66 protein-coding genes (2 of these 66 cut by a window edge) are annotated in these 56,003 nt (G+C 44.6%); 13 read left to right on the forward strand and 53 right to left on the reverse strand.

All coding sequences use genetic code 11. The annotated features are described in order from the left end of the window. Nucleotides 1-606: the 5' end (the start) of a hypothetical protein gene (locus tag K7G75_RS14060; protein ID WP_222984871.1), read on the reverse strand. The gene continues 1,695 nt to the left of window position 1, outside the view; 606 of the gene's 2,301 nt are visible here — the first part of the coding sequence; its start codon is at nt 604-606; its stop codon lies beyond the left edge, outside the window. A gap of 288 nt (nt 607-894) precedes the next feature. On the opposite strand from K7G75_RS14060, the gene K7G75_RS14065 reads away from it, so the two are divergent. After that, complete coding sequence (locus K7G75_RS14065; RefSeq protein ID WP_222985041.1) at nt 895-2,391, forward strand: BCCT family transporter; 1,497 nt, start codon at nt 895-897, stop codon at nt 2,389-2,391. Nucleotides 2,392-2,632: 241 nt separating this feature from the next. Here K7G75_RS14065 and ctlX read toward each other — a convergent pair whose 3' ends face one another. The 38 genes from ctlX to rpsL all read right to left on the reverse strand — a co-directional run bounded on the left by ctlX (nt 2,633) and on the right by rpsL (nt 27,631). Continuing rightward, nucleotides 2,633-3,538 (reverse strand): citrulline utilization hydrolase CtlX, encoded by a 906-nt coding sequence (gene ctlX / locus K7G75_RS14070; protein ID WP_417950798.1) that lies wholly within the window; start codon nt 3,536-3,538, stop codon nt 2,633-2,635. Nucleotides 3,539-3,623: 85 nt separating this feature from the next. After that, nucleotides 3,624-4,538 carry a dimethylarginine dimethylaminohydrolase family protein gene (locus tag K7G75_RS14075; protein ID WP_222984872.1) on the reverse strand — a complete coding sequence of 305 codons (915 nt, stop codon included), beginning with the start codon at nt 4,536-4,538 and terminating at the stop codon, nt 3,624-3,626. A 253-nt stretch (nt 4,539-4,791) separates the two neighbouring features. Next, nucleotides 4,792-6,078 (reverse strand): citrate synthase, encoded by a 1,287-nt coding sequence (locus tag K7G75_RS14080; protein WP_222984873.1) that lies wholly within the window; start codon nt 6,076-6,078, stop codon nt 4,792-4,794. 130 nt (nt 6,079-6,208) lie between these two features. Next, nucleotides 6,209-7,753: a glycogen synthase gene (locus tag K7G75_RS14085; protein WP_222984874.1), complete on the reverse strand. Its 1,545-nt coding sequence runs from the start codon at nt 7,751-7,753 to the stop codon at nt 6,209-6,211. 120 nt (nt 7,754-7,873) lie between these two features. After that, nucleotides 7,874-9,166, reverse strand: a complete 1,293-nt coding sequence (gene eno, locus K7G75_RS14090; RefSeq protein WP_222984875.1) for a phosphopyruvate hydratase — start codon at nt 9,164-9,166, stop codon at nt 7,874-7,876. Nucleotides 9,167-9,284: 118 nt separating this feature from the next. Then, entirely contained in the window at nt 9,285-10,397 is a 1,113-nt protein-coding gene (gene carA / locus K7G75_RS14095; RefSeq protein ID WP_222984876.1) for a glutamine-hydrolyzing carbamoyl-phosphate synthase small subunit, read from the reverse strand. A gap of 93 nt (nt 10,398-10,490) precedes the next feature. Next, nucleotides 10,491-10,991, reverse strand: coding sequence for a 50S ribosomal protein L17 (gene rplQ, locus K7G75_RS14100; RefSeq protein ID WP_222984877.1), 501 nt, complete (start codon nt 10,989-10,991; stop codon nt 10,491-10,493). A 66-nt stretch (nt 10,992-11,057) separates the two neighbouring features. Then, nucleotides 11,058-12,050: a DNA-directed RNA polymerase subunit alpha gene (locus tag K7G75_RS14105; protein WP_222984878.1), complete on the reverse strand. Its 993-nt coding sequence runs from the start codon at nt 12,048-12,050 to the stop codon at nt 11,058-11,060. Nucleotides 12,051-12,071: 21 nt separating this feature from the next. Then, nucleotides 12,072-12,677, reverse strand: a complete 606-nt coding sequence (rpsD, locus tag K7G75_RS14110; protein ID WP_222984879.1) for a 30S ribosomal protein S4 — start codon at nt 12,675-12,677, stop codon at nt 12,072-12,074. 108 nt (nt 12,678-12,785) lie between these two features. Continuing rightward, a complete protein-coding gene (gene rpsK / locus K7G75_RS14115) occupies nt 12,786-13,178 on the reverse strand; it encodes a 30S ribosomal protein S11 (protein ID WP_222984880.1) in 393 nt (130 codons plus the stop codon). A gap of 104 nt (nt 13,179-13,282) precedes the next feature. After that, on the reverse strand, nt 13,283-13,657 hold the full coding sequence (rpsM, locus tag K7G75_RS14120) for a 30S ribosomal protein S13 (protein WP_222984881.1): 375 nt from the start codon (nt 13,655-13,657) through the stop codon (nt 13,283-13,285). A 2-nt stretch (nt 13,658-13,659) separates the two neighbouring features. Continuing rightward, entirely contained in the window at nt 13,660-13,776 is a 117-nt protein-coding gene (gene ykgO, locus K7G75_RS14125) for a type B 50S ribosomal protein L36 (protein WP_013621733.1), read from the reverse strand. A 3-nt stretch (nt 13,777-13,779) separates the two neighbouring features. After that, complete coding sequence (infA, locus tag K7G75_RS14130; RefSeq protein ID WP_014031991.1) at nt 13,780-13,995, reverse strand: translation initiation factor IF-1; 216 nt, start codon at nt 13,993-13,995, stop codon at nt 13,780-13,782. A 3-nt stretch (nt 13,996-13,998) separates the two neighbouring features. Then, complete coding sequence (gene secY / locus K7G75_RS14135; RefSeq protein ID WP_222984882.1) at nt 13,999-15,342, reverse strand: preprotein translocase subunit SecY; 1,344 nt, start codon at nt 15,340-15,342, stop codon at nt 13,999-14,001. 11 nt (nt 15,343-15,353) lie between these two features. Next, the gene (gene rplO, locus K7G75_RS14140; RefSeq protein WP_222984883.1) at nt 15,354-15,806 is read right to left on the reverse strand and encodes a 50S ribosomal protein L15; all 453 of its coding nucleotides are present in this window, start codon (nt 15,804-15,806) and stop codon (nt 15,354-15,356) included. A 13-nt stretch (nt 15,807-15,819) separates the two neighbouring features. Continuing rightward, a complete protein-coding gene (rpmD, locus tag K7G75_RS14145; protein WP_222984884.1) occupies nt 15,820-15,999 on the reverse strand; it encodes a 50S ribosomal protein L30 in 180 nt (59 codons plus the stop codon). Between the two features lie 12 nt (nt 16,000-16,011). Continuing rightward, nucleotides 16,012-16,536: a 30S ribosomal protein S5 gene (gene rpsE, locus K7G75_RS14150; protein ID WP_222984885.1), complete on the reverse strand. Its 525-nt coding sequence runs from the start codon at nt 16,534-16,536 to the stop codon at nt 16,012-16,014. Nucleotides 16,537-16,543: 7 nt separating this feature from the next. Continuing rightward, nucleotides 16,544-16,897, reverse strand: coding sequence for a 50S ribosomal protein L18 (rplR, locus tag K7G75_RS14155; protein WP_222984886.1), 354 nt, complete (start codon nt 16,895-16,897; stop codon nt 16,544-16,546). A gap of 12 nt (nt 16,898-16,909) precedes the next feature. Continuing rightward, the gene (gene rplF, locus K7G75_RS14160) at nt 16,910-17,452 is read right to left on the reverse strand and encodes a 50S ribosomal protein L6 (RefSeq protein WP_222984887.1); all 543 of its coding nucleotides are present in this window, start codon (nt 17,450-17,452) and stop codon (nt 16,910-16,912) included. 18 nt (nt 17,453-17,470) lie between these two features. Beyond that, a complete protein-coding gene (gene rpsH, locus K7G75_RS14165) occupies nt 17,471-17,869 on the reverse strand; it encodes a 30S ribosomal protein S8 (RefSeq protein ID WP_222984888.1) in 399 nt (132 codons plus the stop codon). A gap of 17 nt (nt 17,870-17,886) precedes the next feature. Then, complete coding sequence (gene rpsN, locus K7G75_RS14170) at nt 17,887-18,156, reverse strand: 30S ribosomal protein S14 (RefSeq protein WP_116182586.1); 270 nt, start codon at nt 18,154-18,156, stop codon at nt 17,887-17,889. Nucleotides 18,157-18,158: 2 nt separating this feature from the next. Further along, the gene (rplE, locus tag K7G75_RS14175) at nt 18,159-18,710 is read right to left on the reverse strand and encodes a 50S ribosomal protein L5 (RefSeq protein ID WP_222984889.1); all 552 of its coding nucleotides are present in this window, start codon (nt 18,708-18,710) and stop codon (nt 18,159-18,161) included. A gap of 2 nt (nt 18,711-18,712) precedes the next feature. Then, on the reverse strand, nt 18,713-19,027 hold the full coding sequence (rplX, locus tag K7G75_RS14180) for a 50S ribosomal protein L24 (protein WP_222984890.1): 315 nt from the start codon (nt 19,025-19,027) through the stop codon (nt 18,713-18,715). Nucleotides 19,028-19,038: 11 nt separating this feature from the next. Beyond that, a complete protein-coding gene (gene rplN, locus K7G75_RS14185; RefSeq protein ID WP_036379836.1) occupies nt 19,039-19,407 on the reverse strand; it encodes a 50S ribosomal protein L14 in 369 nt (122 codons plus the stop codon). A gap of 2 nt (nt 19,408-19,409) precedes the next feature. Beyond that, a complete protein-coding gene (rpsQ, locus tag K7G75_RS14190) occupies nt 19,410-19,667 on the reverse strand; it encodes a 30S ribosomal protein S17 (RefSeq protein ID WP_014032003.1) in 258 nt (85 codons plus the stop codon). A 13-nt stretch (nt 19,668-19,680) separates the two neighbouring features. Then, the gene (rpmC, locus tag K7G75_RS14195) at nt 19,681-19,872 is read right to left on the reverse strand and encodes a 50S ribosomal protein L29 (protein ID WP_222984891.1); all 192 of its coding nucleotides are present in this window, start codon (nt 19,870-19,872) and stop codon (nt 19,681-19,683) included. A 19-nt stretch (nt 19,873-19,891) separates the two neighbouring features. Then, a complete protein-coding gene (gene rplP, locus K7G75_RS14200) occupies nt 19,892-20,311 on the reverse strand; it encodes a 50S ribosomal protein L16 (RefSeq protein WP_222984892.1) in 420 nt (139 codons plus the stop codon). 19 nt (nt 20,312-20,330) lie between these two features. Then, nucleotides 20,331-21,047: a 30S ribosomal protein S3 gene (gene rpsC / locus K7G75_RS14205; RefSeq protein WP_222984893.1), complete on the reverse strand. Its 717-nt coding sequence runs from the start codon at nt 21,045-21,047 to the stop codon at nt 20,331-20,333. 10 nt (nt 21,048-21,057) lie between these two features. Further along, on the reverse strand, nt 21,058-21,465 hold the full coding sequence (gene rplV / locus K7G75_RS14210) for a 50S ribosomal protein L22 (protein WP_222984894.1): 408 nt from the start codon (nt 21,463-21,465) through the stop codon (nt 21,058-21,060). A 7-nt stretch (nt 21,466-21,472) separates the two neighbouring features. Next, nucleotides 21,473-21,751, reverse strand: a complete 279-nt coding sequence (gene rpsS, locus K7G75_RS14215; protein ID WP_222984895.1) for a 30S ribosomal protein S19 — start codon at nt 21,749-21,751, stop codon at nt 21,473-21,475. An 11-nt stretch (nt 21,752-21,762) separates the two neighbouring features. Further along, nucleotides 21,763-22,587: a 50S ribosomal protein L2 gene (rplB, locus tag K7G75_RS14220; protein WP_222984896.1), complete on the reverse strand. Its 825-nt coding sequence runs from the start codon at nt 22,585-22,587 to the stop codon at nt 21,763-21,765. A 9-nt stretch (nt 22,588-22,596) separates the two neighbouring features. Then, a complete protein-coding gene (gene rplW / locus K7G75_RS14225; RefSeq protein ID WP_222984897.1) occupies nt 22,597-22,887 on the reverse strand; it encodes a 50S ribosomal protein L23 in 291 nt (96 codons plus the stop codon). Nucleotides 22,888-22,894: 7 nt separating this feature from the next. After that, complete coding sequence (gene rplD / locus K7G75_RS14230) at nt 22,895-23,524, reverse strand: 50S ribosomal protein L4 (protein WP_222984898.1); 630 nt, start codon at nt 23,522-23,524, stop codon at nt 22,895-22,897. Continuing rightward, complete coding sequence (gene rplC / locus K7G75_RS14235; protein WP_222984899.1) at nt 23,524-24,147, reverse strand: 50S ribosomal protein L3; 624 nt, start codon at nt 24,145-24,147, stop codon at nt 23,524-23,526. Before rplC ends, rplD begins: the two co-directional genes overlap by 1 nt. Nucleotides 24,148-24,308: 161 nt before the next feature. Next, nucleotides 24,309-24,614: a 30S ribosomal protein S10 gene (gene rpsJ / locus K7G75_RS14240; protein WP_007094989.1), complete on the reverse strand. Its 306-nt coding sequence runs from the start codon at nt 24,612-24,614 to the stop codon at nt 24,309-24,311. 11 nt (nt 24,615-24,625) lie between these two features. Next, entirely contained in the window at nt 24,626-26,752 is a 2,127-nt protein-coding gene (fusA, locus tag K7G75_RS14245) for an elongation factor G (protein WP_222984900.1), read from the reverse strand. Between the two features lie 8 nt (nt 26,753-26,760). After that, a complete protein-coding gene (gene rpsG, locus K7G75_RS14250) occupies nt 26,761-27,237 on the reverse strand; it encodes a 30S ribosomal protein S7 (protein ID WP_222984901.1) in 477 nt (158 codons plus the stop codon). Nucleotides 27,238-27,256: 19 nt separating this feature from the next. Next, entirely contained in the window at nt 27,257-27,631 is a 375-nt protein-coding gene (rpsL, locus tag K7G75_RS14255; protein ID WP_013305196.1) for a 30S ribosomal protein S12, read from the reverse strand. 567 nt (nt 27,632-28,198) lie between these two features. Here rpsL and K7G75_RS14260 point away from each other — a divergent pair. Genes K7G75_RS14260 through K7G75_RS14270 form a run of 3 tightly spaced genes read left to right on the forward strand, consistent with a single transcriptional unit; the run spans nt 28,199 to nt 34,544 of the window. After that, the gene (locus K7G75_RS14260; protein WP_222984902.1) at nt 28,199-31,468 is read left to right on the forward strand and encodes a SusC/RagA family TonB-linked outer membrane protein; all 3,270 of its coding nucleotides are present in this window, start codon (nt 28,199-28,201) and stop codon (nt 31,466-31,468) included. Nucleotides 31,469-31,490: 22 nt separating this feature from the next. After that, nucleotides 31,491-33,212 carry a SusD/RagB family nutrient-binding outer membrane lipoprotein gene (locus K7G75_RS14265; protein WP_222984903.1) on the forward strand — a complete coding sequence of 574 codons (1,722 nt, stop codon included), beginning with the start codon at nt 31,491-31,493 and terminating at the stop codon, nt 33,210-33,212. 33 nt (nt 33,213-33,245) lie between these two features. Further along, nucleotides 33,246-34,544, forward strand: coding sequence for a hypothetical protein (locus K7G75_RS14270; RefSeq protein WP_222984904.1), 1,299 nt, complete (start codon nt 33,246-33,248; stop codon nt 34,542-34,544). Nucleotides 34,545-34,776: 232 nt separating this feature from the next. Here K7G75_RS14270 and K7G75_RS14275 read toward each other — a convergent pair whose 3' ends face one another. Next, nucleotides 34,777-34,974, reverse strand: coding sequence for a hypothetical protein (locus K7G75_RS14275; protein WP_222984905.1), 198 nt, complete (start codon nt 34,972-34,974; stop codon nt 34,777-34,779). Between K7G75_RS14275 and K7G75_RS14280 the strand changes: the two genes are divergently transcribed. Next, the gene (locus tag K7G75_RS14280; protein ID WP_222984906.1) at nt 34,973-38,125 is read left to right on the forward strand and encodes a VCBS repeat-containing protein; all 3,153 of its coding nucleotides are present in this window, start codon (nt 34,973-34,975) and stop codon (nt 38,123-38,125) included. The genes K7G75_RS14275 and K7G75_RS14280 overlap by 2 nt on opposite strands. Nucleotides 38,126-38,134: 9 nt before the next feature. Further along, on the forward strand, nt 38,135-38,866 hold the full coding sequence (rlmB, locus tag K7G75_RS14285) for a 23S rRNA (guanosine(2251)-2'-O)-methyltransferase RlmB (protein ID WP_222984907.1): 732 nt from the start codon (nt 38,135-38,137) through the stop codon (nt 38,864-38,866). Between the two features lie 2 nt (nt 38,867-38,868). Here the strand turns inward: rlmB and K7G75_RS14290 are convergent, their stop codons facing one another. Continuing rightward, on the reverse strand, nt 38,869-39,597 hold the full coding sequence (locus tag K7G75_RS14290; RefSeq protein ID WP_222984908.1) for a rhomboid family intramembrane serine protease: 729 nt from the start codon (nt 39,595-39,597) through the stop codon (nt 38,869-38,871). A gap of 122 nt (nt 39,598-39,719) precedes the next feature. Between K7G75_RS14290 and K7G75_RS14295 the strand changes: the two genes are divergently transcribed. Then, on the forward strand, nt 39,720-40,997 hold the full coding sequence (locus K7G75_RS14295; protein WP_222984909.1) for a replication-associated recombination protein A: 1,278 nt from the start codon (nt 39,720-39,722) through the stop codon (nt 40,995-40,997). Here the strand turns inward: K7G75_RS14295 and K7G75_RS14300 are convergent. The 6 genes from K7G75_RS14300 to radC are packed head-to-tail and all read right to left on the reverse strand — an operon-like array spanning nt 40,994 to nt 46,642. Next, nucleotides 40,994-41,881 (reverse strand): hypothetical protein, encoded by an 888-nt coding sequence (locus K7G75_RS14300; protein WP_222984910.1) that lies wholly within the window; start codon nt 41,879-41,881, stop codon nt 40,994-40,996. The genes K7G75_RS14295 and K7G75_RS14300 overlap by 4 nt on opposite strands. 12 nt (nt 41,882-41,893) lie before the next feature. Then, the gene (locus K7G75_RS14305; RefSeq protein WP_222984911.1) at nt 41,894-43,348 is read right to left on the reverse strand and encodes a DUF5723 family protein; all 1,455 of its coding nucleotides are present in this window, start codon (nt 43,346-43,348) and stop codon (nt 41,894-41,896) included. After that, nucleotides 43,345-43,896 (reverse strand): hypothetical protein, encoded by a 552-nt coding sequence (locus K7G75_RS14310; protein WP_222984912.1) that lies wholly within the window; start codon nt 43,894-43,896, stop codon nt 43,345-43,347. Before K7G75_RS14310 ends, K7G75_RS14305 begins: the two co-directional genes overlap by 4 nt. A gap of 57 nt (nt 43,897-43,953) precedes the next feature. Beyond that, nucleotides 43,954-44,643, reverse strand: a complete 690-nt coding sequence (locus K7G75_RS14315; protein WP_222984913.1) for a YjjG family noncanonical pyrimidine nucleotidase — start codon at nt 44,641-44,643, stop codon at nt 43,954-43,956. Next, nucleotides 44,636-45,931 (reverse strand): polysaccharide deacetylase family protein, encoded by a 1,296-nt coding sequence (locus K7G75_RS14320; RefSeq protein ID WP_222984914.1) that lies wholly within the window; start codon nt 45,929-45,931, stop codon nt 44,636-44,638. Before K7G75_RS14320 ends, K7G75_RS14315 begins: the two co-directional genes overlap by 8 nt. A 12-nt stretch (nt 45,932-45,943) precedes the next feature. Continuing rightward, nucleotides 45,944-46,642: a RadC family protein gene (gene radC / locus K7G75_RS14325; RefSeq protein WP_222984915.1), complete on the reverse strand. Its 699-nt coding sequence runs from the start codon at nt 46,640-46,642 to the stop codon at nt 45,944-45,946. A gap of 55 nt (nt 46,643-46,697) precedes the next feature. On the opposite strand from radC, the gene K7G75_RS14330 reads away from it, so the two are divergent. Continuing rightward, nucleotides 46,698-47,150: a DUF1569 domain-containing protein gene (locus tag K7G75_RS14330; RefSeq protein ID WP_222984916.1), complete on the forward strand. Its 453-nt coding sequence runs from the start codon at nt 46,698-46,700 to the stop codon at nt 47,148-47,150. A 21-nt stretch (nt 47,151-47,171) separates the two neighbouring features. Here K7G75_RS14330 and K7G75_RS14335 read toward each other — a convergent pair whose 3' ends face one another. Further along, on the reverse strand, nt 47,172-48,527 hold the full coding sequence (locus K7G75_RS14335; protein ID WP_222984917.1) for a UDP-N-acetylmuramate--L-alanine ligase: 1,356 nt from the start codon (nt 48,525-48,527) through the stop codon (nt 47,172-47,174). A 196-nt stretch (nt 48,528-48,723) separates the two neighbouring features. Here K7G75_RS14335 and K7G75_RS14340 point away from each other — a divergent pair, with 196 nt between their 5' ends. From K7G75_RS14340 to K7G75_RS14360, 5 genes are all read left to right on the forward strand, one after another. Continuing rightward, entirely contained in the window at nt 48,724-49,113 is a 390-nt protein-coding gene (locus K7G75_RS14340) for a cupin domain-containing protein (RefSeq protein ID WP_262420351.1), read from the forward strand. A 65-nt stretch (nt 49,114-49,178) separates the two neighbouring features. After that, complete coding sequence (locus tag K7G75_RS14345) at nt 49,179-49,490, forward strand: cupin domain-containing protein (protein ID WP_222984919.1); 312 nt, start codon at nt 49,179-49,181, stop codon at nt 49,488-49,490. Between the two features lie 3 nt (nt 49,491-49,493). Further along, nucleotides 49,494-50,279: an SDR family oxidoreductase gene (locus K7G75_RS14350; protein ID WP_222984920.1), complete on the forward strand. Its 786-nt coding sequence runs from the start codon at nt 49,494-49,496 to the stop codon at nt 50,277-50,279. Between the two features lie 8 nt (nt 50,280-50,287). Then, nucleotides 50,288-51,034 carry a CPBP family intramembrane glutamic endopeptidase gene (locus K7G75_RS14355; RefSeq protein ID WP_222984921.1) on the forward strand — a complete coding sequence of 249 codons (747 nt, stop codon included), beginning with the start codon at nt 50,288-50,290 and terminating at the stop codon, nt 51,032-51,034. 87 nt (nt 51,035-51,121) lie between these two features. Beyond that, complete coding sequence (locus K7G75_RS14360; protein ID WP_222984922.1) at nt 51,122-51,496, forward strand: DoxX family membrane protein; 375 nt, start codon at nt 51,122-51,124, stop codon at nt 51,494-51,496. Between the two features lie 35 nt (nt 51,497-51,531). On the opposite strand, the gene K7G75_RS14365 is transcribed toward K7G75_RS14360, so the two are convergent. The 5 genes from K7G75_RS14365 to K7G75_RS14385 form a co-directional block, all read right to left on the reverse strand. Beyond that, nucleotides 51,532-52,257 carry a LytR/AlgR family response regulator transcription factor gene (locus tag K7G75_RS14365; protein WP_222984923.1) on the reverse strand — a complete coding sequence of 242 codons (726 nt, stop codon included), beginning with the start codon at nt 52,255-52,257 and terminating at the stop codon, nt 51,532-51,534. Further along, complete coding sequence (locus K7G75_RS14370; RefSeq protein ID WP_222984924.1) at nt 52,254-53,315, reverse strand: sensor histidine kinase; 1,062 nt, start codon at nt 53,313-53,315, stop codon at nt 52,254-52,256. The genes K7G75_RS14365 and K7G75_RS14370 overlap by 4 nt, the downstream gene beginning before the upstream one ends. Before the next feature lie 44 nt (nt 53,316-53,359). Further along, nucleotides 53,360-53,698, reverse strand: a complete 339-nt coding sequence (locus K7G75_RS14375; protein ID WP_222984925.1) for a hypothetical protein — start codon at nt 53,696-53,698, stop codon at nt 53,360-53,362. A gap of 5 nt (nt 53,699-53,703) precedes the next feature. Further along, nucleotides 53,704-53,916, reverse strand: coding sequence for a hypothetical protein (locus K7G75_RS14380; protein WP_222984926.1), 213 nt, complete (start codon nt 53,914-53,916; stop codon nt 53,704-53,706). Between the two features lie 261 nt (nt 53,917-54,177). Continuing rightward, nucleotides 54,178-56,003: the 3' portion of a S9 family peptidase gene (locus K7G75_RS14385; protein ID WP_222984927.1), read on the reverse strand. Its footprint extends 199 nt past the window's final position; only the last 1,826 of its 2,025 coding nucleotides appear in the window; the start codon falls outside the window, past its right edge; its stop codon occupies nt 54,178-54,180.

Raw genomic sequence — 56,003 nt, forward strand, 5'->3', positions numbered from 1 at the left:
ATGATTAGTAGGCCCATTTGTGTTCAAATAGCTAATAATAAACGATTTGATTATGTTGTATTTTATATCGGTAGCTGAGCCAATAGACATTAAATCATAAAAAGCTCTAACCTTTGGGTCATTGAAAAAATCACTTTTGATTTGAATTTTATCAAATTCTGATCGCAATAGAATTTCTTCTTTTACTGCTTCATAAAGCTGAGAAATTTCCGAAATTGTCTCTGCCGCAATTATATCGAGTATGATGTTAAAATCCCTTTTGGCCATTTTTTTTAATTCTAACACGGCCCGATTTGTTATTGGGTAGGAATAGAAATAAACAACCCTTTTAGGCAAACCATAATCTGATACATTGTTTTGAGCCTTGCTTAAATCTTTCCTGAGTTTTGCATCAAAATCCTTTTGTCGCGTTGTAGTTGCTTGATATTGCACTTGCATTTCCGAAACTGAAGCATTTCTCATATCAAGTCCTTTGTCATGGGGGCCATTACAGTTTACTACCTTATCAAATCCTTCGACCTCGATTAAATATTTTTTTGCTATGTAATCAAATTCAGAATCCGTTAAAGAAGAAATTAATTGAATTAACAATTTAGTCTGAGACATTTTTGTGTTTAATGGTTACCAACTTATTTGATTACCAATGCATCATGATTTAATCCAACAACTTTTATCAGAAAATATATTTCCGTCTTTGTTTGTTCAAGTATGCAAATGGGGTCATGTGAATATAGTTCTTTTTCGTGTAAATGTCCTATAGGGTTAAAGGCTAGATTCTGCTGTTAAATATACCCTTGATCTTTTTAATTAAACCCTTTACCAAAGAACTATTACCCTTATCCTTATGCCTTTCCCTAAAGATGATTATTTTCGGCAGTATTAAATCAACGCTCCATCCTAGGCTTATTTAAAAATAACAAACTCCTTTCCGTATCCACAGGGTTATTGCTCATCTTCTCCCTGGTGGTTTTCCTGTTTACGGAGTGGAGCTACCGGTCCATAGAGTCCCTGTCCCTCTGGGTGCGGAACCATTTTGGGTATTTTTATCTGTATTTGGGGTTGGGCTGCGTGCTCCTGCTCATGGGCATAGCCCTTTCGCCCTGGGGCAAACTGAAATTGGGCAAGCCCCATGATGCACCCGAACATTCACTATGGGCCTGGGCAAGTATGCTCTACAGCACGGGCATGGGGGCCGGTATTCTGCTCCGTGCCGTGCAGGAGCCCGTTTTTATGCAACAGAACCCGCCCTTTCCTTCCAATAGCGCACCGGAGATTTTGGCCCTGGAATTCACTTTTTATCAATGGGGGTTCACCGCTTGGGCCTTTTACGGGATTTTTGCCCTGGTCATCGGTCATGCACTTTTCGTCAAGAAACAGCACGTGTTGGTCAGCAGTGCCATCCCACCAAAGTTCAAAGGTCGAAAACGCGCAAACGCCATCGACATTTTGGCCATTGTAACCACGGTTTTCGGGCTGATAGCTGCGATAGGTTTGGGTACGGCACAGATTACAGGCGGTATCAACCATATTTTCAATGCGGAACTTGGGGTTTGGGTCACTTTGTTGTTGGCCGTGGTAATTTCAAGTATTGCCTTTGTCTCGGTTTGGATGGGGGTGGATAGGGGCATCAAGCGAATCTCCAAGTTCAATATTCTCATCACCCTGCTTCTTTCGGCCTTTGTATTTGTCAACAGCAACATGGGCAACATCCTGGTTTCCTTCGGAAAAGCCTCACTGCAATACCTTATCGACTTTGTTCCAATGAGCCTTGCCCTGGGCACCTACGATCCCGGCATTTCCTTTCTTACCGATTGGACTTTTTATTATTGGGCCTTTTGGTTGGCGTGGGCGCCGTTCACCGGTATTTTTATCGCCCGTATCTCCCAGGGTCGCACCGTGCGGCAAATGCTTTTGGGAGTGCTGATTCTGCCATCATTGGGCACTTTCTTCTGGTTTTCTGTCTTTGGCACCTCTGCCTTCGAGATCATCGAATCCTGGGGTAGTTACCAAGGGGAGTTTGACAGTGTGTTTTCTTCCATTTTCGTGTTTTTTTCAGCCTATCCGTTTTCTGGCCTGCTAAACGGAATTACCTTGCTGCTTTTGGTCAGTTTTTTGGTCACTTCGGTGGATTCAGCGGTTTTTGTGCTGAGCATGTTCACGGACAGGGGCAACCCAGACCCCAATAAAAGGCATCGCCTGATCTGGTCGGCGGTTGTGCTTTTTACAACGCTGGCACTTATTCTTCTGGGGTTTGCCAAACCGGATGTTGATATATTGGTGGCCGTGCAGAAATTGTTGATCATCACTTCCTTGCCCTTTGCCTTTTTTATGGTATTTATGGTTTCCGTTTTTTTGGCAGGGTTTAAAAAAGGGGGAAGGGTGAAAGGTTAAGGTTGAAAGGCAATGGGTCAAGGAGTCATTTTGTTATAAGGCGCGAAGCAATGGTTAAGAAATCCTGTTTCCATACTTTGCCTTTCTCGACTGCCTGCCCGTCCGGCAGGCGGGCGCTCGAAATGACAACCCGCAAGGACATTCCGTAACCAAAATGCACCATCCTGACGAACTTGTTTCGGCATCCCATCCCTATTGGACAAAGACCCTTAAACAAGTTCAGGGTTACGTGCCCGCTTCGTCAAGCCATGGGCAGGAACACCTCGGCCATCATACAACGGGCACTGCCCCCGCCACAGGTCTCGATAGTGTCCAATGGACTATGAATGATCTCGCAATGCCTTTTGATGGCCTGTATCTGATCTTCGCGCAAGCTATTGTAGGCTGCAGAGCTCATCACCATAAACCGCTGGTCGTTAGCGCCGATTACCTGGAGCATGTTACCCGCAAAATGGTACATCTGCGCTTCGGTGATTTCTATGATTTCCCTTCCATCCTTTTTGATATGGTCCACGACATTTTTACGCTCCTTTTTATCATCAATGGTATCCAGACAGATGACCACAAAGGTCTCCGCCATGGCCATCATCACATTGGTATGGTAAATGGGCAATCGTTTGCCGTCCACGGATTGATTGGCGTGGAAAATCACGGGGAAACAGTCAAAATCCTCACAAAATTCAATAAAAAGTTCCTCATGGGCCCTTTCTGAAAGTGCACAATAGGCTTTTTGGTTGATCCGGTCCTTCAGGATGCTTCCCGTACCTTCCAGGAACACACCTTCGTCTTCCGCAGAAGTGTAATCAATAATGTTTTTGATTTCGAAACCTTGTTCCTCCAACATATCAAAAATATCCTCCCTACGTTCCTTTCTGCGGTTTTCTGCGAACATGGGGTACAAGCACACGGTGCCATTGTCATGAAAAGAGACCCAATTGTTCGGGAAAATGGAGTCGGGCGTGTCATTCTTCTCGGTGTCATCCACCACAATCACATGAACTCCGTGATCTCGAAGTATTTTTACAAATTGGTCGAATTCTTGCTGCGCCTTTTCATTGATCTCTGCATTTTTGATCTGAAGGTCTTCCTGAAAATAGTTGTTGACCGCTGTCTGTTCGTTCATCCGAAACTTTACCGGACGAATCATCAGGATGGTGTTGGTGATTTGTTTTCTCAAGTGTAATGTGGGTTTTTAATTCCCTGTGGCAGCAGGTCGGTGTTTGTTTGAAGTTTTATTCTCGTAGTAATGGCATGGTACTGCATCGCAACAATCCTTCCTGCTTTGCTATTTCGGCATAAGGGATTTCTTCCACAGTAAATCCTTGTTCCCGAAGCCAACGGTTCAGTCGGGTAAAATTCCTTTCCGAAACCACTACCTCCGGGGAGATGGAAAATACGTTGCTGAACATTTGGTACATCTCATCCTTTGTAATTTCAAATATGTTTTCGCTCCCGAAAAAATCCACCAACCATTGGTACTCCTCCTCCACCAAAAACCCATTCTTGTGCAAAATGGCCTTGTCGTGGCCCACAGGCTGAAAGCAACAGTCCAGATGCAGGGCATTTTCCTTGGGATCGGTATTGGATTTGCGCAATTCGAAGGATTTCACCGTTTTATGGGGAAACATTGCCGCCAGGTACTCAACGGCCTCCTTGTTCGTTCGGGCCGTAATGTAGTCCGGGTAATCATCCCCCGAATACGTTCCGACAAAAATATGGTCATGCCAGGGCATCACATCACCGCCTTCTATATGGACCACTTGTGGAGGTCTTATGATCTTGTTCGGGCTGATTTTTTCCAATACTTCGTGGATAGCTTCAAACTCCCGTTCCCTATCGGGCAAAATATTGGCATGAAAAAGTTTGTCCTCAATCACGAAGGCAATGTCCCTGGTAAAGATTTGGTTACAATCCTCCAAAACTTTGGGACGGTACACATCCACCCCATATTTTTCAAAGACCCTGGCAAAGGCATCCATCTCCTTGATCATGTCTTCTTCTTTGGGATAGGTACCGGCAAGTATGTGTTCCAGTGATTTGGGATCATAGGCTTCCTCGGGACTGGGAACAGGGCCACAACTCATTGCGGTACCCAAAATCACTGCCTTGAGGGGACTGGTCTCATCAACAATATTCAAATGTATCATACCAAATTAGTTCGCGGACCTCTTTTCTAGGTCTGGAAGGTGTTGGATCACCTTCAAAAAAGTTGAGGCAAATCTACCATTTTGCCACCTAATTACCATTGGTTTAAATAAAAAAGCTTTTTAGGTTTTTTGAACATCGCCTCTTCGGCCATCCAACCAATTTAGGGGCAAATCCCTTTGGTTAAATGCGTCTGATCGGGCTGGGCCCGTCTTTTTGATATTTAAAAGGACGGTGAGTACCGCCCTTTTGTAGTTATTTTCGTTTTTCGAGGGGAACAAAAGACCTCTTGTTTTCCCCTATGTAGATTTGTCGTGGTCTTCCAATGGGTTCCTTTCGCAATCGCATTTCACGCCATTGTGCTATCCATCCCGGCAATCTGCCCAAAGCAAACATCACGGTAAACATTTCCGTGGGGATCCCCAGTGCACGATAGATGATTCCGGAGTAAAAGTCAACGTTGGGGTATAGTTTTCTCTTCACGAAGTAATCGTCTTCCAATGCTTCTTTTTCCAATCCTTTCGCAATATCCAAAATGGGATCTTGTATGCCCAAATTGCCCAAGACCTCATCCGCGGATTTTTTGATTATCCTGGCACGTGGGTCAAAATTTCTGTAGACGCGATGTCCAAAGCCCATCAAACGGAAGGGATCATTCTTGTCCTTGGCCTTGGCCATGTATTTTTTGGTGTCTCCCCCATCTTTCTGAATGGCCTCAAGCATCTCCAGCACCGCTTGGTTGGCCCCTCCGTGCAAAGGCCCCCAGAGTGCCGAAATTCCAGCAGAAAGGGAGGCAAACAATCCGGCATGGGACGATCCCACGATCCGGACAGTGGATGTAGAACAATTCTGCTCGTGATCGGCATGCAGGATCAACAGCTTGTCCAGCGCGTCTATGACAATGGGATCCCGCTTATATTCTTGACTAGGCTTTTTGAACATCATTTTATGGATGTTCTCCACGTAGCCCAAAGTGTCGTCACCATAATCCAATGGCAATCCTTTCTTTTTGCGTTGTGTCCAAGCGACCAGAACAGGAAACTTGGCCAAAATCCGAACTATGGAATTGTACATGGCCGTCTCCGAGGAAACATCCACGGAAGTGGGGTTGAACGCCACCAGGGCACTGGTGAGCGAAGACAATACACCCATGGGATGCGCTGCTTTTGGAAAGGCGTCCAAAATTTTCTTCATTTCTTCATCCACATGCGATTCTTCCTTAATGTCGGCATGGAACTTATCAAGTTGTTGTTTATTGGGCAGTTCACCGAATATGAGCAGATAGGCTACTTCCAAAAAATCCGCCTTCTCAGCCAATTCTTCTATTGGATATCCACGATACCGCAGAATCCCCTTCTCCCCATCCAAAAAGGTGACGGCGCTCTCACAGGATCCCGTGTTTTTGTAGCCCGGGTCTATGGTCACCATGCCAGTGCCGGCCCTAAGCGTTTTTATATCTATGGCCAATTCATCCTCAGTGCCTTTTATCACAGGGAATTCATAACGGTTTCCCCCATATTCAAGTATAGCTTTATCCGACATTGTATGCTTTAATGGTTTTATAAAAATAGAGTGTTAAAATTACGAAAAAGCCCTGCCATTAACAATTTAAACATGGTATTTATGACAGTCTTAAGAATTCACCCAAGGCATTGTTCCATGGACATGATTGCTAACCCAACCTATATAAAAGTTTGTAATAATCATCAACGGACTTTTTCCAGGTAAAGCGCTGTCTTTTGGCGGCCGCTTGGATCTTTTTCCATGTGGGTTTGTCATTTTGGAAAACATCAAGGGCCAAATCGAACACTTCGAGCATATTCTGTATTTTCCCATCATAGGTTTTACCATCAAAACAGAAGCCTGTTTTCATGTGCTGCACGGTATCTTTCAAGCCCCCGGTGTTGTGGACCAAACAGGGATTGCCGTTTCGCATGGAGAGCATTTGGCTTATTCCGCAGGGTTCAAAAAGGCTGGGCATAAAGTAGAGGTCGGATTCCAGGTACATGGAGTCGATCAACTGTTCCGATTGTCCGTTGGTGAAGATAAAATTCTTGTTTTCGTAGCTCAATTTCCGGAAGAGTTCCTCATATTCTGGGGCCCCAGTGCCCAAAAGCATGAAAATGCCATCCACTTTCTCCAACTTTTTAAGGATTTCCACAAAAGCCTCCGGCGTTTTTTTAAAAAAATAAAATTTCTGTTCCGTCAATCGGGCCACGCTCGAAGCAATGAACTTGGGTCGGTTCTCTTTGCCCACATAGCTCATGATTTTTTCCCCGGTATGTGCCAAAAAATCGGCCTTGTATTTTTTATCCTCTTGCTGGAGCCAGCCGAAAAGGGCCTTGACCGTATTTCTATAGATCTCACCTTTGGCCTCCTGGTTGATGTTTTTGTAATTGCATCCATTGAGAATACCAAAGAGCCTTCCCTCCCTGTCTGCCTGCTGCAGGTCTTTCTCAAGTCCCTCCCCACCAATGAACTCTGGGGGCGAACTTGGCATCATCACGTCTTCTTTGTAGGAAGGAGAAACGGTATGCACCGCATCGGCAAACCGGATTCCGAGCGCCATCAAGTTGATGCAATCCTGGTATCGATAGTCCATCAAAGCCATATAATCAATGGGCACATCCGGAAACCAGTTTTTTAATGAGGAATAATTATTATCAAAAGGCCGGATTCCCTGAATGGCCAGATTATGGATACTGTAGACAATCTGGATGTCCTTTAAATTCTTATAGCTTTTGTGATATGCCCTCAAAAACAGCAATAGACTTGAATGCCAGTCATGGAGGTGTATCACGTCCAACTTTCCAAAAGCTCCCTGTTTAATGGCCTCCGCAGTGGCGGTACAAAAAATGAAGTACTTTACGGCATCGGTGTAGAACGGTTCCTCTGGATCATCATGGTAAATGTGAGCTATGCCCCCAGCTTCAATCTCGGGGTGATGCAACACATAATGCACAATATTCTCGAACTCCCTTTTTGGCTGCACTTCGTAAAGCTCCGCCGTGTAGGGCAGGCCCCTTAGGTTGAAGTTAAGGTAGGCCTTGAAGATCCCCTTTTGGTGAAGTCTACCGTATGAGGGCACTACAACATGTACTTTGTCCCCTCTTTCCGCGATCTGCCGTGGAACGTCACGTACCACATCGCCCATTCCTCCTGCCTTACAATTGGCAAGGGCATCATTCTCCGCTGCAACAAATAAGAAATTGTTCATCAAGCAAAAACGTTAGTTTGTTTAGTTCAGTTCTTCAATTTAGACAAAGTTTCCAAGTGTAACAAAAAAAAGCCTTTCCCGATCGGGAAAGGCTATTGTTATACTAAAAAAACGTTATCATCAGTTTACCTTAAAGGCTTTTTCCCGAGGGTAATATGCGGTATCGCCCAATTCCTCCTCTATGCGCAACAATTGGTTGTACTTGGCCATACGGTCGCTTCTGGAGGCTGAACCGGTCTTGATCTGTCCTGTATTCAATGCAACAGCCAAATCTGCAATGGTGTTGTCCTCTGTTTCCCCTGAACGGTGAGACATCACGGAGGTATACCCGGCATTTTTTGCCATGTTTACCGCGGCTATGGTCTCGGTAAGGGTACCAATCTGGTTGACTTTGATCAATATGGAATTGGCAATACCATTTTCTATTCCACGTGACAAGCGCTCAACATTGGTCACGAAAAGGTCGTCGCCTACCAACTGTACTTTGTCGCCCACTTTTTCAGTGAGCAACTTCCAGCCTTCCCAATCGTTCTCGTCCATTCCATCCTCAATGGAAATTATGGGATATTTAGCACAAAGGTCAGCCAAATATTGGGCCTGCTCCGCTGAAGTCCTTACTTTTCCTTTATCACCTTCAAATTTTGTGTAATCGTATTTTCCATCCACATAAAACTCCGCCGAAGCACAATCTAGGGCAATCATTACATCGTCCCCAAGCTTGTATCCTGCTTTGGCAACGGCCTTTGCAATGGTATCCAAAGCATCTTCGGTGCCACCTTCCAAGGTAGGAGCAAATCCGCCTTCATCCCCAACGGCAGTGCTCAGCCCGCGATCGTGCAATACTTTTTTCAGATTGTGGAAAATCTCCGTCCCCATTTGCATGGCATGGGTAAAGTTTTTGGCCTTTACGGGCATTACCATAAATTCTTGAAAGGCTATCGGGGCATCGGAGTGGGACCCTCCATTGATGATGTTCATCATGGGCACGGGCAGTGTATTGGCACTTACTCCTCCCACATATCGGTATAACGGCATGCCCAACTCATTTGCGGCCGCTTTGGCAACAGCCAAGGAGACTCCCAAAATGGCATTGGCACCCAACTTGGATTTATTGGGAGTACCATCCAATTCAATCATCGTTTGGTCAATATGGTTCTGCTCAAATACCGATGTGCCGACCAATTCCTCGGCGATAACGGTATTGACATTGTCCACTGCCTTGCTCACACCTTTTCCCATAAAGGAATTACCCCCATCTCGAAGCTCAACGGCTTCATGCTCTCCGGTAGAGGCCCCTGATGGTACCGCTGCCCTTCCCAAAACTCCATTTTCGGTGACCACATCCACTTCTACCGTTGGATTGCCCCTAGAATCTAAAATCTGTCTTGCATGAATGTTGATAATAATGCTCATCTTTAAAATATGTTAGTGGTTGACATTGAATAGGCTAAGATACGAAAGGAGTGTCTTTTTGCTTCAAGATATGGGAGCAAAAAAGCGCAAAATAACCTAAAAATAAAACTACATCGTTTTAGTTGCGACCTGTTTTGATGGCATCAAAGAATTGATCAAAAAGGTACTCGGCATCATGGGGTCCAGGACTTGCTTCGGGATGGTATTGTACCGAAAACACGTCCTTGTTTTTCATTTTTATGCCGGCAACGGTGTGATCGTTCAAATGGGTATGGGTGATTTCCAATTCGGGATGAGCCTCTGTCTCTTCCCTGTTCACGGCAAAGCCATGGTTTTGGGAGGTTATCTCGCCCTTACCGGTCACCAAATTGAGAATGGGATGGTTGATTCCCCTGTGGCCATTGTGCATTTTGTAGGTGGAAACACCATTGGCCAATGCCAATACTTGGTGTCCCAGACAGATTCCAAAAAGTGGTTTGTCGGACTTGATCATTTCCTTAGTGGCCGCAATGGCCTCCGTTAATGGCTGTGGGTCTCCAGGACCGTTGGAAATGAAATAACCATCCGGGTTCCATGCTCTCATCTCCTCAAAAGGGGTATTGTATGGAAATACCTTTATGTAGGCACCTCGCTTGGCCAGATTTCTGAGGATGTTCTTTTTTATGCCAATATCCAAGGCCGAAATGCGAATGTCCGCCTTTTCGTCACCATAATAATAGGGTTCCTTGGTGGAGACTTTTGAGGAAAGTTCCAAGCCTTTCATGCTGGGCACTTGTTTTAGTTCCTTTTTCAGGGTATCTATTTCGTCCACTCGTGTGGAAATCAGCGCATTCATGGCACCATTCTCTCGAATATAGCTTACCAATGCCCTTGTATCAACATCTGAAATGGCAAAGAGTTTGTTCTTTTCCAAAAATTCCAACAGGCTCATATGGGCACTTGGGCGTGAATATTCATAGCTGAAGTTCTTACAGATAAGTCCGGCAATTTTGATGGAATCGGATTCAATTTCCTCGGCATGGGTGCCATAGTTTCCGATATGGGCATTGGTGGTCACCATCAACTGCCCAAAATAGGAGGGGTCGGTAAAAATTTCCTGATAACCGGTCATCCCCGTGTTGAAACATACTTCGCCCACTGCGGTTCCATCCTTGTCGCCCACGGCCTTACCATAGAAAATGGTTCCATCGGCCAACAAAATCAATGCTTTTTTTCGGGTTTGATACTTCATTTGATTGCAATTTCGATTTCACAAAAAAACATAAAAAAAGGATAAGTTTTCGCTTATCCTTTTTCCACTAATACAATAGTTAATAACATTTTATTATTCTTCGGAGTCGTCAGTTTGTGTCTCTGCTACCGGTGCGGCGGCCTCCACTTTTTTGCCCGCTCCTCTTCTGCTTCGTCTTGTTGTTTTTTTCTTCGGCTTATCAGCGTTGTAAACGTCATTGAAGTCCACCAATTCGATCATCGCCATATCGGCATTATCCCCAAGACGGTTGCCCAACTTTATGATACGTGTGTATCCTCCTGGTCTGTCACCTACCTTTTCCGCCACGGTCCCGAAAAGTTCGGTCACCGCATATTTGTTTCTCAGGTTGCTGAAGACTATCCTTCTGTTGTGGGTGCCTTTTTCAGCGGTTTGATTGTTCTCGGTCTTGGATTTGGTAATCAAGGGCTCTATAAACTGTTTCAAGGCCTTTGCCTTTGCCACAGTGGTGTTGATACGCTTGTGCTCAATTAGTGAACAAGCCATATTGGCCAACATGGCCTTTCTGTGGGCCGCAGTCCTTCCCAAATGGTTAAATTTCTTTCCGTGTCTCATGTTTCTAGTTTATCATCTTGCTACCAGATCCCCGTGATCAACCACAAGGAGAGCAAAATATGATTATTAATCTTTATCCAATTTATATTTTGAAAGATCCATTCCGAATTCGAGGCCTTTGTTAAGTACCAATTCTTCCAATTCGGTCAGGGATTTTTTACCAAAGTTCCTGAACTTCATCAAATCGTTTTTGTTGAAGGAAACCAAGTCGCCCAACGTATCCACTTCCGCTGCTTTTAGGCAGTTTAGTGCCCTTACGGAAAGGTCCATGTCGACCAATTTGGTCTTCAACAGTTGCCTCATGTGCAACGATTCCTCATCATAGGTCTCGGTCTGGGCAATTTCATCGGCTTCCAGGGTTATGCGTTCGTCCGAAAACAGCATAAAGTGGTGTATCAATACCTTTGCAGCCTCTGTCAATGCATCTTTAGGGTGAATGGAACCGTCGGTAACGATCTCAAAGACCAATTTTTCATAATCGGTCTTCTGCTCTACCCTAAAGTTTTCAATACTGTATTTTACATTCTTCACAGGGGTGTACACGGAATCCACAGAAATACTTCCCAGAGGGGCATTGGATTTCTTGTTTTCCTCGGCGGGAACGTATCCGCGTCCCTTTTCAATGATGATTTCCATGTTGATGCTCACTTTGGGATCCATATTGCAGATCACCAAGTCTGGATTGAGCACCTGATATCCTGAAATGAACTTTTGGAAATCGCCAGCGGTCAATTGCTCTTTTCCACTAACGGAAATAGAAACTGTCTCGCTTTCAACATCATCAATCTGTCTCTTGAAACGGACCTGTTTCAGGTTCAATATGATTTCGGTGACGTCTTCAACAACACCTGGAATAACAGAGAATTCATGTTCAACTCCATCTATGCGCACAGAAGTGATGGCAAAACCTTCCAAGGAGGAAAGCAATACCCTTCTCAGCGCATTCCCAACTGTTAATCCATAGCCAGGTTCCAAAGGGCGAAATTCAAATTTCCCTTCGAAATCTGTTGAATCTATCATTATAACTTTATCGGGCTTCTGAAAATTAAGTAATGCCATAATTGGATTAATGTTGAATTTTTATTTAGAGTATAATTCCACGATCAATTGTTCCTTGATGTTCTCGGGAATCTGTATTCTTTCAGGAGTGGTCACAAAGGTGCCCTCCTTCTTTTCAGAGTTCCAGGTGATCCATTCGTAAACGCTGCTATTGGCAGACAAGGAATCTTGAATGGACTGTACTGATTTCGATTTTTCCCTAACACCAACAACGTCTCCTGGTTTAAGGCTATAGGAAGGAATGTTCACCACATTGCCGTTCACGGTGATATGTCGGTGTGAGACCAACTGACGGGCTCCCCTTCTGGATGGTGCAATGCCCATACGGTACACCACATTGTCCAATCGGGCCTCGCACAATTGCAAAAGTACCTCACCGGTAACCCCTTCTTTTCTTTTGGCCTCTGCAAAGAGGTTTCTGAACTGGCGCTCCAAAATACCGTAGGTATATTTGGCTTTTTGTTTTTCCATCAACTGGACAGCATATTCCGATTTTTTGCCTCGGCGTCTGTTGTTACCGTGTTGTCCCGGAGGGTAATTTTTCTTTTCAAAAGACTTGTCGTCCCCGAATATCGCTTCTCCGAATTTTCTAGCGATTTTTGTTTTTGGTCCTGTGTATCTTGCCATCTTCTTTTAGTTTGAAAGTGCGATTATGAATTAAGGCTTATCCTTCGATAATCTAAACTGCACTGTCCTGAAGACCCTTTTTGGGGGCCATTTTGTTATACTTGATTATTAAACTCTTCTTCTTTTTGGTGGTCTGCACCCATTGTGAGGAAGTGGGGTCACATCGATGATCTCGGTAACCTCAATACCTGAGTTGTGAATGGAACGGATAGCTGATTCCCTACCATTTCCTGGTCCCTTTACATATACCTTTACCTTTCTAAGTCCTGCCTCATGTGCTGTTTTAGCACATTCTTCAGCAGCAACCTGGGCAGCGTACGGGGTGTTCTTTTTGGAACCTCGGAAGCCCATTTTTCCTGCGGATGACCATGATATCACATCGCCCTTTTTGTTGGTAAGGGAGATGATGATGTTGTTAAAGGACGCCACAATGTGGGCCTCGCCGGTAGATTCTACTATTACCTTGCGCTTTTTAGCTGTTTTGGTACTTGCCTTTGCCATATTTTTTAGTTTCTAGTGTTAGCTCTTAGTTATTGGAATCCTAGACTTTTACATTTCAAACAGATTCTTCTAACGTCTAAATACTAATGACTACTATCCTATTGTTATTTCGTTGCTTTCTTTTTGTTGGCAACTGTTTTTCTTTTTCCTTTTCTTGTCCTAGAGTTGTTCTTGGTACGTTGACCCCTTAAAGGCAATCCAGATCGGTGACGAATGCCCCTGTAGCAACCAATGTCCATCAAACGTTTGATGTTCAATTGGGTCTCGGAACGCAGTTCTCCCTCAATTTTGTATGAGGAAACAGCTTCCCTGATCCTTCCTATCTCGTCGTCGTTCCAATCGGAGACCTTGGCATCCTCGTCTACTTGGGCTTTTTTCAAAATTTCCTGGGCCCTACTTTTCCCGATACCGAAAATGTAGGTAAGTGAAATAACGCCACGTTTTTGTTTAGGTATGTCTACCCCTGCAATTCTTGCCATAATTACCCTTGTCTTTGTTTAAATCTAGGATTCTTTTTGTTGATTACGTATAATCTGCCTTTTCTGCGAACAATCTTGCATTCGGCACTTCTCTTCTTTATTGATGCTCTTACTTTCATCGCTTAGTATCTGTAAGTAATTCTTGCTTTTGTTAAATCGTACGGGCTCATTTCCAACTTTACCTTGTCACCGGGGAGCAATTTGATGTAATGCATGCGCATTTTCCCGGATATGTGCGCCGTGACCACGTGTCCGTTTTCCAATTCTACCCTGAACATTGCGTTTGACAATGCTTCAATGATAGTCCCATCTTGTTCTATTGCCGGCTGTTTGGCCATAAATTATGCTACTTTTCTATTTTTTCCGGTTTTCATCAAACCATCATAATGCCTGTTCAACAAATATGAATTTACCTGCTGCACAGTATCTATGGCCACACCTACCATAATCAATAGTGATGTGCCCCCATAGAAAAGGGCCCAACCTGCCTGAACGTCCATCAACTTGACAACCACTGCGGGCAATACTGCCAAAAGGGCCAAGAAAACGGAACCTGGCAGGGTTATCAACGACATTATCTTGTCGAGAAAGTCCCCAGTTTCTTTTCCGGGACGAATACCCGGGATAAAACCTCCACTTCTTTTCAGGTCGTCGGCCATTTTATTGGTAGGCACGGTTATCGCTGTATAAAAGTAGGTGAATATGATGATCAATATGGCAAATAGGATGTTGTAGGCCAACCCGAAAATGTCGGCAAACTGTACTTCCATCCATTGCCCTACCGCTGTATTGTTGAATGTTCTTCCCAATAAACTTGGAGCAAACATAATGGCCTGTGCAAAAATGATGGGCATTACCCCAGAGGCATTCAATTTGAGGGGGATATATTGCCTGGCCCCCATAATGTTCTTTTCATAACCACCTGAAGCGGTCCTTCTGGCATATTGCACGGGTATTTGCCGCACTGCCATGACCAATAGCACACTGGCCAATATCACCAAGAACCAAACAATTACCTCGATCAACATGAACATGATGCCACCGGTATTATTTGTCGTTCTTGAAATGAATTCTTGAACGAAGGATTGTGGCAATGTTGCAATGATCCCAATCATGATCAAAAGAGAGATACCGTTTCCGATACCTTTATCGGTTATCTTTTCTCCCAACCACATGGCAAACACACAGCCTGTTACCAATATGATCACGGCTGGAATTATGAAATCGGGGCCCTTACCCAACACAAAAGCGCTGTCTGGAACACCCAATGCTCCCAATCCATACAAATAGGCAGGCGCCTGAACAATACAGATTCCTATAGTCAACCATCTTGTAATCTGGTTGATGGTCTTACGACCACTTTCACCTTCTTTCTGCAATTTTTGCAGGTAGGGAATGGCAATACCCATCAGCTGCACCACAATGGAGGCCGATATGTAGGGCATGATACCCAGAGCAAAAACGGATGCATTGGCAAATGCACCTCCGGTAAAAGCATTAAGAATTCCTAAAATACCTTGTTCGGTATTTGAGGTCAATTGTGCCAATTGGTTGGTATCTATACCCGGAAGTACGATTTGGGCACCGAAACGATATACCAAGAGCAACCCAAGGGTAACTATGATCCGTTGTCTCAGTTCCTCTATCTTCCAGATATTTGATATGGTCTCAATAAATTTCTTCATGCTTTTTTGCCTTATAAACTTACTGCTTCTCCTCCTGCTGCTTCTATTGCTGCCTTGGCCGATGCAGTAAATTTATGTACAGATACTTTTAGGGCGGCCTTTAATTCACCATCTCCCAAAATTTTCACCAAATCGTTTTTGTGGGCCAATCTGTTCTCAATCAAGGTGTCCAAGGTAATTTCCTTTTTCACGGCACCACTATCGACCAATTCCTGCAATTTGCCCAAATTGATTCCCCTGTATTCCTTTCTGTTGATGTTCTTGAACCCAAATTTTGGTACACGTCGCTGCAAAGGCATTTGACCTCCCTCGAAACCAATTTTCTTGGAATATCCTGATCTTGACTTGGCACCTTTGTGTCCACGGGTGGAAGTTCCTCCTTTTCCAGAGCCTTCTCCTCTTCCTACGCGTTTTCCTTCTTTATGAACAGCGCCTTCTGCTGGTTTTAGATTGTGTAAATCCATCTGCCGATATATTTTAAGCTTCCTCGGTGGAAACCAAGTGTTTGACCTTATTTATCATTCCAAGGATATTGGGTGTGGCCTCGTGTTCCACAACATGTCCTATCTTGCGCAATCCAAGAGCCTCCAAAGTCCTCTTTTGGTTCTGTGGCCTTTTGATAGCGCTCCGTACTTGTTTTACCTTAATCTTTGACATAATATCCTCTATTTATCCCTTAAAGACTTTTTCCAAAGAAACACCTCTTTGTTTTGCAACAACATTGGCACTCCTTAATTGTAACAAGGCATCAAAGGTAGCCTTTACTACATTGTGTGGGTTGGAAGATCCCTGCGATTTTGACAGTACATCATGTACCCCAACGGCCTCCAATACCGCCCTAACAGCTCCACCGGCTATAACCCCGGTACCAGGAGATGCAGGTTTAACATAAACTCTCGCGCCTCCGTACTTTCCTTTTTGCTCGTGGGGAAGGGTACTCTTGCTCAATGGGATGCGAACCAAGTTCTTTTTGGCATCTTCAATGGCCTTGGCAATGGCAGTGGCAACTTCCTTGGATTTACCCAAACCATGTCCCACAACACCATTTTCATCACCAACCACGACTATGGCCGAAAAACCAAAGGCTCTACCACCTTTTGTTACCTTGGTAACCCGTTGTACTCCAACCAAACGGTCTTTCAACTCCAGTCCACCTGGCTTTACTATTTCTACATTTTTGTATTTCTGGTACATAGTCTTATTAGAATTTTAGTCCGGCTTCCCTTGCGCCTTCAGCCAATGATTTAACTCTTCCGTGGTAAAGGTTTCCACCCCTGTCAAAAGCCACAGTTTCAATGCCCAGCTTAAGTGCTTTTCCGGCAATGGCCTTTCCAACATTGCTGGCAACCTCAATTTTTGCACCTTTGGAATCCACATCTTTATCTCTAGATGAGGCGGATGCCAAGGTGATTCCCTTATTGTCGTCAATCAATTGGGCGTATATTTCCTTATTGCTCCTAAAAACGGAAAGTCTTGGTCTGTTTTCTGTACCAAAGGATACTTTTCGTATTCTTCTGCGGATGCGTAATTTTCTTTCAGTTGTTGATAGTCCCATATTCCAAATCAATTATGCTGATTTACCTGCTTTTCTTCTTAGTTGCTCACCTACAAACTTGATTCCCTTTCCTTTGTAAGGTTCTGGCTTACGGAAAGATCTGATTTTGGCGGCTACTTGGCCCACCAATTGTTTGTCGTGCGAGGTAAGTTTTACGATAGGGTTCTTTCCTTTTTCAGATACGGTTTCAATCTTCACCTCTGGAGCAATGTCCAGAACGATGTTGTGCGAAAAACCAAGCGCCAAATCCAACTTCTGTCCTTGGTTGCTCGCTCTGTAACCAACTCCAACAAGTTCCAATTCCTTGGTCCATCCCTTGGAAACACCTTTTACCATATTATTGATCAAGGCACGGTACAAACCATGCTTGGCCTTGATTTCCTTGCTATCGGATGGTCTTTCCAAAACAACGTTGGCATCCTCTACCTTTACCGCAACCCCTGAAAATTCTTGGGATAGTTCTCCAAGCTTACCTTTAACGGTGACCATGTGGTCGTTGACCTCTACGGTAACCCCTTCTGGGATTGCTACTGGATTGTTACCTATTCTTGACATTTTCTACTCTTTTCTCAATTAATATACGTAGCACAAAACCTCGCCGCCCACGTTTTCATGCTTGGCCTGCTTGCTGGTCATTACCCCATGTGATGTGGAGACGATGGCAACGCCCAAGCCATTAAGCACCCTGGGAAGCTCATCAGAACCAACATACTTGCGAAGTCCTGGTTTACTTACGCGCTGTAATTTCTTTATTACTGGCTCCTTGGTAAACTTGTCGTACTTCAAGGCAATTTTGATGTTGCCCTGTACTTTGTCATCCTCGAACTTATAACTCAAGATATAGCCCTGATCGAACAATATCTTTGTAATCTGCTTTTTAAGATTGGAAGCGGGTATGTCCACTACCTTATGACCTGCCTTGTTGGCATTTCTTATTCTGGTCAAGTAATCTGAAATTGGATCTGTAAGCATCTCTTTTCTTTATCTATTTACCAACTAGCCTTTTTAACTCCTGGAATCAAGCCCTTATTGGCCATTTCCCTAAATGTAACCCTGGAAATACCGAATGTTCTCATGTATCCTCTTGGTCTTCCGGTCAATTTGCAACGATTGCGCATACGCACAGGTGAAGCGTTCTTAGGAAGCTTTTGGAGTGCTTCGTAGTCTCCGGCTTCTTTAAGAGCTTTCCTTTTCTCTGCATATTTTGCAACCATTTTTGCCCTTTTCCTTTCACGGGCTTTCATTGATTCCTTGGCCATATTCAGTTCTTTTTAAAGGGTAATCCCAATTCAGTTAACAATGATTTTGCTTCTTTGTCCGTCTCAGCCGACGTTACAAAGGTTATATCCATTCCGTTTATCCTATTGATCTTGTCAATATTGATCTCTGGAAAGATGATCTGCTCGGTTATCCCTAGGTTATAATTTCCCCTACCGTCAAATCCATTGGCCTTGACCCCTTGGAAATCGCGTACCCTTGGAAGGGCACTGGTAATCAGCCTATCCAAAAATTCGTACATGCGCTCTCCTCTTAGGGTAACCTTGGCCCCAATGGGCATTCCCTTTCTCAGTTTGAAGGAAGCCACATCCTTTTTGGATATGGTGGCCACTGCCTTTTGCCCTGTAATGTTGCTCAGCTCTTCCACAGCGTGGTCGATCAACTTTTTGTCGGACACGGCAGCACCTACACCCCGGCTAACCACTATTTTTTCCAATTTGGGAACCTGCATCACGTTCTTGTACCCAAATTCTTCTGAAAGCGCCTTGATCACGCGCTCCTTATATTCTTGCTTTAATCTTGGAATGTAACTCATGACTAAATTACTTCATTGGATTTTTTAGAAAACCTTACTTTCTTTCCGTCCCTCATCTCAAATCCAACCCGTGTGGCCTCGCCAGACTTTGGATCGATCAATGATAGATTGGAAATGTGCATGGGGGCTTCCTTTTTTATTATGCCTCCTTGTGGGTTCTTTGCACTTGGCTTTTCATGCTTGGACACCATGTTGACGCCCTCCACAATAGCCTTGTTCTTTTCCCGGTCCACGCGAAGCACCTTGCCTTCACTGCCCTTGTGGTCACCAGCTATGACTGTTACAGTATCCCCTACCTTTATTTTCAACTTGATCATTTGTATTTCTTTTAAAGCACTTCAGGTGCCAATGAAACAATCTTCATGAACTGTCTGTCCCTAAGCTCCCTGGCAACCGGTCCAAAAACCCGTGTGCCTCTCATCTCTCCCGTAGGGTTCAACAATACACAGGCATTGTCATCAAATCGGATGTAGGAACCATCAGGTCTCCGTACTTCTTTCTTTGTTCTAACAACAACTGCTGTTGAAACCGAACCTTTTTTTACGGTACCATTTGGAGTGGCTTCTTTTACGGTGACTACAATTTTGTCACCCAAGGAAGCATACCTTCTTTTTGTTCCTCCAAGTACACGGATCGTAAGCACTTCCTTAGCACCTGTATTGTCCGCAACCTTTAGTCTTGATTCTTGCTGTACCATAATTATTTAGCTCTTTCAAGGATTTCTACCAACCTCCAGCACTTTGTCTTGCTCAAGGGTCTGGTTTCCATTATTTTAACGGTGTCACCTTCGTTGCAATCGTTCTTCTCATCGTGGGCTACATACTTCTTGGTCTTCAAAACGAATTTCCCGTACATGGGATGCTTAACCCGTTTTACCTCAGAAACCACAATTGATTTCTCCATTTTGTTGCTGGTAACAACGCCTATTCTTTCTTTTCTTAAATTTCTGTTTTCCATAAGGCAGAACCAATTATTGTAATTCCCTTTTTGTTAATTCTGTTGCAAGTCGTGCCACGGTCCTTCTTGTGTTCCGTATTTGTAAAGGATTTTCCAAAGGAGTAACGGCATGTGCCATTTTTAGGTCCGCATGTTGCTTTTTGAACTCGGCCAACCTCTCCTTTAGTTCTTCAATTGAAAGTTCTTTTATTTCTGATTGTCTCATCTTTCTTCTCAATTAAAAATTAAGCGGAATAATCCCTAGCTACCACAAACTTGGTCTTTACCGGTAATTTCTGTGCCGCAAGTCGCAAGGCTTCCTTGGCAATATCCATGGGAACACCGGCAACCTCGAACATGATTCTTCCTGGTTTAACCACGGCCACCCAATATTCTGGAGCACCTTTTCCTTTACCCATACGTACCTCAAGTGGTTTTTTGGTGATGGGCTTGTCTGGAAAAATCTTGATCCACAGCTGACCTTGTCTTTTCATATATCTTGTCGCAGCAATACGTGCAGCCTCTATTTGACGGGAGGTAATGAATTCGGAATCCAAGGACTTGATACCGAACATTCCGTTGGAAAGCTGGTGGCCCCTTTGTGAAATTCCCTTCATACGCCCTTTCTGGGCCTTACGAAACTTTGTTCTTTTTGGCTGTAACATTTTCGCTTACTTTATCTTATTACTTTCTACGGCGTACTTTTTTGCCTTCCTGCTTACCTGCTTTTGCTGGGCTCTTGGAGGATAGGCCCACTAATGGGGACAAATCCCGCTTTCCATAAACCTCACCATTCATGATCCATACCTTGATGCCCAACCTGCCATAGGTGGTGTGGGCTTCGTGAAGTGCATAATCAACATCTGCCCTAAAGGTGGACAATGGAATCCTTCCTTCCTTGTATGATTCTGAACGTGCCATCTCAGCCCCATTCAATCGTCCGGAAATCTGGACCTTTATTCCTTCAGCGTTCATCCGCATTGCGGCGGCAATGGCCATTTTAATGGCCCTTCTGTAAGAAATACGGCTTTCAATCTGTCTCGCTATACTGGCTGCTACCAAATTGGCATCCAGTTCAGGTCTTTTTATTTCATGTATATTGATCTGAACCTCTTTGTTGGTGATTTTCTTAAGCTCTTCCTTAAGTTTATCCACCTCTTGTCCTCCCTTACCGATAATGATCCCAGGTCTTGCCGTGGTGATGGTTATGGTAATGAGCTTTAAGGTTCTTTCTATGATCACCCTTGACACGCTGGCCTTGGCCAATCGCGCATGGACATATTTTCTTATTTTGTCATCCTCAGCCAGCTTATCGCCGTAATCGTTTCCTCCATACCAGTTGGATTCCCATCCTCTGATAATTCCCAAGCGATTTCCTATTGGATTGGTCTTTTGTCCCATATTTTCTCTTCTAGCTTTGAACGTTGTTACTGGATTCCAACACCATGGTGACATGGTTGGAACGCTTTCTGATTCTATGTGCCCTGCCCTGTGGAGCCGGTCTCAATCGCTTCAACATGGTTCCACCATCCACACGGATTTCCTTAATATAAAGGTCGGCTTCCTCTATGTTGGCCTCCTCGTTTTTAGCCTCCCAGTTGGCAATGGCGGATAGCAAAAGCTTTTCCAATCTTCTTGAAGCCTCTTTTTGATTGAACTTCAGTATGGCCAAAGCCTTTTCCACTTGTTTTCCTCTCACCAAGTCGGCTACCAAGCGCATTTTTCTAGGTGATGTTGGACAATTGTTAAGCTTTGCAATAGCAAGCTGCTTCTTTTCTTCCTTTAACCTTTCGGCCGTTTGTCTTTTACGAACTCCCATAGCTTACTTACCTTTTTCCTTTGTCTTTTGCACCTGCATGACCCCTAAAAGATCGTGTGGGCGAAAATTCACCAAGTTTATGACCAACCATGTTCTCTGTTACATAAACAGGTACAAATTGCCTACCGTTATGAACCGCGATGGTCTGTCCCACAAAATCCGGGGTTATCATAGAGGCTCTTGACCATGTTTTGATAACCGTTTTCTTGCCTGATTCTATATTGGCCTGGACTTTTTTCTCCAGACTATGATGAACGTAAGGTCCTTTTTTTAATGAACGTGCCATTTACTTTTCTTTTATTTCTTTCTACGTTCTATGATATATCTATTCGAATCCTTGGTCCTAGAACGGGTTCTAAATCCTTTTGCAGGAATACCATTCCTAGATCTTGGGTGACCTCCTGAAGCCCTACCTTCACCACCACCCATTGGGTGATCCACAGGGTTCATGGCAACAGGTCTTGTACGTGGTCTTCTACCCAACCATCTGCTCCTACCGGCCTTACCGGATACCAACAACTGGTGGTCGGAATTGGAAACTGCACCAACGGTGGCCAAACAAGTGGCCAATATCATTCTGGTCTCGCCAGAAGGCAATTTAATGGTGACAAACTTTCCATCCTTGGCCATCAACTGGGCAAAAGTACCAGCACTTCGGGCCATAACGGCTCCTTGTCCAGGTCTCAATTCTATACAAGAGATAATGGTACCCAAAGGAATTTCACTCAATGGAAGTGCATTTCCAATTTCTGGGGCAGCATTGGAGCCAGCAGAAATTTTCTGCCCTACCTGCATACCGTTTTGGGCCACTACATATCTTTTTTCACCGTCCTTATATTCAACCAGGGCGATAAACGCCGTTCTGTTGGGATCATACTGGATGGAGACCACAGTGGCATCCATATCCTGCTTGTCCCTCTTGAAATCGATGATACGATATCTTCTTTTATGACCTCCACCTCTATGGCGCATGGTCATTTTTCCTTGACTGTTCCTACCACCTGTCTTTTTTAACGGAGCAAGCAAGCTTTTTTCCGGCTTATCAGTAGTAATCGCGTCAAATCCGTTTACTACTCTAAAACGCTGACCAGGGGTTATCGGTTTTAATTTTCTAACTGACATTTCTTGTCTTTATAGATTGCTGTAAAAATCAATTATATCTCCTTCGGCCACATCAACAATTGCCTTTTTCATGGCGTTTGTTTTTCCATGCTGCACTCCGGTCTTGGTATAACGGCTTCTTCTGCTGGGTCCATAGTTCATGGTTCTCACCTTTTCCACGGAAACACCATAAGTCGCCTCTACCGCTTCCTTGATCTCCAACTTGTTGGCCTTTGGGTCAACATAGAAGCCATAACGATTGAAAAGCTCGCTATCAGCGGTCATTTTTTCCGTAATGATCGGTTTTATCAACACACTCATGATACTTCTATTTCTTTAGGTTCGTTTCAATTCCTTCCAAAGCACTCTCGGTAAGCACGATGCTATTTGCATTAACAATCTTGTAAGTGCTTAATTCTGAATTGGTTACGACTTCGGAACGCTCCAAATTACGCGACGACAAATATACGTTATTATTTGTACCGCCCAACACAATCAGGGACTTTTTGTTTTCCAAGCCCAAAGAGCTCAAAAAGGCCACAAATTCCTTGGTCTTGGGTGCATCAAAATTGAAGTCCTCAACCACAACCAAAGCTTTCTCCTTTGATTTGATGCTCAAGGCCGATTTACGGGCCAATCGCTTCAGGTTTTTGTTAAGCTTTTGGGTATAATCCTTTGGTCTTGGACCAAAAATCCTACCACCACCCCTAAAAACAGGAGACTTTATGCTACCGGCCCTGGCGGTACCAGTACCTTTTTGCTTTTTGATTTTTCGGGTACTACCTGTAATCTCAGCCCTTTCCTTGGCTTTATGGGTACCTTGTCTTTGGTGCGCCAAGTATTGCTTTACATCCAAATAGATGGCATGCTCATTCGGCTCTATGGCGAAAACATCGTCAGAAAGGTCTACCTTTCTTCCGGTTTCTTTTCCTTTGATATCTAAAACTGCTACCTTCATTATTGCCACCTTTGTATAGTTACATATGAATTTTTGTGCCCTGGCACGCAACCTTTTACTACCAAAAGGTTTTTTTCTGGCACAACTTTCAATACTCTAAGGTTTTGAACGGTCACTCGCTCACCACCCATTCTACCGGCCATTCGCATTCCCTTGAAAACCCTTGCAGGATAAGAAGCTGCACCAATGGAACCAGGCGCCCTCAATCTGTTGTGCTGGCCGTGGGTCGCTTGACCAACTCCACCAAAACCATGTCGCTTGACAACTCCTTGGAATCCTTTTCCTTTTGATGTACCTACGACATCCACAAATTCTCCTTCTACAAATAGGTCTACACCTACGGTGTCCCCTAATTTGTATTCTCCTTCAAACCCTTGGAACTCAACGACTTTCTTCTTAGGAGAAGCACCTGCCTTTTTAAAGTGGCCGGATTCGGCCTTATTAGCACGTTTTTCTGCCTTGTCATCGAAACCAAGCTGAAGGGCATTGTACCCGTCCACCTCTTCGGTTCTGACTTGGGTAACCACGCATGGTCCAGCCTCAAGAACGGTACATGGAATGTTCTTTCCATTCTCGTCAAAGATGCTGGTCATACCGATTTTTTTTCCTATTAACCCAGACATATTTATTAATTATTACTTGTTTACTTTTTTGTTGCGCCAATTTCCTGGCAAAAAAATTGGGTCAAGAAAAGACTCTGCTCTGACCCAGATTTTTTTCTTTCACCGTTTTTCCTGGACCGTCGTCCAGGACATGTCATTTTCGCCCAAGGACGAAAACATCATCATACTTTTATCTCAACCTCAACACCGCTGGGAAGCTCTAGCTTCATAAGGGCATCAATGGTTTTTGACGAGGAGCTGTATATATCCAAAAGTCTTTTGTACGAGCTCAATTGGAACTGCTCCCTAGATTTTTTGTTCACGTGCGGTGAACGCAAAACCGTAAATATCTTTTTATGCGTCGGTAACGGAATGGGGCCTGTAACGACAGCACCTGTTGTCTTCACCGTTTTCACGATCTTTTCAGCAGATTTGTCCACCAAATTATGATCGTAAGACTTTAATTTTATTCTAATTTTTTGACTCATCTTGCTGAAAATTAAGCGGTTACCCCTTTTGTTGCTTTAATTACCTCTTCTGCTATGTTGGAAGGTGTTTCTGCGTAGTGGGAAAATTCCATGGTGGAAGTTGCCCTACCTGAAGATAGTGTTCTCAACGAGGTTACGTATCCAAACATTTCCGATAGCGGTACCTCGGCCTTGATAACCTTGGAACCTGCCCTGTCGTCCATATTGTTCACTTGACCTCTTCTACGGTTCAAGTCACCTACAATGTCACCCATGTTCTCTTCTGGGGTAAGCACCTCCAACTTCATGATAGGCTCCATCAATACGGCCCTAGCGGCCCTGGCGGCAACTTTGTAACCCAATCTGGCTGCAAGTTCAAAGGACAATGAATCGGAATCCACAGGGTGGAAAGATCCGTCCTTAAGGGTAATTTTCATACTATCCATCTCAAATCCGGCCAGAGGACCATTTTTCATGGCTTCCCTGAATCCTTTTTCTATGGATGGGATATATTCTTTAGGAATGTTACCTCCTTTGATCTCATTGACAAACTCCAATCCAACTTTACCTTCTTCCGCAGGCTGCATGGTAAACACAATGTCCGCAAACTTACCTCGACCACCGGTTTGTTTCTTGTAAACTTCCCTGTGGTTGGCCATTGCGGTTAAAGATTCCTTGTATTCAACCTGCGGTTGACCTTGGTTTACCTCTACCTTGAACTCGCGTCTCAAACGGTCGACAATGATATCCAGGTGAAGCTCGCCCATACCTGAAATGATGGTCTGGCCTGAAGCTTCATCAGTTTTTACTTGGAAAGTAGGATCCTCTTCTGCCAATTTGGACAAAGCCATGCCCAATTTATCAACATCAGCTTTTGTTTTTGGCTCCACAGCGATACCGATAACGGGATCTGGAAAGTTCATACTCTCCAAAACGATCGGGTGTTTCTCATCAGAAAGGGTATCCCCTGTTTTGATGTCCTTAAATCCAACGGCTGCACCAATATCTCCTGCCTCGATAAAGTCGATGGCATTCTGTTTGTTGGCATGCATCTGGTAGATTCGAGAAATACGCTCCTTGTTTCCTGAACGATTGTTCAATACATAAGAACCAGCATCCAATCTACCGGAATATGCTCTAAAGAAGGCCAGACGCCCTACGAAAGGATCGGTTGCAATCTTGAAAGCCAAGGCAGCAAACGGTTCTTTTGGGTCTGGTTTTCTTTTTTCTTCTTTTTCTGTATCGGGATTTACACCGATTATAGCGTCCTTGTCCAATGGAGATGGCAGGTAACGGCAAACGGCATCCAAAAGGAATTGAACTCCCTTATTCTTGAAGGAAGAACCACATACCATTGGGATGATGGCCCTGTCCATTACAGCTGCACGAAGTGCTGCATGCACTTCATCCTCGGTGATGGAGTCTTCGTCCTCGAAGAATTTCTCCATCAAAGCCTCATCATATTCCGCAACTGCTTCAATCAATGCAGCTCTGAACTCCTTTACTTCATCTTGCATTTCTGCTGGAATATCAACAATATCGAAAGTGGACCCAAAATTGTCATCGTGCCATACGATAGCCCTGTTCTTTACCAAGTCAACAATCCCTTTAAAATCGGCCTCGTCACCTATTGGCAATACAATCGGCACGGCATTGGAACCCAACATTTCACGAACTTGCTTGCACACAAGCAAGAAATTCGATCCCTGACGGTCCATTTTATTTACGAAACCAATACGGGGCACTTTATAGTTATCGGCCAACCTCCAGTTAGTCTCGGACTGGGGCTCAACACCGTCAACAGCGCTGAAAAGGAAAACCAGCCCGTCCAAAACACGAAGTGAACGGTTTACCTCAACGGTAAAGTCCACGTGACCGGGGGTATCGATAATATTAAAGTGATAACCGTGTGCATCGCTTGTAGGCTTGCCCTGCTCCGTTGGGAACTGCCAGGTACATGTGGTAGCGGCAGAGGTAATGGTGATACCACGCTCCTGCTCTTGCTCCATCCAGTCCATGGTAGCGGCACCATCGTGCACCTCACCAATTTTGTGGCTCACACCTGTATAAAAAAGAATACGTTCCGTGGTAGTTGTTTTCCCAGCATCAATATGCGCTGCAATACCTATATTCCTTGTATATTTTAAATCTCTTCCCATTTTCTTGATTAGAATCTAAAGTGTGAGAATGCTTTATTGGCCTCAGCCATTTTATGGGTATCCACTCTTTTCTTCACAGCGGCACCTTCTTCTTTTGACGCAGCCAGAATCTCAGCGGCCAATTTTTGGGCCATTGATTTCTCGTTACGCTTTCTTGAGTAGCTGATCAACCATTTCATGGCTGTGGATATCTTTCTGTCCGGACGAATCTGCATTGGAATCTGGAACGTTGCTCCACCCACTCTTCTACTCCTTACCTCAACATGGGGCATAACGTTGGAAAGTGCGTCTTTCCAAAGATCCAGTCCAGTTTTTTCTTCGTTCGTGTTTTTTTCGTCGACTATGTCAATTGCATCATAAAATATCTTGAATGCAATTGATTTCTTGCCATCCCACATCATCATGTTCACAAAACGAGTGACCAATTGATCGTTAAATCTTGGGTCTGGCAACAATGGTCTTTTCTTTGCCTGCTTTTTTCTCATTGCTTCTTCTTAAAGTTGATTACTTTTTAGGACGCTTTGCACCATACTTTGACCTTCGTTGCGTTCTCCCCGCCACTCCGGCAGTATCCAACGCCCCTCGGACAATGTGGTATCGCACACCAGGCAAATCCTTTACTCTTCCACCTCTAACCAATACTATCGAGTGCTCTTGCAGGTTGTGTCCCTCTCCTGGAATGTAGGCGTTCACTTCCTTGCCGTTGGTCAACCTTACCCTTGCAACTTTACGCATTGCGGAGTTTGGTTTTTTAGGCGTAGTAGTGTAAACACGCGTACACACCCCTCTTCTTTGGGGACACGAATCCAAAGCAGCCGATTTACTCTTCTTGGTAATTGTGGCTCTTCCTTTTCGTACTAATTGTGAAATTGTTGGCATTAAATTTCTATTATAAAACTAAATAACCCTCATTTTGAGGGCTGCAAATGTAGTGATATTTCGGAATAATTCAAATCCTGAAAGATTAAATTTGATTACCACCCAAAAAAACATCTTTTCCAAATTCAAACCAGGGCCTTAACCGTAACCCTCCATGATGATTCCAACAGAATTATTCTCTCATCCTTTAGGTAATCTATTAAGGTTCGGTTGTGAATTTCTTAAAATTTTTAAAGACAACAGGAAATAGGCTTCATGTGTTTTTGCCTCTTTTCGATTCGGTCCATAAAAAAATAAACAAGTATATATATTAAGGTATATTGTTAATAAAGTGATATACCGTGAAAACGTTTTGGTTGATATCATTGGTCTAACACCGTATTCCTTTCCTCACTATTTGCAGTTTGAACAATTACAGGATGAACAAATTGCAGGGTCCATAATAAACCATAAGGATTTTGAAGTAAACGTATTTACTATGGCCTGAATAAAAATTTAGTAAAATTAGTTTGGATTATTAACATGAAATTATGATTTTAGCGGCTAGCTAATTCAAATAATTTTAAAATGAGAACAAAACTTAATGGATTGTTAACGCTATTATTGGCGTTTGTTGTGCATGTTTCCTTTGCACAAGACAAGACGATTACAGGTACCGTCACGGATGCTGACGGACTTCCGTTGCCTGGGGTCAACATTGTCGTTGAAGGGACCACTAATGGTACCCAAACAGATTTCGATGGAAATTACGCGATCAGTGCAAGCGAGGGCCAGGCACTGCTTTTCACCTATATAGGGCAGAGACCTTCCCGGAGGGTCGTTGGCGCGGCGAGCGTTGTGAACGTTCAGATGGAGGAGGACACCCAGGCCCTTGAGGAGGTTGTTGTGACGGCCCTTGGTATCAAAAGGGAAAAGCAGGCACTTGGCTATGCGGTGACCGAGGTCGGCGAGGAGCAATTGGAGTCGCGCCCAGAGGGCGATGTCGCCAGGGTGCTCCAGGGTAAGGCTGCCGGTGTACAGATCACCAACCAGAGCGGTCTGTCCGGTTCCGCGACCAACGTGGTCATCCGTGGCCAATCTACTTTCAGTGGTAGCAACCAAGCGCTGTTTATCGTGGACGGTGTCCCGTTCAGTTCCGATACGAACTCGGTCGGAAGACAGGGTGACCGTCAGGATTTTGTCAACGGTAACAACGGTTCTTCCCGTTTCCTTGACCTTGACCCGAACAGTATAGAGAGCGTGAACGTGCTCAGGGGTCTGGCGGCAGCAACACTATATGGTTCCCAAGGACGTAACGGGGTCATTCTTATCACCACCAAAGGTGGATCCGCAGGGGCCTCCGGTCCAAAGAAGACCGAGATCACTGTGAACTCATCCCTGTTCTTCAACGAGATAGCCTCGCTTCCGGACTACCAGGACGAGTACGGTAACGGTTTCGACCAAAACTTTGGGTGGTTCTTCAGTAACTGGGGACCTAACTTCCGAAGGGAGGGACCTTCTGGATGGGGCTTACAACCGGCCATAAACGGGACCCAATCAGGTGCCCCTGGCTTTTTGCGCCATCCCTATTCAACATCTACCAGTGCCATCCAGGCCGCCTTTCCAGAATTCCAGGGAGCGGTATATGAGTGGAGGCCCTATGACAGTGTCGATAAGTTCTTCAAGACCGGGGCGGTGGCCAACACCTCCATCAACGTGCGCGGGGCATCGGATGATGGCAAGATCGGGTATAACCTTAACTATGGTTACCTAAAGGACAACGGGTTCACCCCGAACAACAGTGTGACGCGTAATACCCTTTCAGTCGGGGGCCGCGCCATCCTGTCCAACAAATTTACAGTGGCGGGTACGCTGAACTTCGCAAGGACCAAGTTTATCTCCCCTCCCGTGGCACTTAGCCAGGGTAACGGAGCTACAGGCTCAGGTTCCTCAGTGTTCGGTGACCTTTGGTTCACCCCAAGGAGCATCGACGTACAGGGACTTCCCTTCCAGAACCCCATTACTGGTGGAAGTGTGTACTACCGCCAGAACAACTCAATACAGCACCCGTTGTGGACAGTGGCCAATGCCGAGAGCAGCCAGGAGACCAACAGGGTTTTCGGGCAGGCCACCGTGCAATATGACATCAGCGACAACCTCAACATTATTTATCGTGCGGGTATCGATGTCTACAGCGAGAACAACGTAAACCTCCAGAACAAAGGGGGTATCAACAGTAACAGTGGTGACGTGAGGTTGGCCAGCGGTTTCTACGAGACCTGGAACAACACCAACACCATCTGGGACCACAACCTGGTGCTTAATGGTGACTATGATATAACGGACAAGGTGGGCTCTACCTTTAACTTGGGGGCCACCTCAAGGAGGACCGTCTTCGACCAGAACGGTGTGGCCAGTGATGGCCAGCAGGTGTTCGGCGTCCTTAGGCACTTCAACTTCCTAAACCAGAATGAGATTCAGACATTTGTGGAGCAGAACATCGTTGGGGTCTACGGACAAGCCGACTTCGATTATGACAACATGGTCTATGTGACATTGGCCGGAAGGAACGACTGGGTATCCAATTTCGCCAAGGACAACAGGACGCAGTTCTACCCAAGTGCCAGTGTGTCATTTATCCCAACAGCAGCTTTTGATGGGCTCAAGTCCGAGAACATCCTCAACTACCTGAAGATACGTGGGGGCATTGGGGTATCCGCGAACTTTGATGCGGGATCTAGCAACTATCCCACTGTGAGCACCCTGTTCCTTGATGCACAGGACGTGCAGGACGGTTCGGGACAGAACGTTGTGACCAATACAACCGGTACCCGTCTAGGCAACGAGAACCTCCAACCAGAAACACTCGAAGAGATTGAGCTAGGTGTGGAGTCCAGATGGTGGAACAACCGGATCACCTTTGATGCTTCAGTATATCAGCGAACCACCAACGATTTGATTTTGGACAGGTTCCTTGATCCGGCCACAGGGTTCCTGAGGACCTCCACCAACATCGGGGAGATAGAATCCGAGGGAGTGGAGATGGACCTTGGTGTAGAATGGTTCAGGGCCAATGAAGAAGGTGGGTTCTCCTGGAGGACCAATGTTAACTTCACCGCTTACGAGACCACAGTCACGGATTTGGGTCTTGATACCGATCAAGTGGTGTACTCTGGATTCTCAAACCTCGGTAACGCTGCCATAGAGGGAGAGCCATTGGGCGTGCTCTTTGGTAGTAAAATCTTAAGGGATGCCAACGGGGACTTTGTAATTGGGGCCGATGGCTACTTTGTACAAGATCCCGAGGATGGTATTATAGGTGACCCCAACCCGGACTGGGTGGCTAACGTAATCAACTCTGTCTCCTACAAGAACTTCACCTTAGGGTTCCAATGGAACTATACCCAAGGTGGGGATGTATACTCCAGTACCATTTCGACCCTTTTGGGAAGGGGACTGATTACAGAGACCATCGACAGAGAGGATACATACATCCTACCTGGTGTTGATGCCAACGGCAATCCCAACAATCTGCAGATCAACAACTCCGACTTCTGGTTCAGCAATGTATTGTTTGGTCCCAACGAAATGCAGGTTTATGATGCTACCACCTTGCGTTTGCAGGAGGCCTCTTTGAGCTATGCGCTTCCCAAGAAGTTCTTGGACAAGACTCCTTTCGGGGCACTCAGTTTCACCGTTTCAGGACAAAACCTATGGTTCAGGGCCTTCAACACACCCAAGGGCGCCAACTTTGACCCCAACACGGCCGGTCTTGGCGTTTCTAACGGACAGGGCTTCGACTTCATTAACGGTCCAAGTTCCAGAAGGTACGGTCTGAGCGTAAAAGCAACATTCTAAGAATAAAAAAACTATGAGAATAATGAGAAATATCAATAAATATATAGCAATAGCGGTCCTTGGGACCACCCTTGCGATGGTTTCCTGTGAGACGACCGAACTGGATCTCACAGCGAACCCCAACGCACTCACCCCTGATCAGGCAAACCCTGATTTCTTCCTGAGCTCAATCCAGGAAGACTTTATCCGACAGTTTGAGGGTGATGCGGATTTTGACGCAAACGATAACTGGGCCTCTGGAGGTAATACCACTGGGGACGGTTTCAACGAGTTGGGTATGGAACTCACCCGGATCGTTAACCTATCGGGAAGGAACTACTTGAGTGCCTACCAAGGCTCCGATATGAATGACGAATGGGCCAATGCCTATCAGGGTATTTTGAACGATATCCGTCAGATGCAGCCCTTGGCCGAGGAGGCTGAGCTTACCCACCACTTAGGGATAGCCCAGTTCATAGAGGCCTTCCTTATGGTAAGCATGGTTGACTTCTTCGGGGACGTTCCCTATACAGAGGCCATACAGGCCGAATCTGGGGAGCCCAATTTCAACCCTGCCGTGGATAGTGGCGAGAGCATCTATGCTGCCAGTCTGGCCCTTTTGAACCAGGCCATTGCCAACTTTGCGAGTGATGCGGCATCAGATCCCGTTGTGGATTTCTATTATGGTAATGACTATGATCTATGGACCAAGGCGGCCAATACCTTAAAGATGAAGATCTATCTCCAGACACGTTTGGTGGACGGAAGTGCCCTTTCGGCCTTCGACGCCATCGTCGCCAGCGGTAACTACATTACAGACACCTCGGAGGACATGCTCTGGGAGTGGCCAGCCTCCAGTGCCACACAGCCCGATACAAGGCACCCAAGGTTCGGTATCAACTATCAGGATGCAGGAGCTAACGAATACATGTCCAACTGGCTCATGAACCTGATGGACACCTCGGATGACCCTAGGATTCGGTACTATTTCTACCGTCAGAACAATGCTACCCCCGGTGCCCCTGGGATAGACCCTGATGAGGAAACCTTGACCTGTTCATTGAACACGCCACCGGCGCACTATGTTAACGGCGGCTTTACGTTCTGTTCCCTGCCCAATGGCTACTGGGGACGTGACCATGGGGATGCCGACGGTATCCCACCTGATGGTCTTTTGAGGACAGTTTATGGCGTGTATCCCGTGGGCGGGCTTTTTGACGATGACACCTTTGCCGAGACAGGCCCGAATTCCGGGACCGGAGGGAACGGGATCAGTAACCTGTTGACCGCCTTTGGCGTGGACTTTATGTTGGCCGAAAGGGCCATGGTGGCCGGGAACGTTCCCGCGGCACAGACAGCCCTTATCAATGCGGTCACCAAGTCCATCGAAAAGGTCCTGGCCTTCTCCACTCCAAGACTGGGGAGCGCCGATGCTTCGTTCGCCCCTTCTGCAGGTGACATAAGCGGGTTCATCAACGAATTGACCATAGCCTTTGACGAGGCAGACAACAATGGCAAATGGGACATAATCGGTGAGCAGTATTTTGTGGCCCACTTTGGCAATGGTGTAGAGCCCTACAACTTCTACAGGAGGACCAACTTCCCAACGACCCTGCAGCCCAACCTGGAGCCAAACCCGGACGTCTTCATCCAGTCCATGTACTATCCAACGGATGCGGTGAACAACAACTCGAACATCACCCAAAAGGCCAACCAGCAACAGCCGGTCTTCTGGGACGACAACGGGGTGCCCCCAGCTAACTAATAAAAAACTGCAATGATTATAAAAACAAGATTCATGAAAAATTTCAAGACATATATACTGCTCGCATTGGTGGTCCTCGTGACTGCCTGTAGCGAGGACGATAAGATCACGCTCCTGGTACAGGACACTTTCACCTCGGGTGCAGTCCTTAGGACCTTGGACGAGGACGGGGCACTGGACATGTTCGACGAGAGCGCCGTGCTTTCCTGGTCCATACAGGAACAGGACCGTGGGGATGGCGATTTGTTGGACAGGGTTGAGATAACCGTAAGCTTTGTGGACAACAACGGGACAACGGACGACTCAGTATCCGATGTGGCCCTGGCCACCATCACCGAGTTCGGTTCCACTGATGGACTCCCTAGCTTTGACTACAGTGCCACCCTCGGAGAGCTTTTGACCGCCACAGGACTTACACTTCTGGACATCCTTCCGGGTGACCAGTTCATCATTGACATGGAACTATTCCTTACCGATGGTCGTTCGTTCGATGCTTCGTCCCCGACCGGTACGGTGAGCGGTGGATCCTTTTTCAGCTCCCCGTTCCAGTATACCTATGATGTGGATGATGGCATCGAATTTGAACTTGAGGACGTCAACGCGAACGAGGTATCGCTTACCAATCCCAATGATGACTATGCTGTGACCATCAGCATCGGGGATTCCCTGTTGATCGATGCAGGCCTGGTGGAGACCTTGAACGTATACCGTAGGTTTGTTGATAGGAGCATCGGTGAGGGTGAGCCCAATCTTTCAGAGCCTGAGGCTCTTTATGCCACATTTGACATTGCCACTGACTTTACCGTTGGCGAAGATGGGATTGCCACTCTTGATTTTGTTATTGCCCTTGATGACCTCTATGGGCCTAACCTTACGTTCGACGACCTTGGCCTGAACGATGGGTTCAACATTCGTTATGAGATTGTTACCGCCGATGGGCGTGTAGTGACCGTGGACAATGAGAACGACATAGGTGATGAATTCTTTGATCCCGTTATCGTTACGGAATGTATCCAGCTTAACGCGGATGCACCGTTCCCAGGTGAGTACACAATCCAGTTTACTGATACATTCGGCGACGGATGGGACGGTGCTCTCTTTGAGGTTACAGTTGATGATGGTGAGACAGAGACCTTTACCTTGGAAAATGGTGAAAGCGGCGAGGCCACCTTCACCGTTCCTGAAGGTGCTGTCACTTTGTTGATTGTATATGTGCCCGGCAACTTCGAGGAAGAGCATATCTTCAGAATCTTGGATCCAAACGGAAATGCTGCTGCGGACGGTGGACCATTTATTACACCCGGTCCAGTGACCCTTTTGGTCTGTGAATAAATAGATTACAGTCTTTTTAAAAAAAGGGCATCCAATACTGGATGCCCTTTTTCTTTAATGACCAATTGTACTGAGAACCAATCACTGAGAAAAAGAAGAAAACTATTTTATGAATTATAAATTTAATTTGTGGAACATACTTGGTAATTTTACAACGCAAACTAAATTCCTGTTACGTGTTTTCCAATAGATCAGAACCTAATTTTAGTAGTGTGGGGCCAGACAACTCTATTCAAAGCATTTTTTCTGTTCTTCGCCATATTTGTCCAATACTAATTTTGTCATTTTTTTCAAATTGTGCGGAGGGAGATAAAGAGGATAAAACCCCACTCTCTGCACTATCCGAAACAAAAAGGATATTTGAACGGACTAGCTCTGAAATGACTGGAATAAGCTTCGCCAATACAATCAAACACGATGTGTCTTCCATGCAAAACCTTTTCGACTACGACTATTTCTACAACGGTGCGGGAGTGGGTCTGGAAGATTTGAACAATGACGGTCTCCTGGACATTTTCTTCTGTGGAAACCAATTGCCAAACAAGCTATATCTAAACCAAGGCAATCTTATATTCAACGATGTAACCGAAACTGCCAATATCAATACTGGCAAGGACTGGTCCAATGGTGTCACCTTTGTAGATATCAATACAGACGGCTGGATGGACATTTATGTTTCCCAAGGCGGCCCCAATATCCGTGACAATCGGAAAAACCTGCTTTTAATCAACCAACAGGACGGCACTTTTCAAGAAATGGCAGAACACTATGGCCTTGCAGACATGGGAATCAGTACGCAATCCGCTTTTTTTGATTTTGACAAAGATGGTGATTTGGACTGCCTCGTGATGAATGAAAATGAGCTTTATGGAATGGACCCCATTACCTTTGGCAGATATGCAACAGCCAATGAGGAAACCATTTATTTCAATTCCTCGCATTTATATAGAAATGATGGTGGCAAGTTTGTAGATGTCACCAAACAGGCGGGAATGCAAAAACCCATATTCGGTCTTGGTTTGGCCATCTCTGACATCAACGAAGATGGATGGATGGACATCTATATGGCGAGTGACTACTACCTTCCCGATGTGCTATACATGAACAACCAGGATGGTACTTTCTCAGATACCATCAAAGAATCCACCGAGCAGATATCTTTCTACGGTATGGGTATTGACATTGCCGATGTGGACAATGACAATCTACAGGACATTTTTGTATTGGACATGGCTGCCAACGATCATGTGCGTTCCAAAACCCTAATGGCATCCATGAATACCCAGCGATTTGATTATCTAGTGAACAAAGCCGGGTTCCATTATCAATATATGTACAATTCTTTGCAGAAGAATATCGGCAATGGAAAATTCAACAACATTTCACAACTATCCGGGGTTGCCAATACCGATTGGAGTTGGTCCGTGCTTATGAACGACTTCGATTTGGATGGCCATAAAGAAATCCATGTGACCAATGGGTATCGCCGGTACGCACTGGACAACGATTTGCAAAGAAAGGTTTTTGACGCTCGGCAAAAATACGGTTCCCAAGTCCCGCTGGAGGTAAAACAAAGACTGTATGAGTCCATGCCGTCAGAAAAATTACCAAATATCATGTACAAGAGAAATTCGGACCTTGTTTATGAAAACGTTTCAGACGATTGGGGCATGGGTGATTTTTCATTCAGTAATGGAGCCGCTTCCGGTGATTTGGACAACGATGGCGATTTGGATATTGTCATCAACAATATGGACGAAGAGGCTTTTGTTTATCAAAACCTATCCATTGAAAAAAAGTTGGGCAATTATCTCAAAGTGATTCCCAAAGGGGATTCTTCGGAAGAGTTTGCCAAAGTAGAAATACAGATGGGTGACCATACCCAAATGATAGAGGTGAAAAGGGTACGGGGCTACCGCTCAGCACAGGAAAACATTGCGTTTTTTGGATTGGGTCCGCATTCAACCGTGGACACGGTGACCATATATTGGAAAAATGGGAAAATGGAGCAAAAATTCAATGTCCCCGCCAATACCACACTCACATTCCATAAAAAGGATGCGTCCACTCCCATTCCGCAAAAATCCTGGCCAGGAAAATTCTTTGAACGGGGAAATCATCCTATTGCAGGTTTGGATTATGCACATGTCGAAAATGCGTATGATGATTTTGAAATAGAAATATTACTGCCCTACAAGCAGTCCACCATGGGGCCCTTTATCACCAAAGGGGATATAAACAACGATGGATTAATGGACCTTCATATTGGGGGTGCCTCCGGACAACCTGGGCAGCTTTTCGTACAAACAACCTCTGGATTTAGAAAGATAACATCCCCTGCCCTTTCCAACGATGCTCAATTTGAGGATATGGAATCCGTGTTTTTTGATTTTGATGGGGACCAAGATCTCGATCTATACGTGGTAAGCGGAGGAAACGAATTTGAGGAACATTCTTCCTATCATACCGATAGACTCTACATCAACAATGGGAAAGGACAGTTCAACAAAAAGGACATGGGCGCATTGAGATCTTATCCAAAAAATGGAAAGTCTGTCTCTATCATAGACTTTGATAAAGATGGTGACAATGATATTTTGGTGGGCAACAGGGTCATCCCAAAAAAATATCCCAATCCGCAATCATCCACTTTATATGAGAACAGGGATGGTGAATTGATTGACGTAACCCAGAAAGTAGCGCCCCAATTGCTGAATTTTGGCATTGTCAATGATATCCAAACCACAGATGTGAACAACGACGGATGGGAAGATTTCATTGCAGTTGGTGAATGGACCGGTGTAGGTGTGTTTCTTAACAAAAAAGGTGTTTTTGAAAATGTTTCCGAAGGAAATCCCATTTTAAGCGAAAAAGGCTGGTGGTTTTCAGTACATGAGACTGATGTCAATAAGGATGGCTTAAAGGATTATGTGGTTGGCAATGTTGGCCTCAACATCAAATTTAAGGCATCTCCAGAAAAACCATTTAAGGTTTACGCCACCGACTTTGATGACAATGGGACCAATGACATTGTTTTGAGCAAAAAATACCACGATACCTATGTGCCGGTTAGGGGAAGGGAATGTTCATCACAACAAATGCCCTTTATCAAAGAAAAATTTGAAACTTACTCTGAATTTGCCAATGCAAGTTTGGTGGACATCTATGGTGAAAAGCTCGAAAATTCGTATGAAAACAGCGTTACGGAGTTCCAGTCCATCATATTGATCAACAAGGGTGACAACCAATTTGAAAAAGCCGTGCTACCAATAGATGTACAAACCTTTCCTCTCATGGATTGTGTCTTTATGGATATCAATCATGATGGTTTTGAGGACATTGTTGCGGCAGGAAACATCTATGAAACGGAAGTGGAAACCCCAAGGTTGGACGCTATTTCTGGAATTGTACTGCTCTCCAATGGCAAAGATGGTTACACCAGTGTGCCTCAGCAGGATTCGGGTCTTTGGCTGGAAGGCAATGTAAAAAGTTTGGATACCTTTACCAATGCTGGCAAGGAAATGTTTTTGCTAAGCGCAGCGAACAATGGTCCTTTAAGGGCCTACAAATTACTTCAATAAACATTCCCTATGAACAGCCAAATCTACGGTATCCGGGCCATACTGGAGGCCATTGCCGCCGAACAGCCCATAAACAAGATTTTCCTTCAAAAAGGACTCAAAGGAGAGTTGTACCAGGAATTGGAGGCGACCATTCGCAAAACGGGCATCAGTCGGTCCTATGTTCCCGTTGAAAAGCTCAATAGGCTGACCAGGAACAACCACCAAGGTGCGGTCGCGCAGATTTCCCCGGTCTCCTTTCACGATTTTGAAGTTTTGGTTGAAGCAGTCATCCAAAAAGAAACCAAGCCCTTCTTGTTATTGTTGGACCAAGTCTCTGACGTCAGAAATTTTGGAGCCATTATCAGAACGGCCGAATGTTCTGGTGTTCACGGCATTATAATCCCCAAAACAGGTGCGGCACCCATTACCGAGGATACCGTAAAAACGTCGGCAGGTGCCATCTTCAACATCCCGATAGCAAAGGTGGAGCATTTAAAGGATGCCATTTTTTATCTACAATCTTCAGGTATTTCGGTGGTGGCCGCCACAGAAAAAACGGACATCGAGCTTTATGATGTGGATTTTGACCGCCCGTGTGCCATAATCATGGGTTCTGAGGGCCATGGAATTTCGCCTTCCATACTTGCACTGGTGGATGAACAGGCCAAACTTCCCTTATTGGGTTCTATTGGTTCCTTGAACGTTTCAGTGGCCTGTGGAGTTTTTCTATATGAAGTGGTTCGGCAAAGAAAAGGGTAGCCTTACTCCTTATCCTTCTTTTTGTAATGATATTGAACGGAAACATGGTCCTTCTGGTCATCGTCCAAATTACCCTCAATGAAATTGCCATCCTCATCAAAGTGTTTTAAAAAAGGATCTTCCTCCTCATTGTAATCTTCCCTTTCCCAAGCATACTTTTTCTCTTTGGGTACCTTCACCCTAATCATCAAAGCAAGGAAGAGTCCTGTCAGGAATCCTGAAAGATGCCCTTCCCAAGATATTCCGTCCTTTACCGGAAAAATGTACCAGATCATACTTCCATAGATGAAAACCACTACCAGGGAAATAGCGACCAATCTAAAATGCTTGGTCAAAATCCCTTTAAAGAAAATAAAACTCGCCAGTACATAGATCAGCCCACTGGCCCCAATATGAAAGGACGGCCTGCCAATGAACCACGTCAATAATCCAGAGATGAGCACGCCAAGGATAACGATCCGTAATGCCTGTTTTTGATAAAAATAGAACAGGAAAGAAGTCAACACGGCCAAAGGCAATGTGTTGTTATAAAGATGCTCAACAGAGCCATGGATGAATGGACTGAACAAAACACCCTTCAACCCACTGATTTTCCTTGGATGAATCCCAAAATCGTTCAGGTTGACCCCCAAACGCAGTTCAGCCCAAAAAACCGTCCAAATGGCCAAAATGGCCACCAATGGTGCCAAGATCACGGAATTGGAAATCTTAAAATGATCGCTTGTTGACATATTGCATAATGAATCAATTAATCGGCCATAAAGTTGAATTTACACAAATTGTCAGTTTCAAATGGATATCCTTTCAAAAATGACTGCCCCAGTGCCTACAAATTTGTTTTATTTTTATCCTCATGAACGAACCCTTGGCAGAGCGCATACGGCCCAAATCATTGGAAGATTACATTAGCCAAAGTCATTTGGTGGGTGAAAATGGGGCGTTGACCCTTCAAATCAAAAAGGGGATTGTTCCCTCCTTGATTTTCTGGGGGCCACCCGGAACTGGAAAGACCACTTTGGCGAATATCATCGCCAATGAAAGCGAAAGGCCTTTTTATACCCTAAGTGCCATAAGCAGCGGGGTGAAAGATGTGAGGGAAGTTATTGAAAAAGCAAAGCAAAGCGGGGGTCTTTTTACTTCAAAAAATCCCATTTTGTTTATTGATGAGATTCATCGATTTAGTAAATCGCAGCAAGATTCTTTGCTGGGCGCCGTGGAAAAAGGCTGGGTAACCCTGATTGGCGCTACCACCGAAAATCCGAGTTTTGAGGTTATCCCCGCACTCCTTTCCCGATGTCAGGTATACGTGTTGAAACCATTTGACAAAACGGATTTGGAAGCCCTTTTGCACCGGGCAATGACTACTGATACGGTGTTACGCGCAAAAAAAATCGTTCTTAAGGAAACGGAGGCCCTGCTTCGGCTTTCGGGTGGTGATGCCAGAAAATTATTGAACATTTTTGAGCTGATAGTCAATTCTGAGACAGAAGAACCCATCACCATCACAAACGACTCTGTGCTTAACAAAGTTCAGAAAAACACAGTCCTCTACGACAAAACCGGGGAGCAACACTACGATATCATTTCTGCATTTATCAAATCCATACGGGGAAGTGACCCCAATGCAGCGGTGTACTGGCTTGCCCGAATGATTGAGGGTGGCGAGGACGTAAAGTTCATTGCGAGGAGGATGGTGATCCTGGCTTCCGAGGATATTGGCAATGCAAATCCAACGGCATTGGTCATGGCGAACACCACTTTTCAGGCGGTGAACACCATTGGACATCCTGAGGCAAGAATCATTTTGAGCCAATGCGCTACGTATTTGGCTTGTTCGCCCAAAAGCAATGCCAGCTATGTTGCCATAAAAGAAGCTCAAAAAACGGTGGGTGAAACAGGGGATCTGTCGGTTCCTTTGGCCATTAGAAATGCCCCGACCAAACTGATGAAGGATTTGGGGTATGGGGCCAACTACGACTATGCCCATGATCATGAAGGAAACTTTGTGGATTTTGAGTTTCTCCCGGAAGAAATTTCGGGAACGGCCTTTTACCGACCAGGAAACAATCCCCGTGAAAATGCATTGCGTGATTTTCTAAAAAAGCTTTGGAAAAAAAAGTACGGCTATTAGAATTTGATATTGAGCTCCTCTAAACGTTTCTCACCGTTTTCGGCGTATTCAAGCATCCATTTGTCGTCTTTTTTGAAGACAACGGCATTGTTGCCCTTATAGTCTGTCAAAAAAATGTCTTGCATAGAAGTTTCCTGAAGTTTGAGTATCACATTGGAAGCATTGTCCATCAAATGATATCCATTTTCAACGGATTGGGCAACCATCTGATCCCCAAGCCGAAAGTCTTTGGATAGCGATAACACAGGTGCTTGTTCCTCGTTGATTTCTTCCACGGGTTCCGCCTTTACCATATTTGAACCTATCGGCTCTTTACTTTTGTAGAACTGTTCTTTCGGTGTAGCTTTTTGTTCTACGACTTTAGGGTTGGGAGCATTGCCAACCGACTTTATATCATCTTTGAAGCTTATTGTAATGGTCTCGTCGTTTTTGGACTTGGTTTCTTTTTTTTCTTTGGGTGTGTACCTATAGTCCATCCCAGCAAAAGAAATAAAGGATTCTTCCAACGCCTCTTTATAAGCATCACGATATTCTTTTTCTTTGCTCCTTCCCTCAATGGTCCTAAAGATTTCTTTCCCATTGCAGTCGGTAAGTACTATAAATGTCTTTGTGGAGAATAGGGTGGAAAAATCCAACAGTTCAGCAGTCAAAGCAAGACATGGTTCCTCCACTAAATCCACTTGTATTGCATCATCATAAATTGCATTGAATCCATATTGGGTAAAATAGTGTTTCACCATGGTGCTTGTCATATGCAAGTTTTCCGAATTGAATGCCTCGAACTTTTTAGGCACAATAATATACTTGTAGCTGTTCAGCTGCCCATTTACGGTTCCACTAATTCCTATGGCAAAAAGCGCTATATATACAATTCTTAACCTCATATCTACCTTAAATCAATTATCGTTCCAAGATATAATATTAAATCCGAATTGTAAAGATGCATAGTGGCTTCCGGCTATATTTTGATAGCCCAACAGGTTGTCGCCAAGGATATAAAAATTCACTGGACCAGCCTGAAAATTGAGTCCCAATCCCACATTTGTAAACGAATATTTATCCACGGTATAGGTGGTCTTCATGGAGAAGGCCCTTCCAAGCCTTTTTTGGTAGAACCCTGTGAGGGCAGGCTGAAAACCCCTTGGCCTTTTGATCAGATAGAGTTGCCCACCTACGCTGTTCTTATAAAATTCCTGGTTTTGGCCACTGACAACATTGATTCCGCAACCGCAATTTTCGTTTTTGCTTTGGCCCTGGCCAAAATCATAGCGAATGGAACCATAGGCCTTTAAGGGCCTGAAAGATAGATATCCGGAGCTGTTTTCCCCATAAGGCAGGGACTCCTCAATATCGTCCACCAAATCCTGCCAAAGATCATTATCGATTTCATTCACATCATCGGGCAAAAAAACGGTGATTCCCTCGGTTTCGGCCCTCCCCCGTAGCGTATAATTCTTTACGTCTTTGGATTGATAAATAAACCCCAGATCCAAAATACTGCCCGTAATGGTCGTCTGCGGATTGAGGTTATAACTGAACCCAAGATCCAGCCCGAGGCCCAGGTTACCGCCCAAGAACACTCTTTTGGCGAAAAGCCGGGTTAGGTCCCTTTGTGTGGTGGAGGTGTCCTCGTCCAAAATATTGATGATGCCATTGGCCCCTGCGGTTTGAAGTTCCATATCCGCTACAATGGTACTTCTGTATATGTTGTCCTGCCCCTGTGTGGTCACAAAAGAACCCGAATTGTTGATGGACTGAAACTGAAAAATACTGGAATACAGCTTGGCACGGGCGCCTACGGTAAGGGTATTGCTCATTTTTCTGTTGATGCCAAAATGAAAGACATTAACCATTTCTCCCCTGACACTAAGATCGCCCAAATCAAAACTACGTCCTATATTGGTGCCCCCATTGCCTTCAAAGGCCAAAATGGCCAAATCCCTTGGCCAATATACAATCACATCGGTCTCACCGTATATCCCAAAAGAATAGTAGTCATCAGGTCGGTTTCTTCCCCTAAAACCCACATTGAACCCTTCAATTTGGCTTGTGGTGCTAAAATCGTCCCTTCTGCTCATGGCATCCAAGACCCTTTCCCTTACTTTGGTCGTAAAATCGATGCCATCGTTTGCAAAGAGATCGTTTACCGTCACGCCACTTGTTCCTGCCTGAAACGACAATCCTGAAATAAAGGGTACACCGGTATGCCATCGTTCCATGGTCTTTACCCCGGGGTTGACCATCAACGATTGGGGAATCTCATAAAAATCATATAATAATTGCTTGTTTTGGGACAACAACGGGGTTATTCCCAATAGCATAAAGGAAAAAAGTGACAAGCTCAACCTCATTGCAATTCAAATAGAAATTCCGCAGCGGATCTGAATATGATCTTTGGGTCGGTTTCAGAGGAAGTGCTGGAGTTATCGCCAAGGTTGCTGCCAACAATCCTAAGTGCGGAAGTAGCTACCAGTATGTCCAAGCTCTTGCCCGTGGGACCATAGGCCACTTCCCGTGTTAGAATGCCAGACGGTGCGGGCTCTATGCTAAAAGTTTCAGTATCCAGAATGTTCCCGGTTTCATCCAAAAACTCAACAACAAAACTGATATTTTTGCTGGTGGTGTTCTCCACTTCGAAGATTATGGTACCTTCCAAGAGCCTTTCCGCCACAAATTGCTCATTGAAAGCATCAAAATTGACATCTTCACTATAAAAAGATTCAGAGGTACCGGAAGCGTTGATGAACTCCTCTGTGGACTCCAAATAGAAAATACTCGAAACCAGTAAAGGGGTTACCTGCAAGTCATCAAACTGATCAAAGTCCTGCTCTTCGGAACAAGAAATGGGCAAGCACAAAACCAGCAATGCAAAGGCAAGCTTGAAAAGATTTCTTTTCATGGGCAATGGGGCTTTTATCATATAACAATTGAGAGACCAGATCTCCTAACTATAACTCTACAAAAAGCCTTTTATTTCAATAAGATTGTTAATCATTGGGGCCACCTTATGCGCGGATTCCCCGTTGCAATTGAAGTGTATCGCTTCCATACCAACAGCTTTTGCCCCTTGGATATCGGCTGCGAGATTATCGCCTATCATCATCGAATTCCGCGGTGAGGTTTTGGCCTTCGTCAGCGCAAGCTCAAAAATATAGGGGTGAGGTTTTTTCACTCCTGCTGTCTCGGAATTTACAATTTGGTTGAAGTAGTCCCGTATTTTGCTTCCTTTCAGCTTTTTTTCCTGAACTTCCTGAAACCCATTGGTGATGATATGCAACCGATACTTTGGGGCGAGGTACCCCAGAATTTCCATGGTGTTCGGCATCAGATGCGTAAAGGATGACAAATGTGCAATATAATCATGTGCCAAAGCGTCGATGGTCACATCCGATACCTGTGTGCCCAATTGATCAAAGGTGAGTTTCAATCGGCGATACCGCAGTTGGGGTTTGCTTATCCTGTTCTCCCGATAAAGTTTCCAAAATTCTAGATTGATAGGAGAATAGATGGTTAAAAAGTCATCCAGGTCAACTCCGATCTGATGTTCTTCAAATATTTTCTGGAACGTGAGTGCCGAGTTTTTCTCAAAGTCCCAAAGCGTGTGGTCTAGATCAAAGAAAACATCGGTTATCCCATGGCTAAACATAGTATCGTTTTAAAAAGGATTTGTATAGCTCAATCCAGTTTATTTGATGGCTCCCGCCCAACAACTCATTGGAAAAGATACAGACCATGCTTCCATTTAGCTGTTTTACGTTCCTGTAGATAGCATCCATTTTTTCAAAAATTGCCGCCTGGGCATCATAGTTCAAAAGTGCATAATCGTGTACCGCGAAGGGGTGTACCTTCAAGGGCTGGCGCACCTCCATATTGATGTCATAAAAGTAAAAGGGGGTGCAGGTTCCGGCCCTGAAGCCAATCTCATGGGTATAGCCCATTGAAAAATCATCGGTGAACTCGGTTTCCACCAAATTGCGATAGGTGGTCGGCACACTTACCCGATTATAGCGCAATCTGGAATAACGAACGGGCCTGTTTATCAAATTGCTCAGGCGGTCCTTTTCTTCTTTTAAAACGGTTTTATCCGTGGATGAAACATAGGATGTGCTAAGCGAAACGATGCTGTAATCCGCCACGGACTTTATCAGATAACGGAACTTGCTGTTGTTTGGGGATATATTTTTATCATGTGCGGAGTGTTCGGCCATTTGAAAGAAGAACATGGTCTTGATGGGAAATTTTTTATGGATTTTTATCAATTGACCAAAATTGTCATAAGGATCCTTCTTAAAACCCATCAAAACCGATGCACGGTCAACTATGCTCTTAAATCTTAGATTTCCCAGATCTAATAAAAAGCCGCCGAACGTCCTTGCAACCCCACGCAGTGCATAGCTATGTGAGGTGGTTACGTTTATGACCGATGTAAAATTGTAAGCCCTTTTTTTGCGTTTCATATTGGGAAATCGCTGCATAAGGGCATCCAATAACCTATATGCCCAGATATCCACTACAGGGAGCTCCAAAAACTTGTTCTGGTACGCCAGGCTTTCCTTTACGGGATACCTTCCCACGCTGTCCTTTACATGTGGCAAATATTCTTCATAGCGGGTAAGCAGGAAAAAACTGGCTGAAAAAATATCGTAAGGGATCGTGCTTTTTTCCCCGCTTGAAAAAAAACAGGGGACTCCATCCCAATCCGATACCTTGATGTCCAGATCGTTGATTCCCTGTTCAAACAATAAATCGTTGCTTCGGATAAAAAATTCATTCTGTAACGGTTGCTTGGAATAGGTGATCTTGGGACCGGAATGTTTTATGAAATCCTCCACCTTGGTGGTAAATGAAACCTCAATACCCAAGATTCCCTCAAAAATCTGCCTGGCCGTATAGGCCAGCCTATTGGTAATTTTATGGGTAAATATCAAAAGCATATTACAGTGTGTCTACAGTATTCCTTGATCGGCAAAGCTAAGGTATTCGTGTTGGGTCAAAATTAAATGATCCAAAACTTTAATGTCGAGTGCCTCTGCGGCCGTTTTCAATTTTTGGGTGATTTTTTTGTCCGAAGCACTCGGCCTCAGTGTTCCGGAAGGATGGTTGTGTGCCAGTACAATGCCAACCGCGCCAAGTTCCAGCGCTTTTCTCAAAACGAGCCTGACATCCACCAAAGTCCCTGTAATGCCTCCTTTGCTCAATTGGGACTTGTGTATGACCTTGTTGGAATTATTCACATATACGATCCAAAACTCTTCGTGCTGCAGTTCCCCGATCAAGGGAAACAACAGTTCAAAAACATCCTTGCTGCCCGTGATCTTCAAAACTCTCTTGTGGTCTGGTCCCCTTCGGCGCCTCCCAACCTCCATGGCAGCGGCTATGGTAATCGCCTTGGCCTCTCCAATGCCCTTGAACCGCATCAGTTGGTTGATTGATAGTTTTCCAAGCTCGTTTAAATCGTTATCCACCGAGGCCAAAATTCGTTTTGAGAGTTCAACCGCGCTCTCATTTCTGTTCCCCGAACCGATAAGGATGGCGATAAGCTCTGCATCGGACAACATTGAACTGCCCTTTGCCACCAATTTTTCCCTGGGCTTGTCATCCATGGCCCAGTTTTTTATGGAAAAAGATGCCGTTTTTTGTTGCATAGTCTAAATATAGCGGATTAATTTTATGTAATTTTCAAAACAAAATCCTTGGTACATGAAATCACTTTTCGACACGGAAACGCATTCAGAAATCCTCTCAAGGATTGATAAGCTGACCGATTCTTCCAAAGGGCAATGGGGAAAAATGGAGGTTGGACAGATGTTGTATCACTGTCAGTTTCCCCTAAAGATTGCATTGAAACGATACAATTTTACGAAAAAACCCAATCCTTTTATGAAACTGCTTTTCAAAAGTTTCAAAAAGAACATGTACAACGATAAAACTTGGAAACCCAATTTGCCTACTGCCAAGGGTTTACGGGTAACAGTGCCAAAAGTTTATGCGGAAGAGAAGGGTAAGCTGATTGATTTGATCAATGATTTTTACAAAGAAAGAAGTCGAAAATCCTGGGATCCCCACCCCATGTTTGGCCATTTTACCTACGACCAATGGGGGCAGATGCAATACAAGCATTTGGACCATCATCTGAGGCAGTTTGGTGTGTAGCACCAAAAACTGATTCCCCTTTTATGCAAATCTTCTTTTAACCTCATTAAAGTCCAGCCCTCCATAATTGCCAGAACTCATCAGCAATAATGAGGTGTTATCAAAATTTTGGGAGAAAAGATATTCCTGAAACTTTTCGGGTTCGGTGTATATCTTGATGTCCTTCCTATTAAGGGCCATTGAAATCTGTTCGGAGGTCACTTCCTGCAATCCTTTTATTTTTACCGCGTCTGGAGAGTAAAAAACCACCGCTTCGTCGGCTGCATCCAAGGCACCCTTGTATTCTTTCAGGAATTTGGCATTTAGGCTGCTATACGTATGCAGTTCCAAGCAGGCCAATAACCGATAGTCTGGATATTGGGCCTTTACCGCTTCTGTGGTCGCCTTCACCTTGCTGGGAGAATGGGCAAAATCCTTATATGCCACGGAGGTCTTTCCCTTGGCTATTCGCTCTAACCGCTTGGACGCCCCCTTGAAGGTGGCAATGGCCTCATAAAAATCCATTTCATCGACTCCCATTTGCTGACAAATCCATTTCGCACCAGCCAAATTATTGAGGTTATGTTCCCCAAAGATTTCCAAGGGCATCTCCCCTTCTTGGGTTTCCAAAAGGGTCACACCATCTACCACACTGAAGTTGGGCGTACCATAAGGAAATCTGCGGATGGTATTTTCGGAAGATTCCACCAAATCTTTCAAGATGGGGTCTTCCATGTTATAGGTTATGCTTCCCCCTTTTACGACACTGTCCACAAAAATCTGGAACTGCTCCACATAATTCTCAAAAGTGGGAAACACGTTGATGTGATCCCATGCAATGCCGCTCAACAAGGCAATATTGGGTTGGTAAAGATGAAACTTGGGTCTTCTGTCTATGGGAGAGGATAGGTATTCATCCCCTTCAAGCACCATGAAATCGTTATCCTGGGTCAAATGGACCATGCGGTCAAAACCGTCCAGTTGGGCCCCGACCATAAAGTCAACTTCAATGCTATGGTATTGCAGCACATGCAGGATCATGGATGTTATGGTCGTTTTTCCATGGCTCCCCCCAATCACCACCCTGGTTTTGTGCCTGGACTGCTCAAAAAGAAACTCGGGATAGGAATGTATTTTCAATCCAAGCTCTTGGGCCCGGGCCAACTCTGGATTGTCCGGTTTGGCGTGCATGCCCAAGATCACGGCGTCCAGCCCTTCGTGAATCTTGGCCGGAAACCACCCAAATTCCTGGGGCAACAGCCCCTCCGCATCCAATCGGCTTTTGGAAGGTTCAAAAATCACATCGTCGCTTCCGGTAACCTGATAACCCTTGTGCTTCAATGCAAGGGCGAGATTGTGCATTGCACTTCCTCCTATGGCAATGAAATGAATGTTCATCAAAATGGTTTATCCTCCAAAAATAACCAATGGTCAAACCAATGCCAACAAGAATCTCTACATAATAATTTTATACCTTGGTATTAATTTGATTCAATAACAAACATTCAAAATGAAAAAACTGGCTGCAATACTATTCGCAACATTACCCCTCATTTTTTATGGGCAAAATCCTGGGTATAAAATATCGTCCTTTATGACTGAAGGCATCAAGGCACCAAATACCCACCACATGGGTGATGCTTGGCTAAACTTCTTGCTTAAAGCGGAAAACGATTGGGACCACAACATTACCCAAGCCACTTTTAGTCCAAATTCCACCTTGGACTGGCACAAGCACAGCACCCCACAGGTCCTAATCATTATTGAGGGCGAAGGCTACTATCAAGAAAGAGGGAAAGAGCCCATTATACTTAAAAAGGGCGATGTAATCAAATGCGAAAAAGATATAGAGCATTGGCATACCTCCACGGTGGACAGTAAAGTATCCTATATCGCAATTTATGGCAGTGAGCCCACGGTTTGGACCGAAAAGCTGACCAAAGAATACTATGATAGTGTGGCCGAAAAGCTGCGGCCCAATTGAGAAACTCAGTTAATCCTCTCTGTTAACACCACAAACGGATGGGTACCATTGCCTAATTTCATATTATGAACCTAAAAGACATAGCAAGTAAAGAACTGATCAAGGGTTACCATGGCAAAATGGTCCATAGCAAATCCATGACATGGGTTTTTTGGGAAGTGGAAAAAAATGCTGAAGTACCGGAGCACCATCATGTGCACGAACAGATAATGCATGTGGTGCAAGGAAGGTTTGAGTTTACCCTTGATGGAAAAACCGCCGTTTATGAACCTGGCGACGTCGTTCTGATACCCTCTAACATTCCACATAGTGGAAAAGCTTTGACAGATTGCAAGTTAATGGACGTCTTTAGTCCTGTGCGGGAAGAATACAGATAGTTTATGAACATATCCATCAAAGGTAAAAATGCCCTGGTTGGCGGAAGCAGCAAAGGAATTGGAAAGGCCATTGCCGTTCAATTGGCGGCCAGCGGTGCAAATGTTACCCTTATGGCCAGAAATGAGGCCGATCTTAAAACGGTTGTCTCGGAACTGGACACCGCTTTAGGGCAGAAACATGGTTATTTGCTCGTGGATTTTTCTGATTTTGAGTCCTTCAACAAAGTGATGACCAAGTTCTTCAAAAACGCCACTATCGATATATTGGTCAACAACACCCAAGGCCCGGCGGGCGGTGGGGCATTGGAAAAAAGCGTTGATGATTACCAACAGGCATTCAATTTGTTGTTCAAGTCCGTGGTCTTGACCACCCAGTTGGCCTTGGGAAACATGCAAAAAAACCAATGGGGACGTATCATCAACGTCGCTTCCATTTCGGTCAAGGAACCGTTGAGCTACCTTGCCCTATCAAATTCCATTAGAGCCGCAGTGGTCACCTGGGCCAAAAGCTTGTCCATAGATGTTGGAAAGGATGGCATTACGGTCAACAACATTTTAACGGGCTATTTTGATACCGACCGGATTGCTTCGCTCAATGAAAAAAAAGCCGAAAAAATGGGAATATTCCCGCATGAGGTCAGAACGGCAATGGAATCCCAGGTTCCGGTCAAGCGTATTGGAAAACCAGAGGAATACGGTTATTTGGTGGCTTTTTTGGCTTCGGACAAAGCGGCCTATATCAACGGGGCCAACATTCCCATTGATGGTGGTTTATTAAAATCCCTCTAAGATATTCAATGAAACATTTTAGGCCCTTTTTAAAAAATCGATTGGAGTTTGGCCCAAGTACAGGTCTTTTCCTAATCCTGCTTTTTGGTATCCCAAGATTCGTTGCCGTGCTCCATGCGAGTAGTAGAGGCGATTATAGGTTTACCTCAATCATTTTTGTAATAATGTGGATTTTACCCTTTCTCCTATTGACCAAATCCGGGAAAAATGAAATTGGGCTCAAAAAACCCATTGGGTTTGTTTCAATGATCACAGGTTTTGTTTTGGGGGGATTGGTCTGTTTGGGTATATGGACCCTGGGACAGTGGTTTTACGGCAATACCATGCAAAACTGGTTGGTCTATATCTCGCGTTCATATCAGGTTCCAGGAAGTTTGGATATTGAAACTGTGCGGTTCCAATATTTTATGCTCTTTGCTGTCGTGGGAATGCTGTTCAGTCCCATTGGGGAAGAGTTTTTATACCGAGGCCTTATCCATCGCTGTTTTACCGAAAGGTTTGGTGAGAACAAAGCCTCTATTATTGATAGCCTTGCTTTTGGCCTCACCCATTTGGCTCATTTTGGGATTCTCTTTATTGATGGGCATTGGATCTTTGTGTTTGCTCCAGCGCTACTTTGGGTGGTCCTAATGTTTATTACTGCCAGGGTCTTTTTTTATGTGAAACTCAAAACACATTCCTTATGGGGCGCTGTGGTATGCCATGCTGGTTTCAATCTTGCCATGACCTATTTCACTTTTTATCATATTTTCTGAAACCAAAGAATCTCCAGATTATGTTGAGTACTGAATTATTCGCATTTTTTAGCTACTTTTAGTATATAACCAATAAAATATTATTCTATGAATTCAAAAGTTTTTATGGTAGTCCGCATCCTTTTGGGGCTGTTTGTCCTGATTTTTGGGTTGAACAAATTCTTTCATTTTATACCCATGGGAGAAATGCCGGAAGCCGTGATGGGCTATTTTGGGGCATTATCGTCCACTCACACCTTGACCTTGGTGGCCCTTGTGGAGGTTTTGACCGGTGTGGCCTTGATCTTTAACAAGTATGGGGCACTTATGTCCTTGATTTTGATGAGTGTTTCTGTGTGTGCGGTGCTGTTCCATGCCACTATGGCCCCAGAAGGCATTGGCCCAGCTTTAGGACTGCTGATTTTGAATGTTTTGGCTTTGGTCGGTTATAAAGACAGATATAAGGACCTATTGCGCGCATAACCCCGAAACAAGCCTCCAATTGGGGGCTTTTTCATTTATAGGCTCATTTTATCCTTGAATATGTAGGATTGCCTCCGTGAGACTTCCACCTCTTCCCCATTTTTCATGGTCAGTTTCAACTTGCCGTTGAACCACGGGACCACATTCTCAATAAAATTTGTGTTGACAATTTGTTGTCTGTTGGCCCTAAAGAAAGATTCGTCCGGAAGTTTTTCTTCAATTTGATTCAAGGATTTGTAAAGCAAGGGTTTTTTATCCTCAAAGAACACCCGGGTGTAATTGCCCACTATTTCAAAATGTGAAATGTCCCCAATCCTCACCAACCAGCAAGATTCCCCATCTTTGATGAAAATTTGACTGCTTCCCAGGAGTTTTTTGCTCTCCTGATTTTTTGATTGGTTGCCTTCCAATTTCGCCCTCACCTTTTCCAAGGCCATGGCAAAACGTTTTTCGTTCACGGGCTTTAAAAGGTAGTCCAGGGCATTGTACTCAAAAGATTTTATGGCATATTCATCAAAGGCCGTGGTGAATATGGTTATGGGGACTTCATCTAGCATTTCGAGGAGTTCAAACCCATCTTTCTCAGGCATGTTGATATCCAAAAGCAGCATATCCGGATTCTTATTGGCAATAAGTTCGTATCCTTCATCAACATTTTCTGCCTCACCCACCAACTCAATGTCATGATACCGCTTTAAAAGCTCTTTGAGCTCATTGCGGGCCAATCTTGAGTCCTCAACAATCACTGTTTTTATTTTCATGACGTCAACGGTATTTTTATCCTGGCCATCACCGTATCCTCTTCTTCCGTAAGGGTAAAGGAGGCCCGTTCGGCGTACAAAAGGCTTAAACGTTGCCTTATATTGTTGATGCCCAATTGGGTCGAAGTCTTTGAAACCTTCAGTTTTCCAGTATTTCTTACCTCAATGTACAATTGCCCATCCTGTTGCCCAATGGTAAGCGCTATTTTTCCTCCCTGCTTAAGATTGGAAATGCCATGCTTTATGGCATTTTCTATCAGTAATTGTATGATCATTGGAGGAATGTTCAATTCCAGACTATCTTTTTCCACATTTTTGATGAACTCCAGGCGTACCTCGAACTGTATTTTGGATAGGTCGATGTAATTATCCACCACCTCCAATTCTTCTTTGACCGTTATGGAATTGATATTGTTCTTGGTAAGGGAGTATCGCAGGATTTCCGATAGCTTGGTAAGCATCTCCCTGGATTTTTCGACATCTTCGAGCATCAATCCACGGATATTGTTCAAACTGTTGAACATAAAATGGGGATTGATCTGTCCCTTCAGCGTGTCCAATTGAGCCTGTTTCAGATTGGTGTTGAGTTCCAATCGTTCAATCCTATCCTTGTTTAACTTCAAAAGCAACTTGATGACCAAATACGTAATGACCCATGCCCCAATTAAAAAGAGGGCGTTGAGCACCTGTATCCACAAACTATCGTAATGTTTGAACAATTGGGTTTCCTCTGGGGTCAGTGTGGGGCCGAATTTGACATAAATATAGCCAAAGGCTACATTAAGCAATCCAAAAAGCAAAGACCCGGCAAGCACGGATGCAACGACCTTGATCAAGTCCTGGACACCAAAAGAATCAAAAGAAATATTTCGCTTTAAATACCATCGCAGCACAGAAGTGGAAAAAATGCCAATCCCTGTTCCCACTACCACGGAATACACAACGAATTCTACGCTTACCTTTTTAAGGACAAAAAGGGAAATTAAGTTGATAAAGCCCCAGCCCACAAGCTGAAGGACCCAAAATGCGGTGTTTTGTTTTTTTCTGGTTAAATGCATGCCCTGAAAAATGTGCCGTAAAGATAGTTGTGTTTGGTCGAGTATTACCAGTTGACCAAATGATATAGCGTTCTGCCCACGCCAAGACCCAGTCCAAAACCTATAAAAATTACCGAAAACGTCAGGAATTCTACCTGAAAACGAACCACTCTATCCATTTTTTTCGCTGTACCGCCCAAAATAACCCTCTTTGAGGAATCCCGAATTTCGGAAAAACTACCAGTGAGCTGTGTTTTCCCGATATAGCAGACCAGGAAAAGTCCTGCTGCCAAAAAGCATAACAACGGGACCACAATGCCCTCTTGCCCGTTTGAATTGATATAGCCCATCACCGTAAGAATGGCCGCACTGGCTAACATTACTATTCTATTGATTCCTTTCATGATCCTTATTGTTTTTTTCCAAAAATCCGCTTAAAGAAAGTCCGTTCACAATTGTTCTTGTCATCCAAGAAGGCAATCCACATAAATGTGAGTCCTGTGTACATGGGAATGAAATAGCTTTTGTGTTCCCAACCGTTCCATTTTCCATAAATCCCGGTAATCACACCCACAATGCCCAATATCAGAATAACTTTTTGTGCTGTATTCAATTTTCTCATAATAAATCCATTTAAGTTGAAACCCATTGGGTTAAATCAGAATGTTCAAGAGTAAAGAGATTATCAATTTTGCCAGAGTTATCATCCTTTTGATTTTTTGAATTAACAAGACGAAAATAGTGTACTATCCTTGCCTTTAAAAAGGAATTATGGTCAGCGGTAAAATGGCAAAGGTCAGCGGTAAAATCAACAAAGATCCCTGTTCTTAAGCATAAAAAAAGGGAACCAATGTTGGTTCCCTTTCTTACCAGTTGTATCCAATCAGTCCTTCAAGGGCTGGGGTATTTCCTCTTTGTCCAAATGCTTTGCATAAAAGCCCATCATGGCCTTATATAGCTCCAAGCGGTTTTCTTCCTTGCCAAAACCGTGTCCCTCATCATACTTGACCATATAGGGCACGTCGAATCCTTTGGCCCTGAGTGCACTGACTATCTGGTCGGATTCATCAATGTTTACCCTGGGATCGTTTGCACCCTGGACCACGAACAAGGGTTTTTTGATTTTATCCACATTGTATACCGGGGATACTTCCTCCATGATCGCTTTCTCCTCTGCAACGTCCTCATCATACCAAATTTCTTTGATGATCTTCAAATAGGGTTTCCAATATGGGGGAATGGTCTTCATAAAAGTGAAAAGATTGGACACGCCAACGTAATCCACACCACAAGCGTACAGGTCCGGGGTTTTGGTCAAACCTCTCAACACGGCATAGCCGCCATGACTGCCACCATAAATGGCTGCCTTCTCTGGATCTACCCAACCTTGGTCCACAACATATTGCAATCCATCTTCCACATCGTCCATGGCCTTTCTTCCAATCTGCTTGAATCCGGATTCCAGGAATTCCCTTCCATAACCGCCAGAAATCCTAAAGTTGACCTGAAGTGTCGCATATCCCCTACTGGCAAATAATTGTGACTCCGGATTAAATCCCCAGGAATCACGAATACCCTGGGGACCCCCATGTGGATTTACGACCACGGGCACTTTCTGTCCGGCCAGGGCCGCTTTGGGGAGGGTAATGTACCCATGAAGCGTGATACCATCCCTACTTGTAAAGGTAATGGGTCTCATGTCGGCCATATCCTCCTCCTTAAGATGGGGCATCGTATTGTAAAGCTCGCTCAACTCATCTTTGGAAACATCGTATGCATAATATATGCCGTATACACGATCACTGCTCACATATACCATATACAGATTTTCGTCGTCGGTCATATCCAGCACCTGATATTGTTTTCCTGGCAGTTGTTCCTTCATTTTGGCATCCAATGCTTTGTAGGCATCACTTACGGGAACCACAATGCTTTTTTCTCCTTCGTACGAGAAATAATCAATCTCATAGTTTCTTGCCCTGGAAAGGCCCATCCCCTGCACATCGTATTGATCATGGGCAAATACCCGATCTATCATTTTGTCCTCCATTAGGTCGTAAAGGACCACCTCAGCCTTGTCGCTTTCCAAATTGGAGACTACGTAAGCATCATGGGCATAAGCAGTGGCATAGTTAAAATCTGCAATAAAAAAATTGTCCTTCCAATTGAGACTCTTGAGCAATCTGTAGTTGCCATTGCCATCTTCATAATAGATGTCCTGTTCCACCCCGTCCCTTATTTTTGTATAGGCTTTTAGATTCCCATCCTTGTCAAAATTGTATCCAAAAATGGGGTTGTTGGGATCATCATTGGCGTAAAGTTGCTCCAATTCCCCTGTTTTATGGTTCACCTTGTAGGGTTCAAACACCTGTGGATTGTTCTTGTTCATCGAAATGATGATGTGCTGCTCGTCATCCCTCAACAGTTCTGTAAATTGTGCCCGCACCCCATCAAATGGCGTTAGGTCCTTTAGGTTGCTTCCATCTATATCCACGGCGTAGATGTGATAGTTCTCGTTACCACCCTTGTCCATGGAAAAATACAGTCTGCCGTTGTTGAGCCATCCGTAGGCCCGCACCAGCTCCTCTTTTTCCTCAATGGCCATTTTCGCTTCCCCTGTGGCTACATCTTTTACATAGATGTGACGTTTGCCATGTTCATCCGATTCCCGATATGAAATGTACTTACCGTCTGGGGAAAATCTAAAGG

This window comes from Flagellimonas meishanensis, from assembly GCF_019880545.1.
In the GTDB taxonomy this organism is placed as follows: Bacteria; Bacteroidota; Bacteroidia; order Flavobacteriales; family Flavobacteriaceae; genus Flagellimonas; species Flagellimonas meishanensis.

Coding starts and splice junctions, on each gene's coding strand:
- rplF (WP_222984887.1), bottom strand. CDS start 17,452: ATGTCAAGAATAGGTAACAATCCAGTAGCAATCCCAGAAGGGGTTACC.
- fusA (WP_222984900.1), bottom strand. CDS start 26,752: ATGGGAAGAGATTTAAAATATACAAGGAATATAGGTATTGCAGCGCAT.
- rplX (WP_222984890.1), bottom strand. CDS start 19,027: ATGATCAAGTTGAAAATAAAGGTAGGGGATACTGTAACAGTCATAGCT.
- rplV (WP_222984894.1), bottom strand. CDS start 21,465: ATGGGAGTTCGTAAAAGACAAACGGCCGAAAGGTTAAAGGAAGAAAAG.
- K7G75_RS14295 (WP_222984909.1), top strand. CDS start 39,720: ATGAACGAACCCTTGGCAGAGCGCATACGGCCCAAATCATTGGAAGAT.
- infA (WP_014031991.1), bottom strand. CDS start 13,995: ATGGCCAAACAGCCGGCAATAGAACAAGATGGGACTATCATTGAAGCA.
- K7G75_RS14315 (WP_222984913.1), bottom strand. CDS start 44,643: ATGTTTAGCCATGGGATAACCGATGTTTTCTTTGATCTAGACCACACG.
- eno (WP_222984875.1), bottom strand. CDS start 9,166: ATGAGCATTATTATCAACATTCATGCAAGACAGATTTTAGATTCTAGG.
- K7G75_RS14375 (WP_222984925.1), bottom strand. CDS start 53,698: ATGAAAGGAATCAATAGAATAGTAATGTTAGCCAGTGCGGCCATTCTT.
- K7G75_RS14345 (WP_222984919.1), top strand. CDS start 49,179: ATGAACCTAAAAGACATAGCAAGTAAAGAACTGATCAAGGGTTACCAT.
- K7G75_RS14360 (WP_222984922.1), top strand. CDS start 51,122: ATGAATTCAAAAGTTTTTATGGTAGTCCGCATCCTTTTGGGGCTGTTT.
- rplC (WP_222984899.1), bottom strand. CDS start 24,147: ATGTCTGGGTTAATAGGAAAAAAAATCGGTATGACCAGCATCTTTGAC.
- K7G75_RS14320 (WP_222984914.1), bottom strand. CDS start 45,931: ATGCTTTTGATATTTACCCATAAAATTACCAATAGGCTGGCCTATACG.
- rplD (WP_222984898.1), bottom strand. CDS start 23,524: ATGAAGGTAGCAGTTTTAGATATCAAAGGAAAAGAAACCGGAAGAAAG.
- K7G75_RS14355 (WP_222984921.1), top strand. CDS start 50,288: ATGAAACATTTTAGGCCCTTTTTAAAAAATCGATTGGAGTTTGGCCCA.
- rpsM (WP_222984881.1), bottom strand. CDS start 13,657: ATGGCAAGAATTGCAGGGGTAGACATACCTAAACAAAAACGTGGCGTT.
- K7G75_RS14300 (WP_222984910.1), bottom strand. CDS start 41,881: ATGAGGTTAAGAATTGTATATATAGCGCTTTTTGCCATAGGAATTAGT.
- K7G75_RS14310 (WP_222984912.1), bottom strand. CDS start 43,896: ATGAAAAGAAATCTTTTCAAGCTTGCCTTTGCATTGCTGGTTTTGTGC.
- rpmD (WP_222984884.1), bottom strand. CDS start 15,999: ATGTCAAAGATTAAGGTAAAACAAGTACGGAGCGCTATCAAAAGGCCA.
- rpsK (WP_222984880.1), bottom strand. CDS start 13,178: ATGGCAAAGGCAAGTACCAAAACAGCTAAAAAGCGCAAGGTAATAGTA.
- K7G75_RS14075 (WP_222984872.1), bottom strand. CDS start 4,538: ATGATACATTTGAATATTGTTGATGAGACCAGTCCCCTCAAGGCAGTG.
- K7G75_RS14280 (WP_222984906.1), top strand. CDS start 34,973: ATGCAAAACCTTTTCGACTACGACTATTTCTACAACGGTGCGGGAGTG.
- K7G75_RS14260 (WP_222984902.1), top strand. CDS start 28,199: ATGAGAACAAAACTTAATGGATTGTTAACGCTATTATTGGCGTTTGTT.
- ctlX (WP_417950798.1), bottom strand. CDS start 3,538: ATGATTCGTCCGGTAAAGTTTCGGATGAACGAACAGACAGCGGTCAAC.
- rpsE (WP_222984885.1), bottom strand. CDS start 16,536: ATGTACCAGAAATACAAAAATGTAGAAATAGTAAAGCCAGGTGGACTG.
- K7G75_RS14340 (WP_262420351.1), top strand. CDS start 48,724: ATGACTGAAGGCATCAAGGCACCAAATACCCACCACATGGGTGATGCT.
- rplW (WP_222984897.1), bottom strand. CDS start 22,887: ATGAGTGTGTTGATAAAACCGATCATTACGGAAAAAATGACCGCTGAT.
- rpsJ (WP_007094989.1), bottom strand. CDS start 24,614: ATGAGTCAAAAAATTAGAATAAAATTAAAGTCTTACGATCATAATTTG.
- K7G75_RS14305 (WP_222984911.1), bottom strand. CDS start 43,348: ATGAGGTTGAGCTTGTCACTTTTTTCCTTTATGCTATTGGGAATAACC.
- ykgO (WP_013621733.1), bottom strand. CDS start 13,776: ATGAAAGTAAGAGCATCAATAAAGAAGAGAAGTGCCGAATGCAAGATT.
- rpsN (WP_116182586.1), bottom strand. CDS start 18,156: ATGGCCAAGGAATCAATGAAAGCCCGTGAAAGGAAAAGGGCAAAAATG.
- rplN (WP_036379836.1), bottom strand. CDS start 19,407: ATGGTACAGCAAGAATCAAGACTAAAGGTTGCGGACAATACAGGTGCT.
- rpsG (WP_222984901.1), bottom strand. CDS start 27,237: ATGAGAAAAAAGCAGGCAAAGAAAAGACCATTGTTGCCAGACCCAAGA.
- rpsD (WP_222984879.1), bottom strand. CDS start 12,677: ATGGCAAGATACACAGGACCAAAAACAAAAATCGCTAGAAAATTCGGA.
- K7G75_RS14380 (WP_222984926.1), bottom strand. CDS start 53,916: ATGAGAAAATTGAATACAGCACAAAAAGTTATTCTGATATTGGGCATT.
- rpsS (WP_222984895.1), bottom strand. CDS start 21,751: ATGGCACGTTCATTAAAAAAAGGACCTTACGTTCATCATAGTCTGGAG.
- K7G75_RS14335 (WP_222984917.1), bottom strand. CDS start 48,527: ATGAACATTCATTTCATTGCCATAGGAGGAAGTGCAATGCACAATCTC.
- carA (WP_222984876.1), bottom strand. CDS start 10,397: ATGAAGTATCAAACCCGAAAAAAAGCATTGATTTTGTTGGCCGATGGA.
- rpmC (WP_222984891.1), bottom strand. CDS start 19,872: ATGAGACAATCAGAAATAAAAGAACTTTCAATTGAAGAACTAAAGGAG.
- K7G75_RS14270 (WP_222984904.1), top strand. CDS start 33,246: ATGAAAAATTTCAAGACATATATACTGCTCGCATTGGTGGTCCTCGTG.
- rpsC (WP_222984893.1), bottom strand. CDS start 21,047: ATGGGACAAAAGACCAATCCAATAGGAAATCGCTTGGGAATTATCAGA.
- rplQ (WP_222984877.1), bottom strand. CDS start 10,991: ATGAGACACGGAAAGAAATTTAACCATTTGGGAAGGACTGCGGCCCAC.
- rplR (WP_222984886.1), bottom strand. CDS start 16,897: ATGGGACTATCAACAACTGAAAGAAAATTACGCATCCGCAGAAGAATA.
- rplP (WP_222984892.1), bottom strand. CDS start 20,311: ATGTTACAGCCAAAAAGAACAAAGTTTCGTAAGGCCCAGAAAGGGCGT.
- K7G75_RS14330 (WP_222984916.1), top strand. CDS start 46,698: ATGAAATCACTTTTCGACACGGAAACGCATTCAGAAATCCTCTCAAGG.
- K7G75_RS14085 (WP_222984874.1), bottom strand. CDS start 7,753: ATGAACAATTTCTTATTTGTTGCAGCGGAGAATGATGCCCTTGCCAAT.
- rplB (WP_222984896.1), bottom strand. CDS start 22,587: ATGTCAGTTAGAAAATTAAAACCGATAACCCCTGGTCAGCGTTTTAGA.
- rplO (WP_222984883.1), bottom strand. CDS start 15,806: ATGGATTTACACAATCTAAAACCAGCAGAAGGCGCTGTTCATAAAGAA.
- K7G75_RS14080 (WP_222984873.1), bottom strand. CDS start 6,078: ATGTCGGATAAAGCTATACTTGAATATGGGGGAAACCGTTATGAATTC.
- rpsQ (WP_014032003.1), bottom strand. CDS start 19,667: ATGGAAAACAGAAATTTAAGAAAAGAAAGAATAGGCGTTGTTACCAGC.
- K7G75_RS14105 (WP_222984878.1), bottom strand. CDS start 12,050: ATGGCATTACTTAATTTTCAGAAGCCCGATAAAGTTATAATGATAGAT.
- K7G75_RS14350 (WP_222984920.1), top strand. CDS start 49,494: ATGAACATATCCATCAAAGGTAAAAATGCCCTGGTTGGCGGAAGCAGC.
- K7G75_RS14290 (WP_222984908.1), bottom strand. CDS start 39,597: ATGTCAACAAGCGATCATTTTAAGATTTCCAATTCCGTGATCTTGGCA.
- K7G75_RS14370 (WP_222984924.1), bottom strand. CDS start 53,315: ATGCATTTAACCAGAAAAAAACAAAACACCGCATTTTGGGTCCTTCAG.
- radC (WP_222984915.1), bottom strand. CDS start 46,642: ATGCAACAAAAAACGGCATCTTTTTCCATAAAAAACTGGGCCATGGAT.
- rpsH (WP_222984888.1), bottom strand. CDS start 17,869: ATGCTTACAGATCCAATTTCAGATTACTTGACCAGAATAAGAAATGCC.
- K7G75_RS14265 (WP_222984903.1), top strand. CDS start 31,491: ATGAGAAATATCAATAAATATATAGCAATAGCGGTCCTTGGGACCACC.
- rplE (WP_222984889.1), bottom strand. CDS start 18,710: ATGAGTTACATTCCAAGATTAAAGCAAGAATATAAGGAGCGCGTGATC.
- rlmB (WP_222984907.1), top strand. CDS start 38,135: ATGAACAGCCAAATCTACGGTATCCGGGCCATACTGGAGGCCATTGCC.
- K7G75_RS14275 (WP_222984905.1), bottom strand. CDS start 34,974: ATGGAAGACACATCGTGTTTGATTGTATTGGCGAAGCTTATTCCAGTC.
- K7G75_RS14365 (WP_222984923.1), bottom strand. CDS start 52,257: ATGAAAATAAAAACAGTGATTGTTGAGGACTCAAGATTGGCCCGCAAT.
- secY (WP_222984882.1), bottom strand. CDS start 15,342: ATGAAGAAATTTATTGAGACCATATCAAATATCTGGAAGATAGAGGAA.
- rpsL (WP_013305196.1), bottom strand. CDS start 27,631: ATGCCAACAATTTCACAATTAGTACGAAAAGGAAGAGCCACAATTACC.